The organism is Acinetobacter sp. PK01, from assembly GCF_022819285.1.
Taxonomy (GTDB): domain Bacteria; phylum Pseudomonadota; class Gammaproteobacteria; order Pseudomonadales; family Moraxellaceae; genus Acinetobacter; species Acinetobacter tandoii.
In genome coordinates this window covers 57,672-115,342 of the sequence record NZ_CP094643.1, presented here as the reverse complement: position 1 = coordinate 115,342, position 57,671 = coordinate 57,672, and the positions used below count along the sequence as shown (strand labels likewise).

Annotated in this window: 53 protein-coding genes, 2 tRNA genes and 3 rRNA genes (2 of these 58 cut by a window edge); 17 read left to right on the top strand and 41 right to left on the bottom strand. The window is 41.2% G+C overall.

The genetic code is table 11. The features are described from left to right. From hisD to MP622_RS00480, 13 genes are all read right to left on the bottom strand, one after another. Window positions 1-1,193, bottom strand: the 5' portion of a protein-coding gene (hisD, locus tag MP622_RS00540; protein ID WP_026441186.1) for a histidinol dehydrogenase. Its footprint begins 112 nt before the window's first position; only the first 1,193 of its 1,305 coding nucleotides appear in the window; the start codon lies at window positions 1,191-1,193; its stop codon lies off the left edge, out of view. Window positions 1,194-1,311: 118 nt separating this feature from the next. Further along, window positions 1,312-1,974 (bottom strand): DUF4272 domain-containing protein, encoded by a 663-nt coding sequence (locus MP622_RS00535; protein WP_243791997.1) that lies wholly within the window; start codon window positions 1,972-1,974, stop codon window positions 1,312-1,314. A 145-nt stretch (window positions 1,975-2,119) separates the two neighbouring features. Next, window positions 2,120-2,821: an ATP phosphoribosyltransferase gene (hisG, locus tag MP622_RS00530; protein WP_243791995.1), complete on the bottom strand. Its 702-nt coding sequence runs from the start codon at window positions 2,819-2,821 to the stop codon at window positions 2,120-2,122. Continuing rightward, window positions 2,818-4,077 carry a UDP-N-acetylglucosamine 1-carboxyvinyltransferase gene (gene murA / locus MP622_RS00525; RefSeq protein ID WP_044740847.1) on the bottom strand — a complete coding sequence of 420 codons (1,260 nt, stop codon included), beginning with the start codon at window positions 4,075-4,077 and terminating at the stop codon, window positions 2,818-2,820. The genes hisG and murA overlap by 4 nt, the downstream gene beginning before the upstream one ends. Window positions 4,078-4,083: 6 nt before the next feature. Continuing rightward, on the bottom strand, window positions 4,084-4,335 hold the full coding sequence (ibaG, locus tag MP622_RS00520; protein WP_016167324.1) for a BolA family iron metabolism protein IbaG: 252 nt from the start codon (window positions 4,333-4,335) through the stop codon (window positions 4,084-4,086). A gap of 138 nt (window positions 4,336-4,473) precedes the next feature. Beyond that, a complete protein-coding gene (gene raiA / locus MP622_RS00515) occupies window positions 4,474-4,806 on the bottom strand; it encodes a ribosome-associated translation inhibitor RaiA (protein ID WP_016167325.1) in 333 nt (110 codons plus the stop codon). 169 nt (window positions 4,807-4,975) lie between these two features. Further along, window positions 4,976-6,427: an RNA polymerase factor sigma-54 gene (locus tag MP622_RS00510; protein WP_243791983.1), complete on the bottom strand. Its 1,452-nt coding sequence runs from the start codon at window positions 6,425-6,427 to the stop codon at window positions 4,976-4,978. Between the two features lie 357 nt (window positions 6,428-6,784). Further along, window positions 6,785-7,108, bottom strand: a complete 324-nt coding sequence (locus tag MP622_RS00505; RefSeq protein ID WP_243791981.1) for a cupin domain-containing protein — start codon at window positions 7,106-7,108, stop codon at window positions 6,785-6,787. A gap of 112 nt (window positions 7,109-7,220) precedes the next feature. After that, a 5S ribosomal RNA gene (rrf, locus tag MP622_RS00500) occupies window positions 7,221-7,335 on the bottom strand. A 207-nt stretch (window positions 7,336-7,542) separates the two neighbouring features. Further along, window positions 7,543-10,434 (bottom strand): 23S ribosomal RNA (locus MP622_RS00495). 384 nt (window positions 10,435-10,818) lie between these two features. Further along, a tRNA-Ala gene (locus MP622_RS00490) sits at window positions 10,819-10,894 on the bottom strand. A 48-nt stretch (window positions 10,895-10,942) separates the two neighbouring features. Beyond that, window positions 10,943-11,019 (bottom strand) — tRNA-Ile (locus MP622_RS00485). A 61-nt stretch (window positions 11,020-11,080) separates the two neighbouring features. Next, a 16S ribosomal RNA gene (locus tag MP622_RS00480) occupies window positions 11,081-12,617 on the bottom strand. The 16S, 23S and 5S rRNA genes sit together here with 2 tRNA genes alongside, the layout of an rRNA operon. A 565-nt stretch (window positions 12,618-13,182) precedes the next feature. On the opposite strand from MP622_RS00480, the gene MP622_RS00475 reads away from it, so the two are divergent. The 5 genes from MP622_RS00475 to MP622_RS00455 all read left to right on the top strand — a co-directional run bounded on the left by MP622_RS00475 (window position 13,183) and on the right by MP622_RS00455 (window position 17,340). Continuing rightward, entirely contained in the window at window positions 13,183-14,106 is a 924-nt protein-coding gene (locus MP622_RS00475) for a VacJ family lipoprotein (protein WP_044738936.1), read from the top strand. Between the two features lie 103 nt (window positions 14,107-14,209). Next, entirely contained in the window at window positions 14,210-15,178 is a 969-nt protein-coding gene (gigA, locus tag MP622_RS00470) for an RsbU family protein phosphatase GigA (RefSeq protein ID WP_044738937.1), read from the top strand. Window positions 15,179-15,291: 113 nt separating this feature from the next. Then, window positions 15,292-15,813, top strand: a complete 522-nt coding sequence (gigB, locus tag MP622_RS00465; protein ID WP_044738938.1) for an anti-anti-sigma factor GigB — start codon at window positions 15,292-15,294, stop codon at window positions 15,811-15,813. A 24-nt stretch (window positions 15,814-15,837) separates the two neighbouring features. Then, window positions 15,838-16,665, top strand: coding sequence for a carbon-nitrogen hydrolase family protein (locus MP622_RS00460; RefSeq protein ID WP_243791980.1), 828 nt, complete (start codon window positions 15,838-15,840; stop codon window positions 16,663-16,665). A 249-nt stretch (window positions 16,666-16,914) separates the two neighbouring features. Further along, complete coding sequence (locus MP622_RS00455; protein WP_243791978.1) at window positions 16,915-17,340, top strand: organic hydroperoxide resistance protein; 426 nt, start codon at window positions 16,915-16,917, stop codon at window positions 17,338-17,340. 43 nt (window positions 17,341-17,383) lie between these two features. Here MP622_RS00455 and MP622_RS00450 read toward each other — a convergent pair whose 3' ends face one another. Continuing rightward, window positions 17,384-17,956 (bottom strand): hypothetical protein, encoded by a 573-nt coding sequence (locus MP622_RS00450; protein ID WP_243791976.1) that lies wholly within the window; start codon window positions 17,954-17,956, stop codon window positions 17,384-17,386. Window positions 17,957-18,183: 227 nt separating this feature from the next. Beyond that, a complete protein-coding gene (gspE, locus tag MP622_RS00445; protein ID WP_243791975.1) occupies window positions 18,184-19,674 on the bottom strand; it encodes a type II secretion system ATPase GspE in 1,491 nt (496 codons plus the stop codon). Between the two features lie 101 nt (window positions 19,675-19,775). Here gspE and MP622_RS00440 point away from each other — a divergent pair, with 101 nt between their 5' ends. Then, window positions 19,776-20,600, top strand: a complete 825-nt coding sequence (locus MP622_RS00440; RefSeq protein WP_044738942.1) for a hypothetical protein — start codon at window positions 19,776-19,778, stop codon at window positions 20,598-20,600. 9 nt (window positions 20,601-20,609) lie between these two features. Further along, on the top strand, window positions 20,610-21,527 hold the full coding sequence (locus MP622_RS00435; protein WP_044738943.1) for a mechanosensitive ion channel family protein: 918 nt from the start codon (window positions 20,610-20,612) through the stop codon (window positions 21,525-21,527). Window positions 21,528-21,529: 2 nt separating this feature from the next. Here the strand turns inward: MP622_RS00435 and MP622_RS00430 are convergent, their stop codons facing one another. Next, the gene (locus MP622_RS00430) at window positions 21,530-24,367 is read right to left on the bottom strand and encodes a DUF2339 domain-containing protein (RefSeq protein ID WP_243791973.1); all 2,838 of its coding nucleotides are present in this window, start codon (window positions 24,365-24,367) and stop codon (window positions 21,530-21,532) included. A 202-nt stretch (window positions 24,368-24,569) separates the two neighbouring features. Between MP622_RS00430 and polA the strand changes: the two genes are divergently transcribed. Then, complete coding sequence (gene polA, locus MP622_RS00425) at window positions 24,570-27,332, top strand: DNA polymerase I (RefSeq protein WP_243791971.1); 2,763 nt, start codon at window positions 24,570-24,572, stop codon at window positions 27,330-27,332. 81 nt (window positions 27,333-27,413) lie between these two features. On the opposite strand, the gene MP622_RS00420 is transcribed toward polA, so the two are convergent. From MP622_RS00420 to ppx, 5 genes are read right to left on the bottom strand one after another with little or no spacing between them, the layout of a single operon-like run. Next, a complete protein-coding gene (locus MP622_RS00420; RefSeq protein ID WP_016166110.1) occupies window positions 27,414-27,983 on the bottom strand; it encodes a YggT family protein in 570 nt (189 codons plus the stop codon). A 26-nt stretch (window positions 27,984-28,009) separates the two neighbouring features. Continuing rightward, window positions 28,010-28,840 (bottom strand): pyrroline-5-carboxylate reductase, encoded by an 831-nt coding sequence (gene proC / locus MP622_RS00415; protein WP_243791969.1) that lies wholly within the window; start codon window positions 28,838-28,840, stop codon window positions 28,010-28,012. Window positions 28,841-28,864: 24 nt separating this feature from the next. Then, on the bottom strand, window positions 28,865-30,220 hold the full coding sequence (gene tilS, locus MP622_RS00410; protein ID WP_243791967.1) for a tRNA lysidine(34) synthetase TilS: 1,356 nt from the start codon (window positions 30,218-30,220) through the stop codon (window positions 28,865-28,867). Then, a complete protein-coding gene (locus MP622_RS00405) occupies window positions 30,157-30,981 on the bottom strand; it encodes an acetyl-CoA carboxylase carboxyltransferase subunit alpha (protein ID WP_243791965.1) in 825 nt (274 codons plus the stop codon). The genes tilS and MP622_RS00405 overlap by 64 nt, the downstream gene beginning before the upstream one ends. Window positions 30,982-31,016: 35 nt before the next feature. Beyond that, window positions 31,017-32,537 carry an exopolyphosphatase gene (ppx, locus tag MP622_RS00400; protein WP_243791963.1) on the bottom strand — a complete coding sequence of 507 codons (1,521 nt, stop codon included), beginning with the start codon at window positions 32,535-32,537 and terminating at the stop codon, window positions 31,017-31,019. A gap of 265 nt (window positions 32,538-32,802) precedes the next feature. On the opposite strand from ppx, the gene trxA reads away from it, so the two are divergent. The 3 genes from trxA (at window position 32,803) to MP622_RS00385 (ending at window position 35,386) form a co-directional block, all read left to right on the top strand. Then, entirely contained in the window at window positions 32,803-33,129 is a 327-nt protein-coding gene (trxA, locus tag MP622_RS00395) for a thioredoxin (protein WP_016166116.1), read from the top strand. A gap of 323 nt (window positions 33,130-33,452) precedes the next feature. Further along, a complete protein-coding gene (gene rho, locus MP622_RS00390) occupies window positions 33,453-34,721 on the top strand; it encodes a transcription termination factor Rho (protein WP_016166117.1) in 1,269 nt (422 codons plus the stop codon). 410 nt (window positions 34,722-35,131) lie between these two features. Continuing rightward, on the top strand, window positions 35,132-35,386 hold the full coding sequence (locus MP622_RS00385; protein WP_243791961.1) for a hypothetical protein: 255 nt from the start codon (window positions 35,132-35,134) through the stop codon (window positions 35,384-35,386). Between the two features lie 132 nt (window positions 35,387-35,518). Here the strand turns inward: MP622_RS00385 and MP622_RS00380 are convergent, their stop codons facing one another. The 3 genes from MP622_RS00380 to pheS form a co-directional block, all read right to left on the bottom strand. Beyond that, entirely contained in the window at window positions 35,519-35,815 is a 297-nt protein-coding gene (locus MP622_RS00380) for an integration host factor subunit alpha (protein WP_016166119.1), read from the bottom strand. Continuing rightward, entirely contained in the window at window positions 35,812-38,193 is a 2,382-nt protein-coding gene (gene pheT / locus MP622_RS00375) for a phenylalanine--tRNA ligase subunit beta (RefSeq protein ID WP_243791959.1), read from the bottom strand. The genes MP622_RS00380 and pheT overlap by 4 nt, the downstream gene beginning before the upstream one ends. 137 nt (window positions 38,194-38,330) lie before the next feature. Beyond that, complete coding sequence (gene pheS / locus MP622_RS00370; RefSeq protein WP_243791957.1) at window positions 38,331-39,311, bottom strand: phenylalanine--tRNA ligase subunit alpha; 981 nt, start codon at window positions 39,309-39,311, stop codon at window positions 38,331-38,333. Window positions 39,312-39,466: 155 nt separating this feature from the next. Here pheS and MP622_RS00365 point away from each other — a divergent pair, with 155 nt between their 5' ends. Further along, complete coding sequence (locus MP622_RS00365) at window positions 39,467-40,495, top strand: hypothetical protein (protein ID WP_243791955.1); 1,029 nt, start codon at window positions 39,467-39,469, stop codon at window positions 40,493-40,495. Window positions 40,496-40,616: 121 nt separating this feature from the next. Here the strand turns inward: MP622_RS00365 and MP622_RS00360 are convergent, their stop codons facing one another. The 3 genes from MP622_RS00360 to rpmI form a co-directional block, all read right to left on the bottom strand. Next, window positions 40,617-40,829: a hypothetical protein gene (locus MP622_RS00360; protein ID WP_016166123.1), complete on the bottom strand. Its 213-nt coding sequence runs from the start codon at window positions 40,827-40,829 to the stop codon at window positions 40,617-40,619. 150 nt (window positions 40,830-40,979) lie between these two features. After that, a complete protein-coding gene (gene rplT / locus MP622_RS00355) occupies window positions 40,980-41,339 on the bottom strand; it encodes a 50S ribosomal protein L20 (protein WP_004675688.1) in 360 nt (119 codons plus the stop codon). Between the two features lie 12 nt (window positions 41,340-41,351). Further along, the gene (rpmI, locus tag MP622_RS00350) at window positions 41,352-41,546 is read right to left on the bottom strand and encodes a 50S ribosomal protein L35 (RefSeq protein WP_001096359.1); all 195 of its coding nucleotides are present in this window, start codon (window positions 41,544-41,546) and stop codon (window positions 41,352-41,354) included. A gap of 237 nt (window positions 41,547-41,783) precedes the next feature. Between rpmI and MP622_RS00345 the strand changes: the two genes are divergently transcribed. Continuing rightward, entirely contained in the window at window positions 41,784-43,037 is a 1,254-nt protein-coding gene (locus MP622_RS00345; RefSeq protein ID WP_243791953.1) for an MFS transporter, read from the top strand. Between the two features lie 105 nt (window positions 43,038-43,142). Next, window positions 43,143-43,880 (top strand): TonB family protein, encoded by a 738-nt coding sequence (locus tag MP622_RS00340; RefSeq protein WP_243791952.1) that lies wholly within the window; start codon window positions 43,143-43,145, stop codon window positions 43,878-43,880. 62 nt (window positions 43,881-43,942) lie between these two features. Here the strand turns inward: MP622_RS00340 and MP622_RS00335 are convergent, their stop codons facing one another. Both MP622_RS00335 and MP622_RS00330 read right to left on the bottom strand, forming a co-directional pair. Continuing rightward, window positions 43,943-44,371, bottom strand: a complete 429-nt coding sequence (locus MP622_RS00335) for a YqaA family protein (RefSeq protein WP_243791950.1) — start codon at window positions 44,369-44,371, stop codon at window positions 43,943-43,945. 4 nt (window positions 44,372-44,375) lie between these two features. Next, the gene (locus MP622_RS00330; protein WP_243791948.1) at window positions 44,376-44,669 is read right to left on the bottom strand and encodes a hypothetical protein; all 294 of its coding nucleotides are present in this window, start codon (window positions 44,667-44,669) and stop codon (window positions 44,376-44,378) included. A gap of 132 nt (window positions 44,670-44,801) precedes the next feature. Between MP622_RS00330 and MP622_RS00325 the strand changes: the two genes are divergently transcribed. Next, window positions 44,802-45,365 (top strand): MltR family transcriptional regulator, encoded by a 564-nt coding sequence (locus tag MP622_RS00325; protein ID WP_243791946.1) that lies wholly within the window; start codon window positions 44,802-44,804, stop codon window positions 45,363-45,365. Between the two features lie 17 nt (window positions 45,366-45,382). On the opposite strand, the gene MP622_RS00320 is transcribed toward MP622_RS00325, so the two are convergent. Continuing rightward, window positions 45,383-46,000, bottom strand: coding sequence for a glutathione S-transferase N-terminal domain-containing protein (locus MP622_RS00320; RefSeq protein WP_016166130.1), 618 nt, complete (start codon window positions 45,998-46,000; stop codon window positions 45,383-45,385). A 119-nt stretch (window positions 46,001-46,119) separates the two neighbouring features. Between MP622_RS00320 and MP622_RS00315 the strand changes: the two genes are divergently transcribed. Next, entirely contained in the window at window positions 46,120-46,758 is a 639-nt protein-coding gene (locus MP622_RS00315) for a class I SAM-dependent methyltransferase (RefSeq protein WP_243791945.1), read from the top strand. Window positions 46,759-46,846: 88 nt separating this feature from the next. Here the strand turns inward: MP622_RS00315 and infC are convergent, their stop codons facing one another. Beyond that, window positions 46,847-47,398, bottom strand: coding sequence for a translation initiation factor IF-3 (infC, locus tag MP622_RS00310; protein WP_081401218.1), 552 nt, complete (start codon window positions 47,396-47,398; stop codon window positions 46,847-46,849). Window positions 47,399-47,403: 5 nt separating this feature from the next. Next, window positions 47,404-49,326 carry a threonine--tRNA ligase gene (thrS, locus tag MP622_RS00305; protein WP_044738962.1) on the bottom strand — a complete coding sequence of 641 codons (1,923 nt, stop codon included), beginning with the start codon at window positions 49,324-49,326 and terminating at the stop codon, window positions 47,404-47,406. A 489-nt stretch (window positions 49,327-49,815) separates the two neighbouring features. Between thrS and MP622_RS00300 the strand changes: the two genes are divergently transcribed. Continuing rightward, window positions 49,816-51,459, top strand: a complete 1,644-nt coding sequence (locus MP622_RS00300; RefSeq protein ID WP_016166134.1) for an acyl-CoA synthetase — start codon at window positions 49,816-49,818, stop codon at window positions 51,457-51,459. Between the two features lie 75 nt (window positions 51,460-51,534). On the opposite strand, the gene yjgA is transcribed toward MP622_RS00300, so the two are convergent. From yjgA to mazG, 9 genes are all read right to left on the bottom strand, one after another. Beyond that, a complete protein-coding gene (yjgA, locus tag MP622_RS00295) occupies window positions 51,535-52,068 on the bottom strand; it encodes a ribosome biogenesis factor YjgA (protein WP_044738963.1) in 534 nt (177 codons plus the stop codon). 2 nt (window positions 52,069-52,070) lie between these two features. After that, window positions 52,071-52,340, bottom strand: coding sequence for an HPr family phosphocarrier protein (locus tag MP622_RS00290; protein WP_016166136.1), 270 nt, complete (start codon window positions 52,338-52,340; stop codon window positions 52,071-52,073). Next, window positions 52,337-53,188 (bottom strand): RNase adapter RapZ, encoded by an 852-nt coding sequence (gene rapZ / locus MP622_RS00285; RefSeq protein WP_016166137.1) that lies wholly within the window; start codon window positions 53,186-53,188, stop codon window positions 52,337-52,339. Before rapZ ends, MP622_RS00290 begins: the two co-directional genes overlap by 4 nt. 21 nt (window positions 53,189-53,209) lie before the next feature. Then, entirely contained in the window at window positions 53,210-54,058 is an 849-nt protein-coding gene (gene panC / locus MP622_RS00280) for a pantoate--beta-alanine ligase (protein WP_044738965.1), read from the bottom strand. A 1-nt stretch (window position 54,059) separates the two neighbouring features. Next, window positions 54,060-54,869, bottom strand: a complete 810-nt coding sequence (gene panB / locus MP622_RS00275) for a 3-methyl-2-oxobutanoate hydroxymethyltransferase (RefSeq protein WP_016166139.1) — start codon at window positions 54,867-54,869, stop codon at window positions 54,060-54,062. 42 nt (window positions 54,870-54,911) lie between these two features. Continuing rightward, the gene (gene folK, locus MP622_RS00270) at window positions 54,912-55,400 is read right to left on the bottom strand and encodes a 2-amino-4-hydroxy-6-hydroxymethyldihydropteridine diphosphokinase (RefSeq protein WP_243791943.1); all 489 of its coding nucleotides are present in this window, start codon (window positions 55,398-55,400) and stop codon (window positions 54,912-54,914) included. Beyond that, a complete protein-coding gene (gene pcnB / locus MP622_RS00265) occupies window positions 55,397-56,845 on the bottom strand; it encodes a polynucleotide adenylyltransferase PcnB (protein WP_243791941.1) in 1,449 nt (482 codons plus the stop codon). Before pcnB ends, folK begins: the two co-directional genes overlap by 4 nt. Before the next feature lie 133 nt (window positions 56,846-56,978). Then, complete coding sequence (locus tag MP622_RS00260) at window positions 56,979-57,347, bottom strand: ComEA family DNA-binding protein (RefSeq protein ID WP_044738969.1); 369 nt, start codon at window positions 57,345-57,347, stop codon at window positions 56,979-56,981. A gap of 60 nt (window positions 57,348-57,407) precedes the next feature. Further along, window positions 57,408-57,671, bottom strand: partial view of a nucleoside triphosphate pyrophosphohydrolase gene (mazG, locus tag MP622_RS00255; RefSeq protein WP_243791939.1) — the final stretch only. It continues 492 nt past the right edge of the window; the window shows 264 of its 756 coding nt (coding positions 493-756); its start codon lies off the right edge, out of view; its stop codon occupies window positions 57,408-57,410.

Genomic DNA, 57,671 nt, shown 5'->3' with positions numbered 1-57,671 from the left:
ATCAAACTTGAACGTTTTTGAAAATCATATACACCGAGTGGCGATGAAAAACGCGCTGTACCTGAAGTTGGTAAAACGTGGTTTGGCCCAGCACAATAGTCACCAATTGCTTCTGGAGTGTAACGTCCCATAAAGATTGCACCTGCATGGCGAATATCTTCTGCCATTTCTTGTGCTTCATCTAGACACAGCTCCAGATGCTCTGGTGCTACTTGGTTAATAAGATCAATCGCTTCTTGACGGTCTTTAACCAAGACCAAAGCCCCACGATTTGCAATTGAAGTGCGCGCAATTTCAGCTTTCGGCAATACGGCTAAATGCTCTTCTACGGCTTGAGCAACCTCATTCAGTAGTTGCTCATCAGGTGTAATGAAAATGGCTTGAGCGACGGTATCATGCTCGGCTTGGGACAATACATCCATAGCGAGCCATTTCGCATCATTTTCACCCTCAGCATACACCAAAATTTCTGAAGGACCTGCAATCATGTCAATGCCAACTTGGCCAAACACTGCACGTTTCGCAGCAGCGACAAAACGGTTACCTGGTCCAGTGATTTTATCTACACTTGGAATGGTTTCAGTACCATAAGCCAAAGCTGCTACCGCTTGCGCCCCCCCAATGGTAAACACGCGAGTTACCCCTGCCAAATGTGCAGCAGCAAGAACCAATGGATTTAACTCACCATTCGGTGCTGGAACCACCATAATAATTTCAGGTACACCTGCCACATGAGCTGGTACAGCATTCATCAATACAGAAGATGGATATGAAGCCAACCCCCCAGGCACATAAATACCCACCCGATCTAAAGGGGTTACTTTTTGACCTAAGGTATTACCCAAAGCATCAACATAAGTCCATCCTTCTTGTTTTTGCGCTTGGTGAAATTCGCGAATGCGTTCTGCGGCAAACTCAAGTGCTTCACGCACTTCCGAGTTTAAACCCTCAAATGCAGCTTTTAGTTCTGCTTGGGTTAATTCTAGATCTGAAAATTGATGCGCTGGATGTCGATCGAATTGTTGGGTAAGTTTTAGAACATGAGCATCACCGTGCTGACGAACATCAGCGATGATTTGATCTACGGTTTTTAAAAGTTCAGGATCACTTACAGTTTCAAAAGCTAACAAGTCAGCAAAAGCTTGCTTGAAGTTTTGATCTTGAGTCGATAAACGTCGCATCAATTTACCCACAAGGTTTGAATTGGAAAGCGTTAGTTTACCTTGTTTCCATGAAGTTGTGGGCAAGATAACATCAGCATTTCAATTTAGTCCCATCGGAAATGACTTTCATCAATATAAAAAGGCTGGATTAAGTGTTCACATCGGGATGATCCCAATCACCATCGCGCTGTATTAACCAATTTAAAGCACCATGCCGCTCTAATACAACCGACGCATTTAAACCCGCTGGTGCTTGCTGATGTTTGAGTCGAGCATCGACACATGCCCAATCATAACGATAGATCAAATCCGCTTCATCCAATAATTCTTCAATATCTCTCAGTTTTACTTGTGCCATAAATGCATCAAAAGAGTCACATGAAGAAACGGCCTGAATCGCAAAATCACAATCTGCAATGTTTGCAGGATAATCTAGCTCCTCAACTACACCGAGTGCCCAAAGTAACGTCCAATAGGCTTCATATTTCCAGATCATATTAATTACATCTTGTGTCGTGCCCTCACGATGGATAATCGCCAGTTCTTTTGGCGTCAATTCAGACCAAACATCAAATTTCTGTATGAGATCTATGATGAAAGCTTGAGTTTCATCATCAAACTGATCATGGTTAAGGTCACAAGCAGCTTGAATTACCAATAGACATGCAATTGCTCGTTTTGCAATTTGTTCTGCTGACCTTGGTTCAATCTCATCCGCAGCTTCAATATAAGGTAGCCAGTCAATATAAGGCACAGATTGTGATTGTAATTTTAAAATGGATGCTTGCTTTCTTTGTTCTGGAGTTTTCATATGACTCTTCATTATTCAAAAAGTGCTAGCACATTAAACCATTCATATATCGTTAAGTCAGTCATTTATTAACATCATGATTTTATTCTGTTTGTTGAAAAATTAAAAAACCGCCCCAAAAGGCGGTTTTAGAATATCATTTTAATTACGCGTGTTTTGCCTTTTGACGTTCTTCAACTGCTATTTCTAACTGTGCAAGAATTGGATTTAACAAGGCTTGTTTACGCTTAAAACTGGCTTTGTTTACAATCAAACGAGAAGACACTTTACAAATTTCTTCTAAAGGTTCTAAACCATTGGCACGCAAGGTATTTCCGGTATCAACCACATCGACAATGTAATCACCTAAACCAACTAATGGTGCCAGCTCCATAGAACCATAAAGCTTAATCACATCGACCTGCTCACCTAAGCTAGCATAGTATTGACGTGTTAAATTGACATACTTAGTTGCAATTTTCAGACGACCTTTCGGACGCTCCATGCCGACCTTACCAGCCGTCATCAATTTACAGTTGGCAATTTTAAGATCCAATGGTTCATAGACATTTTGTGCGCCATGTTCCATAAGCACATCTTTACCCGCAACACCAATATCTGCCGCACCATTTTCTACATAGGTCGGCACATCTGAAGCACGTAAAATTAAAATACGGACTTGCTTATGTGTGGTCGGAAAAATCAATTTACGGGATTTGTCTGGATCTTCGAGTAAATTGATACCCGCTGTTTCAAGTAAGGGTAAAGTTTCCTTGAGAATACGCCCCTTACTTAATGCCAATGTTAAACCATGATCAAAATTGCCCATTACATTGAAATTAGGATCATCGTTTCTCATGTCACTCATGCACTTACTCGCTTAATTTGAGCACCTAAACCTTGTAATTTTGCTTCAACATCTTCGTAACCGCGATCAATATGATAAATACGGTCAATCAATGTTTCACCTTCGGCAGCCAATGCAGCCAAGACCAAAGAGAATGATGCACGTAAATCTGTTGCCATCACGGGTGCCGCAGAAAGCTTCTCGACGCCAGTTACGATTGCATCATTTCCTTCAACTTCAATATTTGCCCCCATACGAGACAACTCAGGCACATGCATAAAACGGTTTTCGAAAATCGTTTCTGAAATAGTCGCAAAACCACGACCAATCACGTTTACAGCCATAAGCTGTGCTTGCATGTCTGTCGGAAAATCTGGATGCGGCAATGTACGAAAACTCACTGCTTTAGGACGTTTGCCCATCATATCCAGTTCAATCCAATCTTCACCACGGGTGACTTCCGCACCCATTTCTTCAAACTTTTCTAACACTGACTCCATTAAACTTGGATCAGTATGCGTGGTCTTCACACGACCACCCGTAATCGCAGCAGCAGCTAAATATGAACCTGTCTCAATACGATCGGCTACAACGGCATATTCACAACCATGTAAGCTTTCTACACCAGTTACAATTAATGTATCCGTATCTAAACCTTCAATTTTCGCCCCCATCTTGATCAACATTTTCGCAAGATCGGTAATTTCAGGTTCACGTGCAGCATTACGTATGGTGGTGACACCATCCGCCAAAACTGCCGCCATTAAGATATTTTCAGTACCACCTACGGTCACCATATCAAAGACAACTTCGCCACCTTTTAAGCGACCATCGACTTTGGCAAGCACATAGCCATTTTCAACTTCAATTTCAGCGCCTAAAGCTTCAAGTGCTTTTAAGTGCTGATCTACTGGGCGTGAACCAATTGCACAACCACCTGGTAAAGAAACTTTCGCACTACCATAACGTGCAACTAAAGGGCCAAGCACCAAGATTGAAGCACGCATGGTCTTAACCAATTCATAAGGTGCAAACTGGTTATCTAAAGTAGACGTATCTGCAGTAACCGTATCACCTTCATAAGTCATGGTGATGCCTAAACCTGCAATCAACTTCACTAAGGTATTTACATCTTTTAAATGCGGCACATTGGTCAATTTGATCGGCGAATCTGCCAAAATCATCGCTGCAAGCAATGGCAAGGCAGCATTTTTTGCACCCGAAATTCGAACTTCACCTTCGAGCTTAACACCACCTTGAATCAAAAATTTATCCATTAATTTTTAAGCTCCAAAAAGGCTAGCTTTGCGCCATTCTTCTTTTGTCATTGCGCGAATGGTCACAGCATGGACTTCACCACTTGCAATGTAAGAGTTCAACGGAGCGTAAACAGTCTGTTGACGCGCAACAGGACGTTTTCCTTCAAACTGATCATCAACAATTCGAAGATCAAACTTGCCCGCTTGCCCACTAACTGCTACTTCAGCTTCAGGAAAAGCAGTTTTCAAAATTTCAGTGAGCTGTTCACTATTCATGACAAAGACCTCTATACAGGACCAATGGTGTAAAACCCGCCATTTTACTATAAATCAAGTAAAATAAAGCATTCATCGCACAATTTTTATAGATAAAAAAAGGAGGTTTATTCAAACCTCCTCAGATCGGAATCCAGATTAAGCTAAAACTGGGGCATGATCCATTTGTAATTCTCGATGTTTATGTAATTGTCGTTTTAATTTTTCCGTCAATTTTTTAATTGAAGTGTACATATCATCTGCCGTGGCCTGTGCAAACAACTCTATACCCGGTAAGCGAATGATGGCTTCCGCAATATGATTCGAACTACCTTTTTTAGAATGTTTATCAATTTGATGATCTTTGGATAGCTTCACCTGCATACTATTGACTTGATCTAAATGTTTCGTCATTTGGGCAAATTTTTCACGAATATTTTCTTCAATTGCAGGGGTGATAGTTAAATGATGACCACGAATTGTTATTTGCATAATTCTATCCCTCACCTTCTTTTAGGATTAGCAAAGATACAGCCGAAATGTTTCACAGCCAGAAAAGAATCTGCACAATCTGATCAAGCCATTTCAACAGTCCTTTAAAATAAAAAAGAGATTCATTATTTCGTCATAATGAATCTCTAGAATAGCCATACTTTAAATTTTAGATCAAGACTTTTCGCTCGGAAGAAGATGGAATATGTAACGATTCACGATACTTTGCAACCGTACGCCGTGCCACATCAATTCCCTCTTCCTTCAACATATTCGCAATCGCGTTATCGGACAATGGCTTACGTGCATTCTCTTCGGCAATCATTTTCTTAATTTTCGCACGAATGGCTGTAGAAGAGGCTTCCCCACCCGATGTTGTACCCACGTGACTTGAAAAAAAATACTTCAATTCAAATAACCCACGCGGAGTCAACATATACTTATTGGTTGTCACGCGCGAGACTGTTGACTCATGCAACTCAACTTCTTCTGCAATATCACGCAACACCAAAGGTTTCATCCCTTCAGCACCGATTTCTAAAAAGGCTTTTTGATGCTCAACAATGCAAGAAGCCACTTTCAACAAGGTTTTATGGCGTTCGTCTACACTTTTAATGAAGTTTTTAGCTTCCAACATTTGATTACGCAAATATTGATTTTCATCACTTTGATCAGCTCGGCGAATCATATTGGCATAAAATGAATTAACTCTTAATTTAGGCATCACATCAGGATTTAACTGAATTTGCCAATGATCATTGCGCTTCATGACCACCACATCAGGAATTTGGTAATCAGAATCTTTATCCTCAAACTCAAGTCCTGGATGTGCTTTTAATGTTTTTAATAAATTTACCGCAGCTTTGAGTTGGTCAGTATTCAACCCCGTTTGTTTAAGCAACTTAGCCAGTTCATTCGAAATCAGCAATTCATAATGTTTAAGTAAAATTATCGCTTCATGGCGATAAGCCGTTTGTACAGGTAAACTTTCTAGTTGAACCATTAAACATTCAGCCAGATTTCTAGCGCCAATCCCAATTGGATCAAGACGTTGGATATGCTTTAAAACGACTATAACTTCTTCATCTTCGATAACTTCATCATAATCCATAGATGCCAAAAGATGTTGGACTGATGCCGTAATCTCTGAAATCTCTACATCCAAAAACCCCTTATCATCTAATGAGTCGATAATGCAGTAGGCAATTAAACGATCAATCTGAGAAAAATGAAGTAAATTAATTTGCTCAAGCATATGCTCTTTTAAGCCTATATGACCTTGGCGATTATCTTCTCGTTCTTCAAATTCTGGACTGCCCAAACTAGTTGATTGATGAATATAAACATCATCCCAATCCGTATCGACGGGTAAATCATCTGGTAAATGATCTGCATTCAATTGATTAGTCAAATCGTTATTATCATGTTCTTTTTCTAAGCTTGATAAACTTTCAACACTATTTTGCTCTTCTACTTTTTCCAATAATGGGTTACTGTCGAGTTGAATTTGAATTTCTTGTTCCAACTCTAAACTAGACAATTGAAGCAAACGAATGGCCTGTTGCAACTGAGGAGTCAGCGACAATGAGTTCGCAACTTTAAGCCCAACCGATAACTTCATATCACCCTACTCATTATTAATCAACAAATACAAGCAATTTTTATGCCGCTTTGCAATTTTATAGCATAGTTTTATTAAAAATCATACAAAGTTTTATCTATAATTTATGTAATCCGCAGTTCTCTTTATCATCACCATGATCTCCCCTCAAATTAACAATTCAATAATAAGTATAAGGCTAAGCAGATTATTACCTGAGTAATTTTAAGTAGATAAATTACGTGATATTGGTAATACCACGAATGCTTAAACCATATCTTCAAATATTTATGCCAAGTAAGTCTGCGATAAGTTTTTATACAAACTCAGGGTACATTACGTGCCTAAGTCGAATTCTACAGAATCTATTCGAGGCTATTAGCAAGAATAAAAGACCGCAAGCCAGATGGTGATTTGGTTAGGATCCGTCTGAACCACTTTGTGTTTAACGTGTGCAGGAATATTGATGTAATCGCCCGTGGACAACTCACGTTTTGAACCGCCCTCAAATTCTAGTATTGCTTTCCCTTCAACAACCATGACCCATTCATTCTCATCCTGATCATACCAACCTTTATCAGGAGAGCTATGTCCTTTAGAAACAATACGCTCTATTCTTATGGTTAAAGCATGAATAATCTCTTCACTTACTTCTACGCTTAGATCTTTTGGCAGTGAATCGAATATATTAACTGAATTCATTCTTATAGATTCGTCTTATGTAATTTATCCAATTATATCTTATCCATCTATTCATTATTTTCCATATAAAAAAACACCCCCTTCTTATTAGAAGGGGGTGTTTGAATTAATGAGCTGGCGATGACTTACTCTCACATGGGTAACCCCACACTACCATCAGCGCTAAGAGGTTTCACTTCTGAGTTCGGGAAGGGATCAGGTGGTTCACTCTTGCTATTGTCGCCAGCACAACTGTTTATGGATACTTGCTTGGTCTTAAGTTTACATTTCTGTATGTGCCAAGGTTTTTTCCAAATGAGTTATTAACGGATTAGTTAACTGAGTCGAATTTTATGTTCTAGCTTTCACTAAATCAAGTTTTTTGTTTCAGATCAGGGTTAACTGATCTTTTATGAATCGATTATAAGCTTTAAATACAACTGCTTGGGTGTTGTATAGTCAAGCCTCACGAGCAATTAGTATTGGTCAGCTTCACATATCACTATGCTTCCACATCCAACCTATCAACGTCGTAGTCTTCAACGGCTCTTTAGAGGACATAAAGTCCTAGGGAAATCTTATCTTGAGGTAGGCTTCCCGCTTAGATGCTTTCAGCGGTTATCCCTTCCGAACATAGCTACCCGGCGATGCGACTGGCGTCACAACCGGTACACCAGAGGTTCGTCCACTCTGGTCCTCTCGTACTAGGAGCAGATCCTCTCAAATTTCCAGCGCCCACGGTAGATAGGGACCGAACTGTCTCACGACGTTCTAAACCCAGCTCGCGTACCTCTTTAAATGGCGAACAGCCATACCCTTGGGACCTGCTTCAGCCCCAGGATGAGATGAGCCGACATCGAGGTGCCAAACACCGCCGTCGATATGAACTCTTGGGCGGTATCAGCCTGTTATCCCCAGAGTACCTTTTATCCGTTGAGCGATGGCCCTTCCATACAGAACCACCGGATCACTAAGACCTACTTTCGTACCTGCTCGACTTGTGGGTCTCGCAGTTAAGCGCGCTTTTGCCTTTATACTCTACGCGTGATTTCCGACCACGCTGAGCGCACCTTCGTACTCCTCCGTTACTCTTTAGGAGGAGACCGCCCCAGTCAAACTACCCACCAGACATGGTCCTCGTCCCGGATAACGGGACAGAGTTAGAACCTCAACATTACCAGGGTGGTATTTCAAGGACGGCTCCATTGGAACTGGCGTTCCAACTTCAAAGCCTCCCACCTATCCTACACAAGTAAGGTCAAAGTTCAATGTCAAGCTGCAGTAAAGGTTCACGGGGTCTTTCCGTCTAGCCGCGGGTACACTGCATCTTCACAGCGATTTCGATTTCACTGAGCCTCTGCTGGAGACAGCGCCGCCATCATTATGCCATTCGTGCAGGTCGGAACTTACCCGACAAGGAATTTCGCTACCTTAGGACCGTTATAGTTACGGCCGCCGTTTACTGGGGCTTCGATCAAGAGCTTCGCTTACGCTAACCCCATCAATTAACCTTCCAGCACCGGGCAGGCATCACACCCTATACGTCCACTTTCGTGTTTGCAGAGTGCTATGTTTTTAATAAACAGTTGCAGCGGCCTGGTTTCTGTGGCTGCCAATAGCTCAGGGAGCAAGTCCCATCACCGTCAGCAGCGTACCTTCTCCCGAAGTTACGGTACCATTTTGCCTAGTTCCTTCAGCAGAGTTCTCTCAAGCGCTTTGGTCTACTCGACCTGACCACCTGTGTCGGTTTCGGGTACGATTCCTGTGTAACTGAAGCTTAGAGACTTTTCCTGGAAGCATGGTATCAGCCACTTCACTGTACAAGTACAGCTTGCTATCAGTTCTCAGCATAGAGTACCCCGGATTTGCCTAAGATACATGCCTACAACCTTCCACCTGGACAACCAACGCCAGGCTGACTTAACCTTCTCCGTCCTCTCATCGCATTACACAGAAGTATTGGAATATTAACCAATTTCCCATCGACTACGCCTCTCGGCCTCGCCTTAGGGGTCGACTCACCCAGCCCCGATTAACGTTGGACTGGAACCCTTGGTCTTTCAGCGAACGGGTTTTTCACCCGTTTTGTCGTTACTCACGTCAGCATTCGCACTTCTGATACCTCCAGCATACTTCTCAATACACCTTCATCGGCTTACAGAACGCTCCCCTACCACTTGACTAATGTCAAATCCGCAGCTTCGGCACATAGTTTTAGCCCCGTTACATCTTCCGCGCAGGCCGACTCGACTAGTGAGCTATTACGCTTTCTTTAAAGGGTGGCTGCTTCTAAGCCAACCTCCTAGCTGTCTATGCCTTCCCACATCGTTTCCCACTTAACTATGATTTTGGGGCCTTAGCTGGCGGTCTGGATTGTTTTCCTCTTGACTACGGACGTTAGCACCCGCAGTCTGTCTCCCGGATAGTACTCATAGGTATTCGGAGTTTGCATCGGTTTGGTAAGTCGGGATGACCCCCTAGCCGAAACAGTGCTCTACCCCCTATGGTATTCGTCCGAGGCGCTACCTAAATAGCTTTCGGGGAGAACCAGCTATCACCAGGCTTGATTAGCCTTTCACCCCTATCCACAAGTCATCCCCTGGCTTTTCAACGACAGTGGGTTCGGTCCTCCAGTTAGTGTTACCCAACCTTCAACCTGCTCATGGATAGATCGCCTGGTTTCGGGTCTACACCCAGCAACTAAACGCCCTATTAAGACTCGATTTCTCTACGGCTCCCCTATACGGTTAACCTTGCTACTGAATGTAAGTCGCTGACCCATTATACAAAAGGTACGCAGTCACCGAACAAGTCGGCTCCCACTGCTTGTATGCATGCGGTTTCAGGATCTATTTCACTCCCCTCACAGGGGTTCTTTTCGCCTTTCCCTCACGGTACTGGTTCACTATCGGTCAGTCAGGAGTATTTAGCCTTGGAGGATGGTCCCCCCATATTCAGACAAGGTTTCACGTGCCTCGCCCTACTCGACATCATCATGTAAGCCCTTTCGTGTACAGGACTATCACCCACTATGGTTGCACTTCCCAGAGCATTCCACTAAAACTTACATGACTTAATGGGCTTTTCCCCGTTCGCTCGCCGCTACTGAGGGAATCTCAATTGATTTCTTTTCCTAAGGGTACTGAGATGTTTCACTTCCCCTCGTTCGCCTTGCAACACTATGTATTCATGTTGCAATACCTACCTTATAGTAGGTGGGTTCCCCCATTCAGAAATCTCCGGATCAAAGGATATTTGCCGCCTCCCCGGAGCTTATCGCAGGCTATTACGTCTTTCATCGCCTCTGACTGCCAAGGCATCCACCACATGCACTTAATTACTTGACTATACAACCCCAAACAGTCGCTAACACATACAAGTGAGTGTTATCGTTGCAAACTTAATTGCTACTGATTTGTTGTCTGTGCACTTAAGCACTGTACAGCTTCAATCTAAATTCATATACCAAAACGCTTGATTCAGTGTTTTTGCTAGTTCTCAATCAACTTAGATCAAAGAATTACTTCTTCTTTCTTCGTCATTGAGTGAACAATTTATTTCAGACTCAATTTTCTAATCTGTTAATGATTAACTACAGCCTCGTCAGCTTGCAGTAAACTGTGATAAATCACAGAAGTTAACAAGACGCGCATATTACGCTAACTTCTTATTAATTTCTATAATCTAATACTTCGTTTGCTTGTTTCTTAGCTCATTGCAATGCAATGTGATGGTGGAGACTAGGAGAGTCGAACTCCTGACCTCCTGCGTGCAAAGCAGGCGCTCTACCAACTAAGCTAAGTCCCCAGCTTATCAATAAGTCAATGTTTCTGATCTTCCGTACTTCGTCAGTAGTGGTGGGTCTGACAAGACTTGAACTTGTGACCCCACGCTTATCAAGCGTGTGCTCTAACCAACTGAGCTACAGACCCTCAGATACATCGTCATGAAGAACAACTTGTTGTGGATTCTTACCAATCGTCAATCTTTCGTTAAGGAGGTGATCCAGCCGCAGGTTCCCCTACGGCTACCTTGTTACGACTTCACCCCAGTCATCGGCCACACCGTGGTAACCGCCCTCTTTGCAGTTAGGCTAGCTACTTCTGGTGCAACAAACTCCCATGGTGTGACGGGCGGTGTGTACAAGGCCCGGGAACGTATTCACCGCGGCATTCTGATCCGCGATTACTAGCGATTCCGACTTCATGGAGTCGAGTTGCAGACTCCAATCCGGACTACGATCGGCTTTTTGAGATTAGCATCCTATCGCTAGGTAGCAACCCTTTGTACCGACCATTGTAGCACGTGTGTAGCCCTGGTCGTAAGGGCCATGATGACTTGACGTCGTCCCCGCCTTCCTCCAGTTTGTCACTGGCAGTATCCTTAAAGTTCCCACCCGAAGTGCTGGCAAATAAGGAAAAGGGTTGCGCTCGTTGCGGGACTTAACCCAACATCTCACGACACGAGCTGACGACAGCCATGCAGCACCTGTATGTAAGTTCCCGAAGGCACCAATCCATCTCTGGAAAGTTCTTACTATGTCAAGACCAGGTAAGGTTCTTCGCGTTGCATCGAATTAAACCACATGCTCCACCGCTTGTGCGGGCCCCCGTCAATTCATTTGAGTTTTAGTCTTGCGACCGTACTCCCCAGGCGGTCTACTTATCGCGTTAGCTGCGCCACTAAAGCCTCAAAGGCCCCAACGGCTAGTAGACATCGTTTACGGCATGGACTACCAGGGTATCTAATCCTGTTTGCTCCCCATGCTTTCGTACCTCAGCGTCAGTATTAGGCCAGATGGCTGCCTTCGCCATCGGTATTCCTCCAGATCTCTACGCATTTCACCGCTACACCTGGAATTCTACCATCCTCTCCCATACTCTAGCTGACCAGTATCGAATGCAATTCCTAAGTTAAGCTCAGGGATTTCACATCCGACTTAATCAGCCGCCTACGCACGCTTTACGCCCAGTAAATCCGATTAACGCTCGCACCCTCTGTATTACCGCGGCTGCTGGCACAGAGTTAGCCGGTGCTTATTCTGCGAGTAACGTCCACTCATCAAGGGTATTAACCTTAAGAGCCTCCTCCTCGCTTAAAGTGCTTTACAACCAAAAGGCCTTCTTCACACACGCGGCATGGCTGGATCAGGCTTCCGCCCATTGTCCAATATTCCCCACTGCTGCCTCCCGTAGGAGTCTGGGCCGTGTCTCAGTCCCAGTGTGGCGGATCATCCTCTCAGACCCGCTACAGATCGTCGCCTTGGTAGGCCTTTACCCCACCAACTAGCTAATCCGACTTAGGCTCATCTATTAGCGCAAGGTCCGAAGATCCCCTGCTTTCCCCCGTAGGGCGTATGCGGTATTAGCATTCCTTTCGGAATGTTGTCCCCCACTAATAGGCAGATTCCTAAGCATTACTCACCCGTCCGCCGCTAAGCTAAGGTGCAAGCACCCTCGCTCCGCTCGACTTGCATGTGTTAAGCCTGCCGCCAGCGTTCAATCTGAGCCATGATCAAACTCTTCAGTTTAAAATCAATAGTGCTTTATTCTAAACACCAAATCTGGCTCATCAATTTTCTGACATTAATTTCTCAAATAAACTTCGAGTAATTTCTACCATCAATCAATGAAAATAATTTCGATCAATCAATCAGTAAAAATCCACACAAGTTGTTCTTCATAATCTCTTAATGATCTTCTCGATGATTCGTCATCATCAAGCTAGGTCGGCTATGTTACTCTAATCTAAATCAAAGTCAACAGGTAATTTCGATATTTTTAAAACTCATTCAATCAATCTAAAAATTTAACTACCAAGCTAAATCCTTGTTAATCAACAAGTTTTTATCTGCATCACCGCCGATGGATGTGCATTCTACAGCATTCTCAACTCGTTGCAATATCATTTCCCCAATTTATTCAAAAAAAGCATTTAATTGGTTATTTAATCAACGAAAAATCCTTTTTATTACATATTTTGATCAAATTTGTTTTAATACTATGAAGAAAACAACTGTTACAATACATTCTATACTCTAATTATTTTAGACTTCTTGTGTTACTTATGACATTAAGCGCTGTCTTGGATCTATTATGCAACATACTCACTATTATTTATGTGCGACACTTTTAGCTGTTAGTTTTGCTTCTACCGTTCAAGCAAATGATGATCTATCTGCGACAGCTTCAAGTGACACTCCTATAAATGAAGTTACACCTGATGCATCATCAAGTACTCAAGTTTCTAGACTTGAATCATTAAAAGAACTCAAAAATGTAAAAGCAAATGATTTAAAAGTGAATGCAAATGCAGCTCAACCTGATAGCATCAAAGATCCTCTAGAAGCATTAAATCGTGAAACATTTGCGTTTAATGATTTCTTAGACCGCAATTTTGCGCGACCAATAGCGGTACAATATAAAACTAAAGTGCCTGATAGCGTCCGTGGTGCTTATCGTTCATTTCGTAAAAACTTAAATGAACCTTGGAATGCCGTCAATCAATTAGTACAAGGCCGTCCATCACGTGCTGCGAAATCTTTAGGACGTTTTACTATTAACACCGTAACAACTTTAGGTTTTGCAGACCCTGCACGACGTTTGGGTTTGGATATGGAAGAAGAAGGCTTTGGTACGACGCTTGGTTATTACAGCGTGCCATCTGGTCCGTATTTAGTTTTACCTATTATTGGCCCAAGTACTTTCCGAGATGGCATTGGTTTCTTTGTTGATGGTCAAGCACGACCACAAAAGTATATGTTTGACAATAACGATGGTGTTTATTGGTCGGATCAACTCTTACGTGGGATTGATGCACGTGCACAAATTCTGGATGTAGAAGATGTACTACAAGGTGACCGCTATGCCGCGATTCGTGATATTTACTTACAACGTAAGAATTTTGAGATTGCACAAAAGCAAGGACTAGATGCCGATACTATTTCATTTGTGGATGAGGAATCGGATGATGGTATTGATGACACTCCAGATGAAGATACTTCAAAGCCTTCTGAATAATTTGTAAAACTTATTTGCACTGAAAAGCATTATTTTTTCTAGCAATTACTTGATTGATATAGTACATCTAACGAGTACAGCTAAAGGATCATACAATATATATATGTATTTCATTCAACCAACGCGCAATATTCCTTATTTAGATCAAGTCATTAATACACTTCCAAGCGTACAAATGATTCAAATAGATGATATTGACTTGTATGATCCTACGATTATTGCGATTGCCGATGTACAAGATTATCTGATCCATCAGTGGAATTTACCCACCATAGTGATGGCTTTTGAAAATGAAGGTACAGCTTTAGCCCAAGCTTGGGAACTCGGTGCACTTGCGGGGTGGATCTGGAATCGCTTACCTGCGAATCCAGAACATTCATTATTAAAAATTGATGCCCAGTACAAGCGTAATCAAGATAGTCGTGATCTTCCCTCAGCAGCTGAACTACAAAAACGTCTACTTCCCAATCCTATCGAATTAACGAACTATCGAGTTGAAACACTTTTTCAACCCTCAGCTTATCTTTCTGGTGATTGGTACGATTATTGGAAACTCAGCGACAAAGAAATAATTTTCTATTTAGCCGATGTTTCTGGCCATGGGGTTACCAGTAGCTTACTCACCTCATGGATGGCTGCTTTTCATGGCCGCTCGAAAACCCCAAGAGAGCTGATTAAGAAACTGAATGGGATGTTGGTACAAGAAAATATTGAAAAGCACATCACCATGATTGCGGGCACGCTCAATTTAGAAACCCATGTATTGAAATGGTCAAGTGCAGGACATTACCCTCCAGCAATTATGTTTGAACCCAATCATCCACCTAAAATTTTAAATACCAGCAGTTTTCCACTTGGTTTAACTGAAGATTTAGAAGTAGAAGAATTTGAATGTGTATTAAATAAACACTCTCGTTTCATTATTTGTTCTGATGGCGCCCTTGAACCATTTGATGGTGGATTGAACGAACAATTCGAACAATTGGTCTTCCATTTGCAAAATCAATCATTCCAAGCACCTGAACACGTGGCGGATGATATTGCCATCTTAAGTTTATGTAGAATGAATTAGTTTAATTTTCAATAATTTAAACATTTTAATAGGTATCTACGACTCAAGAATACTTGAGTCTACACTTGCCCTATGTGATAATTTTACAATCCTTCTCTGCAAATGGCATTTATATGTCAACAGGTCATGTTGAATATGCAAGTTTGGACGGAACGCATATTTTTAAGCTTATTGGCGAAGTGCGAGCCCAATCTTGTATCAGTCTAGACAAACTTTTAAACCGTATTGAACAACAGTCGAATGTCGTTGGGGCAATCGTAGATTTAACCCAAACTACGTTCATCGATAGCACAGTGTTAGGCATTTTAGCGAAACTTGGTTTGAAGCTAAAACAAGCGCATAACATTCAGGCTGTCATGTTATCTACTAATCCAGATATTACGACTTTAGCCAATAGTATGGGCTTAGGTCAGGTTTTTGTGATCTTGAATTACTGCGGTGATCCAAGCGTATGCACACGTGAGTTAATGGAAGAACACGTGACAAATTCAAGTATGTTGACAACCGTACTTGATGCACACAAAACCTTAATGAAATTGAACGAAAATAATCAAAATATGTTTGAACCACTAGTCAAACAACTCCAAAAAGAACAAGATAATTTGGAACAAGCGTCTCATCAACAGAACGCTTAATGTAGTTGCTACAAGGATAAACTCATGTCTTTACTTTCTGTTGCTCAAATGAATTCTCAAAATGACATTGAAGAAAACTTCAAGATCATCGAATCATTGATTCAACAGAGTAAGGCACAGGGTTCTTCCTTGGTCGTATTTCCAGAAAATTTCGTATGTTTCGCTGCTGGCAAACAACGCGAAACAGCAGAACAGTTTGAAAGCATTCAAAAACGACTCGAAGCTTTAGCTCACCAGTATCAAATTTGGCTGATTGCTGGGACTTTACCTTGCCCATTCCGCCCAGATGGTTCTGTGATTGAAGATGGTCGTGTACGCACAGTAAGTTTGTGTATTAGCCCCGAACGCACTGAAGCTCGTTATGACAAAATTCATTTGTTTGATGTACAAGTCGGCGATGCTGTAGGTGGCTACCAAGAATCCAAGTTTTTTGAACCAGGCTCAGATATTGTTGTTGCACAAACTCCTTTTGGCAACATTGGGATGATGGTCTGCTATGACCTACGTTTCCCTGAATTGGCTTTACATTTACGTGCGCGTGGTGCCAATATTTTAACTGCCCCATCTGCCTTTACTTACACCACTGGTCAAATGCATTGGCAATTACTTTTACAAGCACGTGCCATGGACAGTCAATGCCAAGTGCTCGGAGCTGCTCAACAAGGTTGGCATGGTGAAAAACGTCAAACTTGGGGGCATACTGCTGCCACCAATAGTCGTGGACAAGTGCTGGATCTGATTACAACTGAAGGAACACAACTCATTACCGTTCCTTTTGACTTACCAGAACAACAACAAATTCGTGAGTCGATGCCCTTAATGCAACATCGCCGATTGGTTCAGTTCGGTTAAAAGGCTATTATTTCCTAATAAATTTCAATATTTAGAGTAGAAAAACTCTGTATTCAATTAATCCTTTGGCATAGCTTTAAGATATTCACCCCATCTGTATCACACCGGCATTGTTGACGAATCTTCACAAAACAGAATTGATCTAAAAAATTGAGTGTGGCTATATGTAAATTTCGTTGTTTAATACTTGCACTGCAAATTAAATCGTGTACGATACATTTGCATTCGACATAAATACAGGTGAATAAAATGTCTCTAGAACAAGTAGTTTATACCGCACATGCCAAAGCCACAGGTGGACGTGATGGTCGCGCAATCTCATCTGATGGTATTTTAGATGTCAAACTTGCACTTCCAAAAGAAATGGGTGGCGCGGGTGGTGGAACAAACCCTGAACAATTATTCGCTGCAGGTTATTCAGCCTGTTTTATTGGTGCAATGAAATTCGTTGCTAACCGTGATCATTTAAAAATTACGCCTGACGTTTATATCGAAGGTGATGTCGGTATTGGTCCAATTCCAACAGGCTTTGGTATTCAAGTGACTTTAAATATTCATTTAGAAGGCTTAGAGCAAGCTGAGGCCCAAAAATTAGTAGATGCAGCACATATTGTTTGCCCTTACTCAAATGCAACACGTGGCAATATTGATGTGACATTAAATGTGATTGTTTAAGTCACACGTTCTATCCCGAAGTCATCACTTCGGGATAGAGACTTCATAACTTACAAGGATTTGGAAATATCTTTTTAAATTTCTTTTGATCATCGATTTCATCTGCCACCAAAATTAAATTACCATTTTGATCAAAATAAGAAGAACCTTGAAACACGGTATATTGAGCGATATCAAAAATAGGAACATTTTGAAAAATAGGGTGCTGAGTACTGATTAAGGTATGTCTTTTTTGCGAATTTAATTGGCGTGCAGTAATTTTATTCTGTTCAGAATCAGTTTCAATTAAGCAATTACGTTGAGCATCAATCGCGATGAATTCTTGAGTCGCATCATCTGTTTGCTTATCTTTAGCTAGAAAATGATGGATCTGGCATGGGCTACCACATGACATTTGAACATGGTAATAATTTTGATTTAGACGCTCAATCTGTGGTGACTTCATACCATCATAAACTTTTTCTTTCTTGCCATTGGTGTGTCTAATGACATCACAAGACCACTCCATCTCATCATGACATTGCTTATACACCTTAAACGATTCAGTATCAGCAAAACCGTGCTGAGCAATAAATGCCCCACTTATTAAAAAAAAGGAAATTAAAAGTTTATTCATTATTAAAATCTATTTGTTCTTACTTTAAGTTTAATAGCGACTTGCATCATTTTTTAGTAACACAAAATCATTACTATTAATTGTTAAAGGCTAATATTTCAACTAGACAATCGCCCCTAAAAGCAATACTTTTTAAACTATTTAAAAAGTATTGCTTTATTTCTCTTTCGTAGTCCTTTCTTCCAAAGCGAAAGAGAAAATTAACGAAATAGCCTGATCACTTTCAGTTATTCAGCCGCTTCATTGGTCACACGCAAAACTTCCTCCAAAGTCGTTTTACCTGCCAAAACTTTTCTCAAACCATCATCACGGATAGAACCCGAATGCAGCCGTGCATAACTTTCTAATTCAAATTCAGCCGCGTTGCCATGTATTAAACGGCGCATAGATTCATCTACAGGCACGATTTCATAAATTGCAGTTCGTCCACTGAAACCCGTATGTGAACATTGCTCACAGCCTTGTGGTTCTGGTAATTTTAAGCCTTCCATAGAAGAAACAATCGGCTTAAAAATCTGTTGTTCAAATAAGTCAGCTTCATGCCACGTGGTGCAATGTGGGCAAAGTGTACGAACCAAACGTTGTGCAATTACCCCAATTAAAGAACTCGAAAGCAAGAAGGGTTCAATCCCCATATCTTTTAATCGAGTCACCGCACCAATTGCAGTATTGGTATGTAGAGTCGATAAGACTAAATGCCCCGTTAAGGAGGCTTGCACTGCAATTTCGGCCGTTTCTAAATCACGAATTTCGCCGACCATCACCACATCAGGGTCTTGACGCAGCATAGCCTTTAGCGCTCGTGCAAAGGTCATATCCACTTTGGTATTCACCTGCGTCTGACCAATTCCTTCCAACTGATACTCAATTGGATCTTCAGCAGTCAAAATATTGCGGGTATTGTCATTGAGATCTGATAAGGCCGCATATAAGGTCGTGGTCTTACCTGAACCCGTCGGTCCAGTTACCAAAATAATGCCATGTGGACGATGAACCAATTGGGTTAAACGCTCATAGTCTGGTTTCAACAAGCCCAAATGGGTCATATTCAAACGCCCTGCTTGTTTATCTAACAAACGCATCACCACACGCTCGCCATGTGATGAGGGCAAAGTCGAGACACGTACATCGACTTCACGACCTGCTAGGCGTAATGAAATACGTCCGTCCTGAGGAATCCTTTTTTCAGCAATATCCAATTTCGCCATGACTTTAATTCGCGAAACCAAGAGTGGTGCCAACTCACGGCGAGGTTGTACAATTTCGCGTAACTGACCATCCACTCGTAAACGTACCGAGAGCTTCTTTTCAAAGGCTTCAATATGAATATCCGATGCACCAACGCGAATCGCTTCTGAAAGCAAAGCATTAATTAAACGAACAATCGGCGCATCATCCTCTTGATCCATCAGATCTTCAGCTTCTGGTACTTGATCTGCCAAACTGAGTAAATCTGGGTGATCTTCCAGCCCCGCAGCCACTTGCTGTGACTCGCCTGTATCCCCTGCATAACTAGAACTGAGTAAGGCATTAAAACGCTGATCATCTAATATTTCATAGTGTGCAGGTACATTGAGTAAACGACGCGCTTCTTGTAATGCAATCCATGCAGTATTTTCACGGCGTACAATAAAAACCTGATCCCCATCATATCGAAGTAAAACGCCATGTCGCTTGGCAAAACTATAAGGAATTTGTATTTGTTTAAGTATTTGCATCACAAAATTATAATGATGAAAAAGAGGCTTTTGAGTGTACTCTAAGCTTATGACAGCGTGAAGTCTGTTTTTGACTGAACTGACTAGAGGATTTTTTTATTTTGGCATCATCCGATTTCGAGCATCATCAAGCTGAACACCCCTCACTCAAATGGTGGGGCGAACAAAAATTCGAATTAAATCAAGCTAAAACATGGCAGTTTGGCTCTTTATTATTTCGTCTGGCGCGGAGCATCAATGAATGGCGCCTAGAATATCATCGCCCACAATATCAAAAAGATTCTGAGCGTGAATGGAATATTATTAGAGATCCTGAATTTGCCTTTCCACATCCCATCAAAATTGAGCGTTATATGTTTCGTCAAACGCATGAAACATTTCATTTGATGCCACGTTTGGCAGATCGATCTGTCGTAATTAAACCTGTCGACCCCATTTATATTCCTGCGGGGCAACGCGGAACCCTCTACATTAGTACGCCACTCTGGATTGCAGGTTTTGTTGAAAGTCAACGCGAACCATTATTTGACCTTCCAATGATGCAACCGAAGGATACATGGTTTGGTCCCGACCGCCGCACAGGTGAAGTCTGCTATGCTACTTCAGTAGATGGACGTACGGAGTTAAATTTACTTAAACCGAGTCCATTTCGGGCAGTTACACCAATTGAGTTCCACAATACCAGTGGTCAGCAACTCCGTTTTGATCGAATGAATATTCCTGTTTCAGCACTACCGCTTTTTTATAGTGAAAGTACCAATCGTTTATGGACTTCACAAATTAAAGTCATCCATGAAGATTTGACTCGTCCGCCACGAATTAAAATTGAAAACCGCACCCCACCGTTGGCGGGTGAAGTCACTTATGTACACGCACCTCGCTCACCAGGTGGTGCATTATTTAATATGTTTGACTCATTTTTTTAGGATACTGATATGCCAGAGACCAATATTCCTAAAGATGTTGCAGTCAGTTTGAAGGAAATATTTACCAATATTAATTTAGAACGAATCAGTGAGATTTTAGTTGCACTGGTATTGTGTCTGATTGGTTTTATCTTTGCACGTCTGATCTCGAATACCTTTATACGAACGATTGGGCAAAACTTTAATGCCCACCAAAGTATGGTTTGGCGTCGCGGAATTTTTTACTTTATTTTCGTGCTGTTTATAATGGCAAGCCTGAAAGAAGCTGGTTTTAAACTCAGTGTCTTTATTGGTGCTGCGGGTATTTTTACCGTCGCGCTTGGTTTCGCCTCACAAACTTCTGCCAGTAACTTAATTAGTGGTCTATTCCTGATTGGTGAAGGTTCCTTTGAAGTGGGAGATACCATTCAAATTACCTTGATTCGAGGACATACCATCGAAGGAGAAGTTATTTCTATTGATCTACTCTCGGTAAAGTTACTGACTTTAGACAATATTTATGTCCGCCTACCCAATGAACAACTGATTCGCGCACCTGTACTGAACTTATCCAAATTCCCCATTCGGCGAATTCCAATTACCTTAGCAATTAACTTTCAGGAAGACATCATTAAAGTTCGTGAAGTGCTGCTCGATGTTGCAGCTCGCTATCCCCTAGCTTTAGATGATCCAAAACCTGAGGTTACAGTAACTGCTTTTCGTGAATCAACTATCGAAATTCTGTTTGCAGTTTGGTGTCGACAAGAACTTTTCTTAAAAGCTCGAGATGAACTGCAAGAACGTGTGCGTAATGATTTCTTAAAAAATCAAATTGAGATTCCAGTACCTAAAATGGGGATTATTGACCGCCCTCATCCCAAAGCTCATGATGAGATTGATCAATATGCCCATGAGAAAGAACTCAAAAAAGGACCCAAAGAGCGATAAAATTATCGCTCTTTTTTTTGTTCATTCAGGCTCGGAGGTAATGGAGCAATATAGGCAATCACCAACATCACCACACCTGAGCCAATAAAGGAAATCACTCGTGTTAAGGTGCCACTTTGAGAGAGATCCAATAATAATAACTTCACAACGACAATTCCCAATAAAGCAGCCCCTACAAACCAGATTTGACGAATATGACGTTGGCTCGAAAAAGTCATTAATACAAAAGCCAGTACTACCCATAACAAGGTCAAACTGAGTTGTACTGAACCATCATGCCAAATTGCACTCCCCCATAACGGCGTTGCCAGATAATGATGCATGGCTCGAACCACAACACTACTGAACACCAACAGCCCAATCAGAATAGTACTAATTTTAATGCCCCATTCTAGCGTAGACTGCGTCTCAAAATTATGTCGATAGATGATCCTTAACAAGCCTGTAAACATGAGTAAAGATAGTAAATCGGTGAAGTTCAATAACGGAGCTAGATAGTAATGTACGGCAGAATACGAGTCTAAATTTAAGACCAGCAACCACAATAGTCCCAGTCCCCATACAGATATTTGATCAATAAAGTCACGCTTCGCTGTGAAATATCCATAGAACACGTATAAAACTGGCACAATACCTAAAGCTACAATTGGCATTTGTGGGAAAATGGCAAGCCCGATACTGGCAAGCGCAAGACACAACATTGCTGCCCATAACTGATTCGCAACACGTACTGATGAACGCTGCATGAATATCAAGATCAAACTTAACACTACCGCGCTGATGGCAAAACTGAACTGCGTAGTTTGACTGGTCCATCGCTGCGTTATAAACACCTCTTCAAATACAGTCAGACCATACAGCAACAGCATTAAACTACCCAGCAAAGTGAGTTGTAAATTTTGCCACTCCAATTTGGTTTTCAACTGTACGACTACACTAAAAGTGGCCAGTAAAACCGTAGCAATCGCTATTGAGCAAGCAAATGCCCACGACTGCCAGTGCATCAATTCTACACCTGCAATAGCGCCTGCATACATGCCTGAAACAAGGAAAATCCCACTCAAAATACGGGCGCTGAAATATTTTTCCACCTCTGGATAATGCAATAAATAAAATGCCGAAATAAACTGAGCAATAGCATAAATGACTGTGGTTAAAATAGGAAAATCATCATTCGACCAAATTTGGTACATCAATGCAATGGTACTGAGTAGCACCAATGCCACCCCCACATAACGACTGAGACGATAGCGCTCGGTAATCCCCCAAACAATTAAAGCAGTACCTTGAATCACCCAACCTGTAGAGGTCCAATGCGCTCCTTTTGCCAACGGAAAGATCAAAGCCGTAAATACAACAGCCAGAATAAAAAAGCTTTTGGCTAAAATAGACAATTGCGGATGTTGACGCTTAATCCAGAAATTCAATAGCCCATACGTCACTGCCAAAGCAGCAGCTCCCGATGTGAGAGCAACGGTTGAGTCATGCATTAAAAAAGCATGTAGCGAAAACCCCAGTACAGGGACACTAAAAATAAGTCCCACATCTAAAATCGGTTGAAGCTTTTTATTATTTGAGCGGGTTTCTGATTCTCGTTGTTGCTGTTGCTCTGCCACCATCAACTGGCTATAACGAATACTGAGCCAAATAAATAGCGCAATATGCAACCATAAAATGATATCAAGGGTATTCAGTTGCGAATTTTCCGCGTAAATCCCAATCACTGATCCACCAATAAACATCGTGGCAAAAAAAGCAATCTGGTGCAGTATTTTCCATGGCTGCAAATAATTGACCACGACCACAGCCAAATTAATCACAAAATAATACCCAAATAAAAACACCACATCAGGATGAGTGTGTGGAATAAGCAGAGGTGCTAGATAGGCCATACTCAAAGCAAGAATAGCCAAATACAGTGCCTGCTGCTTTAGACTCAGCACCACAGTAATTCCCAATAACATCACAAATAAAACGCTGGCCGTCATTAGACTTTGCAATACTTCAAAATGATGCGCAAAAATCAGCGTCAGAAAGATGACTGCCAAGCCTAAGCCCTGAAGGGCGATGGCAAACAAAGTATTTTTACGTTGTAGCAGATAACCCGCTAATGTAGTCACTCCACCTGCAACTGCAATAAAACCCAGTTTCACTCCTAAACTTAATTGCCAATGTTCACTAGCAAAACGCAGCAACAACACAACCCCCACCATGAGTACAGCCACGGCCACTCTTAAAATCGGGTTGCCATGCTGCATCCAATCCACAGCAGGTTGCCACCATGTGCGAGTTGATTCTGATGATGCTGTATTTGAGTCAACTGAGGTTTGTTGCGGTTGTTGAACCGTAACATCCTGTTGTTGCGTCAGGGTCAACTGTCCCGACATTGGCATTGCAGGAGGAAGCGGTTGCTCTGACATTACGAATGTGGAGGTTCTAGACATAACTGAAGATTGTTGCTGTGGTGGCTGCTCTAGCAAAGCCAATCGCCGCTGGAATGAACTGATCAATTGAATCAAACACAGCAATAAAACCAACAATGCCCCACCAACCACCCACATCCACGTATTGGCATAGGCCCACAACGCCACCAAGGCAGCCCCATAAATCACAATCTTTTGTGTCCCGATTCCTACAGATTGAATCAATGGCTGAGAAGTGAGTTGTTCTAATTGCTCAAGACGCTGATGAATATTCGAGATTGACTGCACAATCACAACCGTTAAACCAAGGGCAGCAGCAACTAATGTCGATTGCCATTGCATGACGATTGCAACAGCCAACAATACGGTTAATGCGATTAAGAGCAGGACCATTCCCTGTTTGTCGTTTTTATACATGGGTTTATGCATTATACAGCTTGAATAGGTTTATCTTACTTGATCACCCTTCATACAAGCAGTTTCACATACAAAATACTGCAAATTTATATACTTGGGATTGAGGAGCAGAATGTTACTTAGTGCATAGTGACATTACAAATAAGACAGCTTTACCTTTTTCACGTAATATAAGCCCTAGTTCATAATCAGGATTTGCAGCATGCCACCATTTGTATTGGTCGATGGGTCATATTTTTTATTTCGCGCCTTCCATGCGGTCCCACCTCTAACAACTTCTACGGGGTTGCATACCAATGCTGTACGTGGCGCAATTTCTGCGATTCAGAAACTGATGCGTCGCACTCAACCAACACACATGGCCGTCATTTTCGATACACCAGAACCGACTTTCCGTCATGAGCTATCACCGATTTATAAAGGTGATCGTCCAAGTATGCCTGATGAATTAGGACAACAAATTCCTTACTTACACGCACTGATTCGCGCCTTAGGTATTCCAGTACATATGCTGCCAGGTGCAGAAGCAGATGACATCATCGGGACACTAGCAAAACGCGCTGAAGCCAAAGGACAACAAGTCCTCATTTCGACTGGCGATAAAGACATGGCGCAACTCGTCACTGAAAAAATCACACTCGAAGACAGCTTTAAAGAAAAGCCGATGGACGTGAATGGCGTCTTTGAAAAGTTTGGCGTTTGGCCAAATCAAATTATTGATTACCTTACACTAATGGGCGATGCCTCTGACGGCATTATGGGCGTACCTGGTGTAGGTGCGAAAACAGCCGCTAAACTGCTCACCGAATACGGCTCAATTGGCGGTATTTTGGAAAATGTCGACCAGATTAAGGGAAAAGTCGGTCAAAACATTAAAGACAATGTCGAAGGCATCGCCATTGACCATCAGCTTGCCAGTATTGTCTGTGATTTGGACATTGGAATTTGCTACGAAGATCTTGCCATCCAAGACCCGAATGTAAATGAACTCCGTCGTTTATATACCGAACTGGAATTCCGTAACCAGTTACAGTCGCTGGACCATCCAAATAATCCCAACAATAGCAACAACAAACAAAGCAATGCCAGCCTTCAGCAAGCTCCAGTCGCTGCACCGATTGAAACTGAAGACCAAGCGACCTTAACCAGTGTTGATGATCAACTCGGTCAAGCCAACTACCATACCGTATTATCTGCCGAGGCATGGGACAAACTGTTACAACGCATGCAAAATGCGAATAAGTTCGCAATTGATACCGAAACCACCAGCTTAGATTATCGAATTGCGGAAATGGTGGGCTTCTCGATTGCCTTTGATGCACAAGATGCCTACTACATCCCACTCGCACATAATTATGAAGGTGCGCCAGAACAATTAGACCGTGAAACCGTGCTTGCACAAATCAAACCGATTCTAGAAAATCCTGAAATTAAAAAAATCGGTCATCACCTGAAATATGATGCGCATATTTTTGCCAATCATGGAATTGAGCTGCAAGGTTGGTATTTTGACACCATGCTGGCATCCTATGTGCTGAATTCTGTCGCTACTCGTCACGGCATGGATGATGTGGCACGTTTATATTTAAGCCACCTTACCACCACCTATGAAGAAGTGGCGGGTAAAGGCGCGAAACAAAAGACCTTCAATCAAATTGAGATTGAGACTGCCGCACACTATGCAGCCGAAGATGCCCATGTCACCTTCCGTCTGTATGAAGTGCTAGATAAAAAACTCAAAGTGCATCCAGAACTCATCAATATTTTGCATAATATTGAAGTACCTGTAGCACGTGTCTTAACCTCAATGGAAGAAAATGGCATCCAACTTGATCTTCAGTTCTTGGATCAATTGGGTGAAGATTTTTCCAAAACGATGCAAGATTTAGAAAATCAGATCATCGAATTGGCAGGTCAGCCATTTAATGTCAGTTCACCAAAGCAAGTTGGTGAAATCTTGTTTGAAAAACTGGGCTTAAAAGGTGGCAAAAAAACTTCAACAGGACAATACAGCACCAGCGAAAGTATTTTAGAAAAATTGGATCATCCCATTAGCGCGCTGATTTTGGATTATCGTGGTTTATCCAAGCTGAAAAGCACCTATACCGATGGTTTATTAAAACAGGCTAACAATGATAGCCATCGCGTGCACACCAGTTATCACCAAGCATTGACTGCAACTGGTCGTCTATCTTCAACCGATCCAAACTTACAAAATATTCCTGTTCGTGAAGAAATTGGACGTCAAATTCGTAAAGCATTTATTGCTCCGGAAGGACGAGTCTTGTTGGCAGCCGACTATTCACAAATTGAATTGCGATTAATGGCACATTTCTCTCAAGATGATGCCTTGTTGGATGCCTTCCGCCATGGTCAAGACGTTCACCGACGTACTGCTTCAGAAGTCCTGAATATTCCACTGGATCAGGTGACTAACGATCAGCGTCGCCAAGCTAAAGCGGTCAACTTTGGTCTGTTATACGGCATGTCGGAATTTGGTTTGATTCGTCAACTGGGCTTTACCCGTGAAGAATCACAAAACTATATCAAACAATATTTCCATCGCTATCCGGGTATTTATGAGTATATGCAACGCACTCGCCAAGTTGCTTTGGAACAAGGTTTTGTGGAAACTATTTTAGGCCGACGTTTATATACACCTGAAATTGATGCACGTAACATGATGATCCGTAAAGCGGCTGAACGTGCTGCGATTAATGCACCACTGCAAGGGAGTGCGGCGGACATTATTAAAATGGCGATGATTGAAGTGGATAAAATGCTACCGAAAGATCAAGCCAAAATGCTTTTACAAGTCCACGATGAATTAGTGTTTGAAGTCGATGCCGACATTGCAGATGAATTGGCACCAAAACTGGCTGAAGTGATGCAATCGGTACTGGAAATTTCAGTTCCGTTACTGGTTGAAGTCGGTAAAGGCAACAACTGGGATGAGGCCCACTAAGGGACGTTTAATCAACACAATAAAAAAGGACTCTATATAGAGTCCTTTTTTATGATGAATTGAAAATAATTTAAAAAAATCTTATAAACCTGTCAACAAGACAATTGCCACTTCATTCATAATGATTTCAGCAATATACAAGGCCAAGAATGCTACGATTGGAGATAAATCAATCATTCCCATATTTGGCAATAAACGACGGAATGGTGCCAACAAAGGCTCAGCCAACTCTTGAATCACCTCAATATAAGGTGAACGTGACTGAGTGAACATCACCACCCAACTTAAAATAATCGTTGCAAAAATCAAATAACGACAGAAGCGAATCAAGTCCTGAATCATGGTGACGAAGGTTAAAATCACCAAATGAATCGGACTATTCGGCATGGCCCCCGATAAGTACATGATGCCAAATATTTTAAGTAAATAAAGCACCACCACCAAGGCCAAGGCAGCAGAGTTCACACGCCCCTTACCCAATGTTGGGAAAATGCGACTAAAAATATCCACAATCTTGGTGGCTTTGACTGTCGACATCACCACAGGGTTGTAGGGATTAACGGCAGCCAATTGCATTAAAAAGCGGAAGAATACGAGCAAAATCGCTACGTTAATAATAATGCCAAAAATTAGCGCAGAGTTTGCACCCATATTAAAATTTTCCTAATTAAAATCAATTACTTGCTACTTTCACTTAATTCTTGCGCCAACTCTTGGCTACGTTTTTTCGCAGCAGCCAACGCAGACTGAATATTTTGTGAAATTTGTGCACGGTCAAACACTTCTAAAGCAGCCTGAGTCGTACCATTTGGAGAGGTGACATTTTTACGTAATTCTGCTGGTGAGTTTGCACTGGTAATTGCCATTTGTGCAGCACCTAAAGCGGTTTGCAAAGTTAAAGCCGTTGCAACTTTTTCATCTAAGCCTAAGTTTTTACCTGCACGAATCATGCTTTCCATCATATAGAAAAAGTATGCAGGACCTGAACCTGAAACAGCAGTTACAGCATCAATTTGTGCTTCAGAATTTACCCAAATGGTTAAACCTGTTGCAGCAAGCACTTGACTGGCTAACTCACGGTCTTTCGCATCGACAACATCTGTCGCATATAAACCATGCGCACCGGTCTGGACTAATGCAGGCGTGTTTGGCATGACACGGACAATACGCTCTGTGCCCGATAACGCTGCCATGGTTGCAATTTCCGCACCCGCAACAATTGAAATCACCAGTTTACCATCCAGTAAACCATGTAATTGCTTCAATACATTGGCAAGTACCTGAGGCTTAACAGCCAAAACAACAATATCCGCTTTCTCAATCGCCGCGATATTATCATCCGTCACATGCACATCTTTTTCTTGTAAAAGTTGACGTACATTTTCAAAGGGATCAGCAACTGTAATACGAGTTGTCGGCATGCCTCGCGCAATTAATCCGCCAATTAAGGCTTGCGCCATATTGCCGCCACCAATAAAAGTAATATTACAATTTAAAACTGCACTCATGATTTACGCTCGTTATTGAGTATTCTATTGCCCTGAAACTAATTTCGGCTGCCATCCATCCACTACAAGATATTCAGACTGTGCTAACCAAAAACCTTTAGGTGTAAAAACCCCTAGCATAACATTATCTATGCTTAATATTTGAATTGTATGACGCAACCAAGGAAAAATTTGTGCTTGTTGTAGCGCTTTTTTCAAAGGCCAACTCCCCACCCGCCCATGCAGATGAATTTTTTCACCACCGACTCGTGGAGACAAAATCAGTTGTCTATCTAATAGTTCTTTTGATAATCCAAGAGCTTGCTCTTGAATCAAATACTGTCCTGAAAATAAAGATACGGTCTGATTAAGTCCAAAAGTTTGCATTTGTGTGGGCAAAACAGAAGAACGCTGCTCAGCCAAATATGTATCTTCAGTCAAACGAAAGATTTGTTGTTGATAGCGAACATAGTAATAGCCCTGCCAATGTAATGCCGCCTGTGCATCCTGCTTGGCTTCAATCACTTCTGCTTGCAAACGTTGCACCATGGCAAAATTTGGGCGATAAGTCGCTTCACCTTGCATCCAATGCGAAAGGAGTTGGCGTTGTCTAGCCACCGACAACATCTTTAACGGTTCAAGATTGAGAAAAGATGGATTGCCGCATTTTTCTAAATCAGAGACTAATACTTCCGCCAATATTTCATCTGCATCTTGCATTAAAATACTGGTGCGACTCAGCGCTTGCTGCATTTTGGGGAAGCGTTGTTGTAAAACAGGCCATAAAATTTCACGGCACCAAGCGCGATCATAATCTGGATTGGCATTGGTTGGATCTTCAATATTTTGCACATCCAACTGAACCGCCCATTGGCAAATCTGCTCACGTGACAGTTCTAACATGGGTCGCCAAAGTGTCATTTGTGGGCGTACATCGACCACAGACATCGCCGATAAGCCTTGCACTCCAGCGCCAGAAAGCAGTCGCAACATCAAAGTTTCAGCTTGATCTTGCTGATGATGGGCTAAAACCAAAACCTCATTATTGTTTAAATGTTCTTCAAAGGCTTGATATCGAGCATTACGTGCTTGGTTTTCTAAATTACCTTCAGCCACATGGACAGGAACAATTCCGCACGGAACCTGCAATTGCTGACAGGCATTCAGGACAAACTCCCCCCAAGCTGAACTCATACTTTGCAGTTGATGATCAACATAAATGGCGCGAATTTTTTGTGGGAATAAAAACGACATAAGATGCAGTAACAGCATGGAATCCACGCCACCACTACATCCTATGAGATAAGAACTTTGTTCTGTAAAGGTCTGCGCCTGTATTAAGACGTTAGACCTAAATTGTCGCTGCCAAACTTCATTAAACGTTGGTAACGTGCTTCGCATCGTTCTTGGGCATCCATTGGCTGTAACTCATCCAATGCTTGTTTGAGTACGAGCTTTAAGTTTTCCATGACTTGTTCAGGGTTTAAATGCGCGCCTTGACCTTCATCAACGACGTATTCAACGATACCAATTTGTTGTAAACGATCAGCAGTTAACGCCAATGCTTCACTAGCCTGCTCTGCTTTTTCAGCAGTTTTCCACAAAATCGATGCACAGCCTTCAGGTGAAATTACTGAATAAATACTGTGTGACAGCATAATCACACGGTCAGCAACACCAATACCTAAAGCACCGCCTGAACCCCCTTCACCCAAAACAGTTGCAATAACTGGGACTTTCAAATTTGAAAGTTGTGCAAGGCTAGTCGCAATCGCTTCTGCTTGACCACGTTCTTCAGCACCAACACCTGGGTAAGCGCCCATAGTATCAATAAAAGTGAATACAGGTAAATTAAAACGCTCTGCCATATCGAGCAAACGTTGTGCTTTACGATAACCTTCAGGATTACTCATCCCAAAGTTATGTTTTAATTTTTCGCGAGTGCTACGACCACGGTGTTGACCGACTACCATAACTGGTTTGCCATCAAAACGCGCTAAGCCACCGACCATCGCACCATCATCACCAAACAAACGATCTCCATGTAAAGCATCGAATTCAGTGAAGATTTCACCAACATAGTCCAAAAATTGCGGACGGTCTGGATGACGCGCAATTTGGACTGTTGTCCATGCTTTAGATTGAGCAGCTTTATTTTTCATAGGTCGACCATTATCCCTAAATTAACCAAACAGTGTTAATCGATAAATTGTTCCGACTGAATATTCAATTCAATATCCCAATGCTTGAATTGCATTTGTTCATCATGCAAATCTGCAACAAGCAAAGGCCATTGTTTGGCATCACCAGAAACGCAGAGTTGCCATTGTTGCGCATTGCCAATGGTTAATTCAATGGCAGGAAGCATCGCATCGCTACGACTATGATTCAGTAAAACTGCTAATCGAAGCAATAGACATAGATGCACAAGTTTGCTACCTCCGACCTTCATAACATCAATTTTTCCATCACTACGCAACTTGCGACGGTGATTTGCAACCAAATGTGAGATCTGATTTTGGTCAATCTGTGAAAAGCCTGCAATGTCCGAATGTTGTAATAAATAGGCCCCATGACGATGATAACCACCGTGACTAATCGCCAATCCAATCTCATGCAAATATGCCGCACGACGCAGTAAGTCACTGTCATCGCTGGTTAAATTCAATGGTTTTGCTACACCATCAAATAAATGCTGTACAGTTTTAACAACTCGCTCAGCTTGTTTCGGATCTGCACCATAGCGTCCCATTAGGGCTTGCACACTACGGTCACGAATATCTTCATGTTGGAAACGACCCAATAAGTCGTACATGACGCCTTCTCTTAATGCGCCATCCGAATAAACCAAAACTTCAATTTCTAACAACTCGAATACTGCACACAAAATTGCAATTCCAGCTGGCAAAACTGCTCGACGGTCTTCCTTAAGACCATCAAAATCCATTTCTGAAATATGCTTATATTTAAGTAGTTTTTCTTTGAGTTTTTCTAACCCTTCACGCGTCAGATTCTCTTGCTCATTACTCCAGCCCATATTGACCGCAATTTGGCGACACGCCTTAATGGTGCCACTCGATCCAACAACAGTATCCCAACCCGCTTCTTTATAAGTATTGGCAATTGCAGATAACTCTTTACGTGCTGCAACCACAGCTTTGTCAAAGCTTTTTTGATTAATTTCACCATCTGGGAAATATGCTTTAGTGAACGCGACACAACCCATTTGTAAAGATTCAGTGTGTATCGGTTCAAATTCTTCACCAATGATCAGTTCAGTCGAACCACCACCAATATCAATCACCAAACGACGACCACTGTTCGCCATAGTGTGAGAAACACCCAAATAAATCAGACGCGCCTCTTCACGACCTGCAATAATTTCAATTGGTTTAGGCAAGATTTCTGCAGCTTTTTGAATAAATTCATGGCCATTTTTAGCTTGACGTAACGCATTGGTTGCTACAATTCTTAAACGATTGGGCTGCACTGAACTTAAACGCCCCACAAAACGCGCTAAACATGCCAAACCTCGTTGTTGCGCGGCTTCAGTTAAATTTTTATTTTCATCAAGTCCAGCTGCTAACTGAACCTTTTCTGACATTGATGCAACTTTTTTGACTTCACCATGGTCTACACGTGCAATCGCAAGGTGAAAGCTGTTCGACCCCATATCGATGGCAGCAAGTAATTCTTCATCAATTAAAAAATCAGACATTCTTCAAATAAACCTGTACAGAATTGAGCCTAGAGTAATGCACATACATGCAATTTAAAAGCCATTTATCTCTTTTAAATATTGAGCTTTTTATTTTTGAGCATATATGACAATTGTGTTACACGATCAGCATCATCGTGAGCACCAATTAGACAAATTTGATCGAAAGGCTGAAAATTTGCATCTAACACTACATTGTTAAAGATGGCTATGTAATACTTAGAGCCATTAGCTATCTTTTAATAAAATTTTTGGAGCATATTCCATGTCAGGCAATATCATCAACACTACAGATGCAAACTTTGAAGCAGATGTTTTAAATTCAGATACTCCCGTTCTTGTTGATTTCTGGGCAGGCTGGTGTGCACCATGTAAAGCGATTGCCCCTGTATTAGAAGTTCTTGCTAACGAATACGAAGGAAAAGTGAAAATTGTAAAAGTTGATGTGACTTCTTGTGAAGCAACAGCCGTGAATTACAACATTCGCAACATTCCAGCATTATTAATGTTTAAAAATGGTGAAGTTGTTGCACAACAAGTTGGCGCAGCACCAAAATCAAAATTAACAGCCTTCATTGAAGACCACATCTAATTCAAACTTTGCAATTAGACCAAATGCGCTATACCCAATAGCGCATTTTTTTCGTCTATAAATTGACAAAGTCAAGAATCTCTCTTATATTTCATGCTCAAGAAAGAAAGGATTTCAAGTCCGTCTTTTTCTTACAAGACACAACACATAAGATCGCCGTTCGGCAACAGAAATTGTTTCACACATTTTCTCTTCGCAACAATTTATCAGACCACCGCGTTGTTATTGTATTAATACAATGCCGTCATTTTATTACTGTATGCGACCGAATGTTGCTCCCTTTCCAACCTGTTTCTAGAATTTTTGATTCTATCTGACCACCTATGAATTTAACCGAACTCAAGAAAAAACCAATTGGCGAACTCATCAAAATTGCAGAGTTTATGGGCCTAGAAGGAATGGCGCGTAACCGTAAGCAAGATATTATCTTTGCCATCTTAAAGCGTCATGCGATGAATGGCGAAGAGATCTTTGGTGATGGCGTTCTCGAAATTCTGTCAGATGGTTTTGGTTTCTTACGCTCTGCCGCAGGTTCTTATCTTGCTGGACCAGATGACATTTATGTGAGCCCTTCGCAAATTCGTCGCTTTAACTTGCGCACGGGCGACACCATTACGGGAACGATTCGCCCACCAAAAGAAGGTGAACGTTATTTTGCCCTGTTGAAAGTGAATCAAATTAACTTCGACACACCAGAAAACTCGCGCAATAAGATTTTATTCGAAAACTTAACACCATTATTTCCAACTGAACAATTGGTGATGGAGTTAGGTAACGGTACTACTGAAGATTTAACTGCCCGTGTTGTAGATTTGGTTGCTCCAATTGGTAAAGGTCAACGTTCAATTATCGTTGCTCCACCTAAAGCGGGTAAAACCATGTTGCTACAAAACATCGCGCAATCGATTGTACGTAACAACCCTGAATGCTTCCTGATTGTTCTTCTCATTGATGAACGTCCTGAGGAAGTGACTGAAATGGAACGTACAGTACGCGGTGAAGTTATTGCTTCTACTTTTGATGAATCTCCAGCGCGCCATGTTCAAGTTGCTGAAATGGTAATTGAAAAAGCAAAACGCTTGGTTGAACACAAAAAAGATGTCGTGATTCTACTTGACTCGATTACCCGTTTGGCTCGTGCTTACAACACTGTGGTACCTTCATCTGGCAAGGTATTAACAGGGGGTGTAGATGCTCATGCGCTTGAACGTCCAAAGCGTTTCTTTGGTGCTGCACGTAATATCGAAGAAGGTGGCTCACTAACCATTATCTCAACTGCCTTAATTGAAACAGGCAGCAAGATGGATGAAGTTATTTACGAAGAATTCAAAGGTACTGGTAACCAAGAGATCACCCTTGATCGCCGTATTGCTGAAAAGCGTGTATTCCCTGCAATGAACATTAAAAAGTCAGGCACACGTCGTGAAGAGCGTCTAATGTCTGAAGATAATTTACGTAAGGTATGGATTTTACGTAAGTTACTTCATACTCAAGATGAATTGGCGGCAATGGAATTCTTATTGGATCGGATGAAAGAAACCAAAACCAATGACGATTTCTTTGATCAAATGAAACGTAAAGCAACCAATTAATTTGACACCTGAAATGAAAAGGTCACTTTTATAAGTGGCCTTTTTATTTGGTTGACTTTATTAACATAAATACACAATTCGCTTTAAGCTATGTAACAACAGTTGCAAATATTTGATTGTTAAATAAATGACATTAAAAACCTCTTTAATTTTATAAACTTAATAAGTACTTCTCCAATATAAAGCACATGTTTAATTGTTATTTTCTGTTAAAAAACAGCATTTATTTGCTCATTTTTTGGTTTTTTTTCACACAAACTAGTAGTAATTCAAAATAGGCAGTGATAGCATATTCGCAGACCAGTTAAGCTGCTCCTGCATTGTTACTACCTAACAAATTTAGGAATAATAAAAGCACATAACAGCTGACCTTGGTTTTTTTTAATCTCATATTTTTAGAGAGTGATGCCATGTTATTCAAAAAAATCGCTATTGCTGCTGCAGTTGCTACTACTTTAGCTTTCGTTGGCTGTGCTAAAAAAGAAGAAGCTCCTGCTGCTGAAGCTGCTGCTTCTGCTGCGTCTGAAGCTACTGCTGCTGCTTCTGAAGCTTCTGCTGCTGTAGACGCTGCTGCTGTTGAAGCTGCTTCTGCTGCTGAAGTTGCTGCTTCTGCTGCTGACGTTGCTGCTTCTGCTGCTGACGCTGCTGCTTCTGCTGCTCACTAATCTTTACGATTACGTAGCAAAAAAGAGAGAACTTATGTTCTCTCTTTTTTTATGTCTGAAATTTACTGCACACAGCAGAATATCAATAATTTCTACAAATCAGATTAATCTCACAATAATAAAAAAAGCAGATCAATCGATCTGCTCTTTCCCAACACGCTGTCTAAACTTCTGACCTGCGCGAAATGTTACAACACGGCGGGCAGAAATCGGAATTTCTTCACCCGTTTTAGGATTTCTACCTGGTCGTTGACGCTTATCACGCAACTCAAAGTTCCCGAAACCCGAAAGTTTAACTTGTTCTCCAGAAATAAGCGCTTGGCTTATTTCATCAAAGAATAATTCGACCATTTGTTTTGCTTCACGACGGTTTAAACTCGTGAGCTCACTTAAATGATCAGCCATTTCTGCTTTAGTTAATGCTGTCATGAAGCCCTCAATGTCGCCTGATAAGTGTTTTGCAACACTTCAATGATTGTATCCATACCCGATTTGATTTCGGCATCTTCTAATGTTCGTGAAGGATGTTGCCATAACAGTGCAAATGCCAATGAGCGTTTACCTGCTTCAACCCCTTGTCCTGTATATACATCGAAGAGCCAATTCGAGTTTAACAGCTCCCCACCAGTTTTAGTGATAAGTTGCTGAATTTCACCAATATTAATCTTATCACTAATTAAAAGCGCAATATCACGTCTAACCGATGGAAAACGTGATAATTCTGTAAAATTAGATACATAAGTTTGCAAAAGTGCCTTTTGATCAAGTTCAGCCACCCAAGTTGTACCCAAATCTAATTCTGCTTCTAGCGTTGGGTGTAAACGACCTAAATAACCAATTGATTGACCATCTACCATAATTTCCGCTGACTGGCCTGGATGTAACCAAACTCGCTCAGAACGAGTATATTCCACTTTGATACGGCCTGCTGCCAATAGTTCTTCCACTTCACCTTTAAAGTCAAAGAAATCCATTGCTTGTGGTTTTGCATGCCAAGATTCTGCTTGCTTCGCACCTACAGCAATCATGGCTAATGTTGGAATCTGTTTTAAATCATGGATGTTATTGGCATCTTGATAGTCAAAACGCAAACCCAACTCAAAGAAACGCACACGACTTTGTTGGCGGTTAATATTGTATTGCACACAAGGAATTAAACTTGAAAGCAATGTTGAGCGCATAACAGCCAAATCACTTGAAATTGGGTTTGCCAAGGCCAATGGATTAACCGCTGGATTGAGCTGTTTTTCAAGTTTCAAATCAGCAAAGCTAAAACTAATCGCCTCTTGATAACCCAAAGTCACTAAAGTCTGACGTAATTGTGCGATTTCAAATTGATCTTGATACTTGGCAAGTTGTGCATCAATTACAGGTAGGCTGATTTGAATATTGTCATAACCGTGAATACGGGCAACTTCTTCAATTAAGTCTTGGTAAATTGCCATGTCGTAACGGTGTGATGGTGGAACAACAGACCACTGACCTTCAGCTTTAACCGTCACAATACAACCTAAACGGGTTAATGCATCAGCAATAAATTCACCTTCTACACGATAACCCAACAGTTGATCGACTTGTGCCTGCTTAAGCTCAATCGCTTCACGCTTAGGCAAAACTTCTGCTTGTTCTGCAACAGTAATCGGACCAAATTCACCACCGGCAAGCTCAGCAATCAATTGTGATGCACGATGCATTGCTATCATTGGTAATTCAAAGTCTACGCCACGTTCATAACGCTGCGACGCATCAGTATGCAAACCAAAACTACGCGCACGACCAGCAATATGTAACGGCGCGAAGAATGCAGATTCCAAGAAAATTTCAGTCGTTTCATCGGTTACCGAAGATGATAAACCACCCATGATACCCGCTATTGCCAATGCTTTTTCATCATCAGCAATAATCATTACTTTTTCATTAAGTTCAACTTCTTGTTCATTTAACAGCACCAATTTTTCCGCTGCTGTTGCTTGACGCACGTGAACTGCACCTTGAACTTTTCCGCCATCAAATGCATGTAATGGTTGACCCAACTCCATCAACACATAGTTGGTAATATCAACCAAAATACTGTGCTGACGAATACCCGAACGCGCAAGCGCACGCTCCATCCATTCTGGTGTTGGTGCTTTGGTATTTACGTTTTTGATTACGCGACCTAAATAACGCGGGCAACCTTCAGTAGTGACAACAACTTTTTTCTCATCTGCAATAGTCGCAACTACTTCTTTAATCTCTGGCGCAACCGCAGTCATTTGGTTAATGACTGCAATTTCACGTGCAATACCACGAATACTGAAACAGTCACCACGGTTTGGCGTAATGCTAATATCAATCACATGATCATCTAAATCTAGATATTCGCGGATATTTACACCAACAGGTGCATCTGCTGGAAGCTCTAAAAGACCATCAATTTTATCTTCTAGATCAATTTCCGAAGCACCACACAACATCCCTTGTGACTCAATACCACGCAATTTGCCTTTTTTAATTTTAAAATCGCCTGGTAGCACTGCACCAATTGTCGCTACAGGAGCTTTCATTCCCACGCGAACATTCGGTGCGCCACATACAATTTGCAAAGGCTCACCTGAACCAATATTTACGGTAGTGACACGTAAACGGTCTGCATCAGGATGTTGTTCTACGGTAAGCACTTCACCGACTACAACACCTGTAAATGGTTTTGCTGCAGGAGATAAATCATCAACTTCGAGACCTAACATGGTCAGTTGGTCAGATAACGTTTCGCTATCAATGGCTGGGTTGACCCATGTGCGCAACCAATTTTCGCTAATTTTCATAAATTCAATGTCCTTAATCTCCCCTAACCCTCTTTTAAAAGAGGGAAAAACACACTACCGTTTTAGGTAGACTAGTCCCCCTTTATAAAGGGGGATTTAGGGGGATTTCAATAAATCTCAAATAACTGTTTAAACTATTAAGCAAATTGGCGTAGGAAACGCACATCATTTTGATAGAACATACGCAAGTCGTTGATGCCATAACGCAACATCGCAAAACGTTCTACACCCAGACCAAATGCAAAGCCTTTATATTTTTCAGGATCAATACCCGCAGCTTGCAAGACATTTGGGTGCACCATACCGCAACCCAAAACCTCTAACCATTTGCCACGCTCATCCATAATATCCACTTCTGCACTCGGCTCTGTAAATGGGAAGTAAGATGGACGGAAACGAACTTTCAAATCTTTTTCAAAGAATTCGTTCAGCAAATTGACCAATAAACCTTTCAGTTCCGCAAAGCTGGTATTTTCCGCAACGTATAAACCTTCAATTTGATGGAACATTGGCGAATGCGTTTGATCTGAGTCACAGCGATATACACGACCTGGACATACAATACGAATTGGCGGTTGCGTAGTTTCCATAGTACGGATTTGAACGCCTGAAGTATGCGTACGCAACAAATGATTTGAATCAAAATAGAATGTATCGTGCATCGCACGAGCAGGGTGATGCCCCGGAATATTTAATGCTTCAAAGTTATGATAGTCATCTTCAACTTCTGGGCCTGTCGCAACAGTAAATCCTGCTTTCGTAAAGAACTGGCAAATACGTTCCTGAACTTGGGTAACTGGATGAATACTTCCGATGGTTTGACCACGCCCAGGCAAAGTAATATCAATCGTTTCACTTGCAAGCTGCTGTTCTAACGCAGCTTTTTGTAATTGTGTTTGACGTTCAGTCAATGCCGCATTGATCGCTTCACGCACAGCATGAATTGCAGCACCCTGAACTTTACGCTCCTCAGGGTCCATTTTACCCAAGGCTTTCGATTGTTCTGCAAGCTGGCTCTTTTTCCCTGTAAATTGCACACGAACCAAATCGAGGGCGGCAAGGTCTTGAGCTGCTGCAATGGCAGCAAGCGCTTCGGTGGTCAGGGCTTCCAGTGACATAGTAACTCTCAAAGCAACAGTTTAATAATAAGATAAAACCCGATATTCTATCAGTTTTTAACAAGATTGATGCGTTTCCAATTAAGGAAAATTTGATTAACATCCGAAATTAGAAAAAGTATAAGATAAACCCACTTGCAAAGAGATCAATATCTATGGCCCTCGATCAAATTTGGAAACAACAGCTCACCCTCGTTACTTATGGCAATGAATTCCTCAATAAAGAGCTGAGTTTTAATCGCTGGAAACAGCATCCTATTTTTGATCAGCACCTCCTCGCCTTTCGGGATCTTATCTCACAGCATTTACTGGCACAGCATTTTCAAATTTGGCTAGAAGGTCTCAAAAAACAGGGTACCAAACACCTAAGCTTACATAGTTCAAGTCTATTAAATGATGAACAAAATCCGAATGCCAATGTTGAGCTACTCCCTTTTGCCCATTTCATTGTCAGCCATGAAGCCAACAAGAAAACAGCTTGGATTTTGGGTAAAGAATTAGCGGAATGGTATAATGCAGACAATGATTTTGAAGCACCAATCCCACAGCAAAATCCTTTACGTCAAGAAACTTTTTGGCGCTTTGAACTGAATTCCAAACTTGCTAAACGCATTGATGCAGACTTACAACACCCAAATTGGGATGATATTCAGAGTTATACACAAACAGAACTCTTTAATAGCCCGCTTGCTCAAGGTTTTGTCGAACCAACGCAGTCAAACCTGCCATATTATGGCTATGTTAGAAAAATAAATACTGAAGCTGAAAGTGCATTTGATTCACAGAAACTCGCTTTAATCCCGACGGATTATCCTGCTGATTTTGCACATAAATCTCTTTACCGACTCGAAGCACTCAATCATTACATCCAAAATAAATTACAACACCCTCAACACGAAGATGGCTCGCTTCTCAGTGCTGATGAGCAACTTAACCTACGCCATTTTTCGCAAAAACTCGAAGATCTTCAAGCCAAATTTATTGTGAAAGTTGCCAACCACTATCAAACAGCGCAACTAACTTCGATTGCGATTAATAATCCCTTAGAAGGTGCCTCTGCTACGACTACAACGTCAACATCATCCACGCCGCATCATCCTCATAAAATTGGTTCTTCTGCCGTATTCAAGCTCATCCTGATTACCGTCATTATTTGTATTGCGGCTTATTATTTTGGTTTATAAAAACATCAAAGGCCACATCATGTGGCCTTTGATTAATTCATAATAAATAATTAAATCACTCAATTGAATCAGAAACCTATTTTTCTAAAAATTTATTAAAGTACAGTAAAAACAAATTAGATCAGGAGGTAATCAACAAATTAAAGGGGCGTATCTCAATACGCACTTTATGCTCATCGGCATGCTGATTGATATAATGCTGTACCGCAACCACCTCTCCTTCTAACTGTGCATCGGGTCCATACATAATTTTGACAGATTCACCAATTCTTGGAATCATTTCTAGCTTTACAGTGATCCGCGCCTGATCCACACCAACAATTTCTGCAAGCATCGCCCTATTCCTTTTTATAATGACTTGTTTTTATTAGGCAACTAAGTCCTGTTCATTTAAAGACAAATTATGTAACACTTGTCCTTTCTATAGAAATTACACAATAAAAAAGACCGCATAAAGCGGTCTTTTTAAATCATCGGAAGATGATTAAGCAGCTAATGCGCCTTTAGCTTTTTCAGCTAAAGCAGCAAATGCAACTGCATCATGCATAGCGATGTCAGCAAGTACGCGACGGTCGATGATCACTTGAGCTTTTTTCAAGCCATCGATCATGCGGCTGTAAGACAAACCGTTTAGACGAGCACCAGCATTGATACGCGCAATCCATAGAGCACGGAATTGACGTTTCTTCTGACGACGGTCACGGTAAGCGTATTGACCCGCTTTGATTACTGCTTGGAACGCTACGCGATAAACGCGTGAACGAGCACCGTAGTAACCTTTAGCACGAGCAAGAATTTTTTTATGACGGCGATGAGCCTGTACACCACGTTTTACACGAGCCATTTATAAATCTCCTTAGATGTATGGGCACATACGGCGAACTGAAGCAACGTCACTTACGTGAACCATTACACAGCCGCGTAACTGACGAATACGCTTAGCAGATTTTTTGGTCAAAATGTGGCGTTTGAACGCTTGTTTACGCTTGAAACCGTTTGCAGTCGCTTTGAAACGTTTAGCTGCACCACGGCGAGTTTTTAACTTAGCCATAACAACCTCTTTAAACACCTGTTCGGCACGTCTGCACCATTGCAAAAACGACCTGCAGGTAAGGAAGGCGCTATTCTAAATCATCTTTGTACAAAACAAAAGCAAAAACCGTATTAATTAGGGAATAAATCCATTCTCAGAATTGAATACTTGTTTAGTCTTAAATATGACAATTATTTAGTTTAAGCATAAAAAATTACCTCTATAATAATCATATGACGATAAAATCCAAATATTATGAAGCCAACACCTGATGCTTTTGCTGCATTACGCTATCGCGATTTCTCAATTGTAACCTTAAATCAATTTTGCCTAACCCTCGCCATTCTGATTCAAGAAATTATCGTGGCATATTCACTGTATAAAATTACCAAAGATCCGCTAACGCTTGGTTTAATTGGACTCGCCGAAGCCATTCCCTTTATTGCTCTTTCGCTATGGGGTGGTTATTTTGCTGATCGTTTTAACAAACAAAACATCATGAAAATCTGCCTGTTCTTCGCAGTACCACTGCCCCTCATTTTATGGAGCTTATTTCATGCTTTTGGCTTAGGGTATCGTGGTGTAACAAGCTTATCTTGGGGCATTTATGCTGTTATTTTTGCTTTAGGCACCATTCGTGGATTTTACAACCCATCTGCCACCTCATTAAAACCATTTTTAATTCCACGTGAATTGTATGCCAATGGTGCTACATGGACCACCATTGGTTGGCAAAGCGGTGTAATTTTAGGTCCAATGCTGGGTGGTTTTATGTTGGCATTTCTTGGTCGAGAAATCAGTTTACTCAGCGTTGCTGTATTGCTGAGCCTCTGTTTTATTCTAATTAACTTATTACAAAAACGTAGCTTTCCCAGCATTGAAACTGAAAATTTATGGGCCAGCTTAGGCGATGGATTCCGTTTTATCTGGAAAACCAAAATTGTATTATGGGCGATTTCACTTGATCTCATCTCTGTTTTATTTGGCGGTGTAATAGCGCTCCTCCCTATTTTCGCTGAAGACATCTTAAAAATTGGTCCTGAAGGCTTGGGTTATTTACGCGCAGCTCCATCAATTGGCGCACTGATCACCATGATTGCCCTAACCCGATTTCCACCGACACGTCATGCTTGGCGCAATATGCTACTGGCTGTGGCTGGATTTGGGCTTTTCACACTCGTCTTTGCTTTTTCCAATCATATCTGGCTTTCCTTATTTGCTTTAGCCATGACAGGGGCTTGTGACAGCATTTCCGTAGTCGTTCGACAAACCATTTTGCAAATTTACCCACCAGAAAATATGCGTGGGCGTGTGGCAGCGGTAAACGGTATGTTTGTGTCCAGTAGCAATGAATTAGGTGCTTTCGAATCTGGGCTTGCAGCCAAATATATAGGCACCATTATGGCGACAGTGTTTGGCGGATGTATGACCATACTTGTGGTGGGACTGAGTTGGTTAAAAACTTCCGATTTATTTGGTGTAGATATTACCCAAGGAAAAGACCCATAAAACATGAATTTAGACTTGCCAGTATTTTCAAATCAGGAAATACTGGGCGATAATTCAGCCACCATTATGCATGAGCATTCTTGAACGAATGTCCTATCTAACCTTATGAAACAACTGCTTTGTTTTTCCCTGATTCTCAGCTTCCCTTTTGTACAGAGCCACAGTGCAGAAACAACTAAAACTTCACAGTTGGTAGTACAAAAAAGTACTGCACTACCCGCCCATTTAACCACACGTATTCAGTGGACGACTTTCCCGCAGCCACAATATAACAACGATGATTTAAAAGGGCAGAATCGTGCGGCAATCTTGCGTATTTATGCTGATGAAACAGGCAAAATTACCCAAGCCAGTGTTCAAGAAAGTACAGGTTTAAAAAACTTAGACGAAATTTTAGTTCAAGCTGTACGTCAGGCACATGTTCAACCTTATAAAATTGAAGATACCGTGCTGCCAATTATTGGTTATCAAACCTTTAGTTTAAATCTGGAACACGATCAATCAGACTGTAACTACAGCTTTAATTCGAAAAATTGGATAGCGCAACAACAGCAACAAAAAGTTAAATTTGCCTACAACACTCAACCCCAACTTGAACTGAGTCGCGATGAGCTTAATCAACATGACCGTAAAATCAAGTTTAGCTTTAAAGTAGATAAACACGGTGCAGTCAAGAAAGTAAAAATCAATCAAGGTTCTGGTGTTTATGCACTTGACCAAAATATTGTACAAGCGGTTTCCAAAAGCCAGATTAAAGTGAAGCGCACTGCTAGCACTTTATGGCTCTATAAAAAATCGAGCTTTAAGGATGAAATTCAATTCAAACTCAATCAATGCTCATAAGTAAGCTCTAGGGAGGACATGTTTTCCTCCCTATCCTTTAATAGCTAAAACAGCTTTTGCAATTAAAACCATCCAACAAAAACAAGATAAAGTACAAAATATCGGCCTGTTTTCGCTACACACACCATCAACAAAAACCGTAGAAAATTTTCTTTGAGTAGCCCCGCAATCAGGGTAATAGGATCTCCAATAATTGTCATCCAGCTCAGCAATAACGACCAAAAACCATATTTCTGATAAATTTTTTGTGCTTGCAGCATTTTCTGCTCAGAGATGGGAAACCATTTTTTATGCTTGTAGTGTTCAATCTTAAAGCCCAAATACCAATTGACACATGAGCCTAAAATATTACCGATACTGGCTACCGCTATCAGTAATCCCGCGGAATAACCTCCATTTGCCAACAATCCCAATAACACCGCCTCAGACTGCAAAGGCAGTAAAGTGGCTGCACCAAAGGCCGAAAGGAATAAAAGCCCTAAAGTCCACATAATGTTATGAAGATAGACCCAGCTTTTTCTTTGTCACCAAATATTCATAACCTGACCAAATAAATGAGAACACCAATAATAAACTACGCGCCACTGTGTATTTATTTGCAATCGGCTCAATGACCGTACGCAATACGGCTTGATCTCGAGTATTGAGCAACTCAACAATTTTTTGAACATGCACTGCTTCTGCGACGAACAGCATACAACACCCTGCAATTCCGACAATAATACTGATATAAATTTTAGGATTTGCTTCAATAATTCGAGTTAAATTTAAAAAAAATGCTTTCATCACAACCTACTGATTTTCAGGTTTGAAAATCACAAAAAAATGCTGGGTAAGGAACAGATATTAACATACTGAAGGACTCAACCCGATAAAGGATACCGCCTATCAATGATACGAACACAAATACAGGAAGAACACATGGATGAATGGAACAAATATCAGGACGAAATGAAATTAAAACACCCTGAAATTTTTGAAAATGCTTCAAAAATCCAATCGTTTTATCCAGAAACAGATCGAGGAGCAACTTTAATTGCTGCCGCTATACTCGAAGAGCAGTTAACGCAAATTCTGTATTCATTCTTAAGTGATTCAAAATCTGCAAAAAAACTTTTAGATGGATTCAATGCTCCCATAGGTCAATTTTCGTCAAAAATCCATTTATGTCACACATTAGGATTAATTGAGGAGAATGAATACCAACAACTTGAAGGCTTAAGAAAGATTAGAAATAAGTTTGCACATAGTTTCGAGAATATCAATTTCAATACACAGCAAATTAAGGATTTAATTCATGACAATCTTACGAAAATCACACATCCGAGTACAAATATGCGTGAACTATTTTATAATTGGTTCATCACTCTAAATGGCGATTTACTTTATCGTGCAAAAGAAGTATTAACAGAGAAACGTAAATCCAAAATATATAAATTTAAGCCTGTTAGGAATATAACTTTTGTGGAGGTAGATAGCTTTTAAACTATCTACCCTAAACTTTAAACTTTAATTGCTAAAGCCTTCTGAACGGCTGGACGTGCGGTCAAACGCTCGACATATTCTTTAACATAAGGATAATCTTCTAATTGAATCTGCTGCCACTCGTAGCGCAAAATCCACGGTAATATTGCCATGTCGGCAATCGAATATTCTCCAGCTACATATTTTTGACCGATCAACTGCTTATTCAATACGCCGTATAAACGTTTAGTTTCATTCACGTAACGTTCTGTCGCATAGGGAATTCGTTCAGGTGCAAAGCGACTAAAATGATGATTTTGCCCTAACATTGGCCCTAAACCGCCCATCTGCCACATTAACCACTGTTCAACTTCCACTCGTTCTTGTTCATCTGTTGGATAATACAAGCCTGTTTTTCGACCTAAATATTGCAAGATCGCGCCTGATTCAAATACCGATATCGGCTCACCTTTCGGTCCATCTTGATCAACAATGGCAGGAATTTTGTTATTAGGTGAGATACGTAAAAAATCAGGTTGGAATTGATCATTCTCTGAAATATTGACTGGGAAGATTTGATATTCCAAACCCATTTCTTCTAAAGCAATCGTAATTTTATGACCGTTGGGCGTGCCCCAATAATACAAGTCGATCATTGTTATTTCCTTTGTTTATTCACTTCTTTGGGATACACCATAGCATAATTAGACATGATTATTTTGATGTAATTTTATAAACTGTTTAACACTTATTCATATAAAAATACGCTACACAAATGCATAAAATCATAGATATTCCTAGCCCAATCAATCTTCAAGACTCACTTGATGCAATACAGTGGGCAAATGAAGCCAGCGTTAAGCGACCTTATCGACAAGAGTTTTTTGCTTATTATGTATCTCAAATTTTAGCCGACTTTAAACAAGATATTCGTATTTTAGAATTAGGCTCTGGCCCAGTTTTTTTTGCCTACGAACTGTTAAATGCTATACCACATATCCATTACACTGCTGTAGATTTTTCATCAGCTATGCATACTCTAGCCCAACAACGAATAGCAACCATTCCTCATTCACACACCAACTTCATCATTGCCGATTTTAAACAGCCACACTGGTATCAGATACTCCAAGCCCAACGCTTCGATTACGTAGTGATTCATCAGGCTTTACATGAGCTTCGCCATAAAGCTCATACTGATAATTTTCACCAGATTATCGCTCAGCATGTACTTCACCCAGATGGCGATTACTTCATCACTGATCATCTTGCTACTCCCGATGGGCAGATGAATAATCACGAACTTTATATGAATAAAACCGAGCATATTCTTAGCCTAAAACAAGCTCAGTTCAAAAATATTCAGATTCATCTGGAAATAGATGGTTTATGTGCGTTTCAGGCAAGATTATAAGCTCTCTCCCCCCCTGTTAGAACTAAACCAATCTTCAGGCAATAAAAAAAGCACTGCATAGGCAGTGCTTTTTAAGATCAAAGGATCATTACTTTTTCTTTTTAGGACCAAGTAACATACCCATTTGACGACCTTCCATTTTTGGTGCTTGCTCTACAATACCAACTTCAGCCACATCTGCTTCAATTTTTTGTAATTGAGCCAAACCTAACTGTTGGTGAGCCATTTCACGACCACGGAAGCGTAATGTGATTTTTACCTTATTGCCTTCTTCAAGGAACTTGATAATTGCACGTAATTTTACGTTGTAATCACCAACATCAGTACCTGGGCGGAGTTTGATTTCTTTCACCTGTACTTGATGCTGTTTTTTCTTCGCTTCTTTCTGCTTTTGCTTCAGATCAAACAAATGCTTATTGAAGTCCATGATTTTACAAACTGGTGGTTCAGCATTTGCTACGATCTCAACAAGATCAAGCTCAACACTTTCAGCAGCGCGTAATGCATCTGCCAAGCTAACAATACCCTTTTGCTCACCATTTTCGTCTACAAGACGAACTTCTTTCGCACGAATTTCATCATTCAAAGCAGGACGGTTTGATTTGTTACCGCCCTGTTGATTACGGTCAGGCTGTTTAATCGCTGTTACTCCACAATGTACCGGCCGCGTTCGGCAACGGCTGCTTTTACTAAGTCAACGAAAGCGTCGATTGACATAGTACCCAAATTTTTTCCTGAGCGGGTACGGACGTTTACAGTACCTTCCTCTACTTCTCGATCTCCAAGAACGAGTAAATAAGGAATACGCTCTAATGTACGTTCACGAATCTTAAAGCCGATTTTCTCATTTCTCAAGTCTGAAATCGCACGGAGACCGTTTTCTTTAAGTTTCGCCACTACAGACTCACAAGCTTCCGCTTGAGAATCGGTAATATTCATAACACATGCTTGAATTGGTGTTAACCAAGGTGGCATAAAGCCAGCATAGTGTTCAATAAGTATACCAATAAAACGTTCAAAACTGCCAAGAATTGCACGATGCAACATTACAGGTTGATCACGGTCATTGTCTTCAGTGACATATGATGCGTCTAAACGCTCTGGCAAGTTGAAGTCACATTGAATTGTACCACATTGCCATACACGACCTAAGCAGTCTTTCAACGAGAATTCAATTTTCGGACCGTAGAATGCCCCTTCACCTGGTTGTAAGTCCCAAGCAAGACCTGCCGCATCTAAAGCGTCTGCTAAAGATTTTTCCGCCATATCCCAAAGTGCATCATCACCCACACGTTTTTCTGGACGTGTAGAAAGTTTCATTTGCACTTCTTCAAAACCGAAGTCTTTATAAACCTCTAAAGTCAGTTTAATGAAGTCAGCAACTTCTTGTCCAATCTGCTCTTTAGTACAGAAGATATGTGCATCATCTTGAGTAAAGCCACGCACACGCATAATGCCATGCAATGAACCTGATGGTTCGTTACGGTGACATGAACCAAATTCGGCCAAGCGAATTGGCAAATCACGGTAAGATTTCAAACCTTGGTTGAACACTTGTACGTGACAAGGACAGTTCATTGGCTTAACCGCATAGTTGCGACTTTCAGAATGAGTCGTAAACATGTTATCTGCATAGTTTGCCGCATGACCTGATTTTTCCCACAACGTAAAATCTACGATTTGTGGTGTTTTAATCTCGAGGTAACCATTGTCTTGTTGAACTTTACGCATGTATTGTTCAAGCACTTGGTAAATCGTCCAACCATTTGGATGCCAGAACACCATACCCGGTGCTTCTTCTTGCATATGGAACAAGTCTAAAGCTTTACCAATTTTACGATGGTCACGCTTTTCAGCTTCTTCAATACGTTTAATATAAGCAGCAAGCTGTTTCTTGTCTGCCCATGCTGTACCGTAGATACGTTGCAACTGTTCATTTTTCGCATCACCGCGCCAGTAAGCACCAGAGATTTTAGTGAGCTTGAATGATTTTAAGAATTTTGTATTTGGCACGTGCGGACCACGGCACATGTCCAAATAGTCTTGATGGTAGTACAAGCCCATTTGAGTTTCATTCGGCATGTCCGCAATCAAGCGTAATTTGTATTCTTCGCCACGTGCAGTGAATTCTGCAATCACTTCATCACGCGGGGTCATTTTTTTAACGACATCATAATCTTGGTCGATGAGCTTTTTCATGCGCTCTTCGATCGCTGCCATGTCATCTAATGTAAATGGACGTGGCATCCAGATGTCATAGTAGAAACCTTCTTCAATGACTGGACCAATCACCATCTTTGCTTCTGGGAAAAGCTGCTTAACTGCGTGACCTACCAAGTGTGCACAAGAGTGACGAATGATTTCAACGCCTTCATCATCTTTAGGTGTAATAATTTGAAGGCTTGCATCCGTGGTGATCAAGTCTGATGCATCGACTAAACGACCATCGACTTTTCCTGCAACAGTATTTTTAGCAAGACCTGGACCAATGCTTAAAGCAACGTCCATTACAGAAACAGCTTGATCAAATTGTTTTTGATCGCCATTTGGCAAAGTAATAATAGGCATAGAAAATCCTTAAGGAGTGATGCCCCGTACAATGGAGCATGTCACCGCGAGATTATGATCGAGGTAAAACCTCAAAAGATAAAAACGGTGGATAAAAACTGCTAAGAATTTTACACGGGTTCAGGGTTGGATAAAACCTTTTCGCTCTATAAATCTTATGCCAATCAGAAAATTGTCATTTTTGATGCATTTGAATCTATTTGAATGATTTTCAATTTTGATGTCATGCATATATTTTTTATCCGCAAGAGTTTTCTGTATTGACAAATAAGAGTAAAAAATAAACATATATTCAGCTTTTTCATATATGATTGAATTTAATCACATTTATGAACCATCATTCACTAAATAGTATTTTTTAATTATTTTTACATAAAATTCATTACTTTATAAATAAAACAACCACTCGACTAAAGCATAAATGCATGTCGATTATGAAAGGCTTATCTTTAAATCATCGATGATAATAAATATACATGGAGTTATTAGATGGTCGCTGCCTATGATGAACTACCGCGCACCCCTGCGAATTTTGTTGCATTATCCCCACTGCGCTATTTAGAGCGTGCGGCTTATATTTATCCGCATCAAGATGCAATTATTCATGGCAAGCGACATATTAGTTGGCGAGAAACCTATAATCGTTGCCGTCAGTTTGCACATCAGTTGCAAAAATTAGGGATTGGTAAAAACGATACGGTTTCAGTGTTGTTACCCAATATTCCTGCGATGATTGAAGCTCATTTTGCTGTACCAATGATTGGTGCGGTATTGAATACCCTCAATACCCGTTTAGATGCCAAGACCATTGCGTTCATGCTAGAGCATGCCGAAACTAAAGTCCTCTTGGTTGATCCTGAATTTGCTGTTCTGGCGAAAGAAGCTTTAAGCTTGGTTTCCCATTCAATTTATGTGATTGATGTGGATGATGAAGAATACGAGCAATGCTTTTCTACCCCAATTGGGCAAATTGAATACGAAGATTGGCTGGCAGAAGGCGATGCTGAATTTGAATGGCATTTACCAAATGATGAATGGGATGCGATTAGCTTAAACTACACCTCAGGCACCACAGGTAATCCTAAAGGCGTAGTTTATCACCATCGCGGAGCATATATTAATGCAGCGAGCAACATTATCGCTTGCGGTATGACACCTCGAGCGACTTATTTATGGACCCTTCCTTTATTCCATTGCAATGGATGGTGTTTTGCTTGGACCATGGCAGCCAATGGTGGTACTAATATTTGTTTGCGCAAGGTAGATTCTGAACTCATCTTTAAACTGATTGCTGAACATCAGGTCGATTATTTCTGTGGTGCCCCAATTGTCTTATCTATGCTAATTAATACCCCAGAACAGAAGCAGATTAAATTTGAACATCGCGTTGAAGTCATGGTGGCAGGTGCAGCGCCGCCTGCTGCGATTATTGAAGGGATGCGCAATATTGGCATTAATGTCACCCATGTCTATGGCCTCACGGAAACTTATGGACCTTCAGCACTTTGTGCTTCTCAAGCAGGTTGGAGTGAATTAAGTATTCAAGAACAGGCTCAACTTCACTCGCGTCAAGGTGTTCCTTATCCGCTACAAGATGGTATGAAAGTTCTTGATCCAGAGACCTTAGAACCAGTGCCTAAAGATGGAACAACCATGGGTGAGATCATGTTCCGTGGCAATATTGTCATGAAAGGCTATCTAAAAAACCCAGAAGCTACAGCAGAAGCGTTTAAAGGTGGATGGTTCCATACAGGTGATTTGGCGGTTTGCCAACCTGATGGTTATGCCAAAATTACCGACCGCTCCAAAGATGTCATTATTTCAGGCGGCGAAAATATCTCTTCTTTAGAAGTCGAAGAAGTGCTATATCGACACCCGGCTATTCTGACTGCTGCTGTCGTAGCCAAACCAGATCCACGCTGGCAAGAAGTCCCTTGTGCCTTTATTGAACTTAAAGAAGGGAAATCTGTGACTCCTGAAGAAATCATCAGCTTTTGCCAAGAACATCTAGCACGCTTTAAAGTACCTAAAGATGTCGTGATTACGGAAATTCCAAAAACCTCAACGGGTAAACTACAAAAATTTGTACTGCGCGATTGGGCTAAAGAGCGCTCTATCGGTGAGTTCGGCTAAGTAATACCTAAACAAAGGCTTTACCCCAAATAAAAAAGCACTTCATTTGAAGTGCTTTTTTATAACTTACTTAAATCAGTTATCAGACAACAGTGCCACTTGCTGCACATAGTTAAATAACTTCAGTCTTGATTCTGCCAATTCAGCTTCCGTCAAATTTTTAGCCATATCACGGTGAATACGCAAAGCATGTTGACGCAACGTATGACGTTCTGCAGCATTATGAACTTTACAGAATTCATTGATGATCGGATCACCATCTTTAATAATTCGATCTACCCAACGCTGTAACTGTGCAGTTTTCTTTGCACCCTGCTGTGGGGTTAAATATGACAAAATGACGGTCTCGTCTTCATTGCGCAACAACTTACCTACACGCTGAAATTGGCGACGACGCGCTTCATGTGAGGTAATGGTCTGCGCATCCAAAATGGCATCAATTAAACGCTCATCCACAGGAAGTTGCTGGATTTGTTTTGGATTCAGTTGCGCCAACTGCTCACCTAAAGCAGCCATACGCTGAACTGCTTTCTTTTGTTCAGTTTTACTTGCGCGTCCTTCTAAAGTTTCGAAGTCTTCGTCAGTAAAACGGTTCGGTCGACGTGCCACGATTAATCTGCCTCGTAAAATTTTGCTGCAAATAGTGCTTGAACTTCAGACAAGGCTTTTTCCTCATCTGCGCCTTCAATCACTAAACGTAAAGTGGTGCCTTTACCTGCGCCAAGCATCAGTAAAGACATAATGTTCTTTGCATCGACTAATTTATCACCTTTTCCAATTTGAATAGATGATTTGAATTTGGTGGTTACTTCAATGAGTTTGCCAGATGCACGCGCATGTAACCCTAGTTTATTAATTACGTCAACAGTTGTGTCAATCATGACCAGTGCTTCATTTCTCGATGTAGGACTTGAATAGACCAGTTCGCTTCAAGCGCTTTTTTGAGTCTATCCACAATATAAACAGAACGATGCTGTCCACCTGTACAACCAATGGAGATCGTCATATAGTGACGATGCCCTTCAGCAAATGCAGGCAACCACTTGTCCAAAAAATGATAAATGTCTTTAAACATTTCATTGGTCTGTGGACTTTGTTCCAAAAAATTTTGTACTGGCACATCTAAACCAGAATATTTCCGCAACTCTAAATCCCAATGCGGATTTGGTAAATGACGCACATCAAAGACATAGTCAGCATCTAAAGGGATGCCATGTTTATAGCCAAATGACTGCAAAATTACAATTAAGTTATCGGACTGTCCAAGTTTAGACAATAAAGTATGCTTTAAATCATGCACACTTTTATCAGTTGTATCAATATGTACTGTAGAGCGTAATTGTATCGGAAGTAATAATGTTTTTTCTTCCTGTATACACTCATTCAAACTTTTAAAACGACTCGACAATGGATGCGGGCGACGTGAAGCACTAAATCGTGCGATTAACTCCTGATCCCGCGTGGTCAAATAAATAATATCGACCGCACCATGTCTTAATAATTGTTCAAAAACATGATCAAACTCCTGCAAATCTGCACGCGTACTCCGAACATCCACCCCTAAGGCCAATTGTTCGAGATTATTTTCACGATCCAGTTTTGCCACAATCTCTGGCAGCAATGCCAAAGGCAAATTATCAATGCAGTAATAACCTAAATCTTCCAGTACCTGCAATGCAGATGACTTACCTGAACCAGATTGTCCTGTCACAATCAAAATGCGCTTCATGGCAAAGCTATTCCTTGGTTTCTATGCTGCAGTATGCTTAATCTGCAAATTATCGATGAGTCGGGTTGTGCCCAATTTTGCCGCCACAAACAAAACAATATCTTGATTGAATTGATCAATCACGTGTAATTGTGGTGTACGTGCTTCCACATAGTCAACAACCAGACCTGCTGTTGTCAACGTGGTTTTAATATTCTCTAACACTTCTGTTAAATCAGTGCCTTGCTGCAATTCAGCTTCGGCATGTTTTAAACTTTTGAAAATGCTTGGCGCAACTTTACGTTGTTCTTCACTTAAATAGCCATTGCGAGAACTTAATGCCAAACCGTCTTCAGCACGGGCAATCGGCACGCCAATCACTTCCAGTGGAATATTCAAATCTCGCACCAATTGACGAATAACCGCCAACTGCTGAAAGTCTTTCTGTCCAAAGAAGGCATAATTCGGTTGTACAATATTAAATAACTTGGTCACAACAACGGCCACGCCATCAAAATGACCAGGACGTTGTTTACCACACAAATCATTGGTAATTTCTGAGACACTGATATTGGTTAAACGTGGCTGTTTACCATACATTTGCTCGACCGAAGGTGCAAAAATAATGTCACAACCGACATCTGCCAAAAGCTGACTGTCTTGATCTAAAGTACGCGGGTAATTATCAAAATCTTCATTCGGGCCAAATTGAATCGGATTGACAAAGATACTGACCACAACCACATCACAGAGTTTGCGAGCTTCGCGTACAAGGTTCAAATGTCCTTGGTGTAAATTCCCCATGGTCGGAACAAAGCCGATAATTTTTCGCGCAGTACGAGCGGGTTGCAGTGATGCCGCTAAGCCTTGTATCGTCGTTTCAGTTTTCATATTACAGCTCTACTTGAAAAGTATGTTCTTTTGCTGGGAATGATTGATCGAGCACAGCGGCATGATAAGCCTTAAATGCATCTAAAATTGCAGTTTCCCCGGCTTGCTCTTTCATAAAATTACGCACGAATTTGGCTACGCGTCCAAATGTCAAACCGAGCATATCTTGTACAACTAAAACTTGTCCATCTGTTTCGACGCCTGCACCAATACCAATCACGGGAACATTCGGAAAGCGTGCAGTAACTTCCTGACCCAACTGTGCAGGCACACATTCGAGTAGCAATATCGCAGCACCAGCATCGACAACTGCTTGACAATCTGCAAGCAGCTTATCTGCGGCTTCGCGTGAACGTGCTTGAAGTTTATAACCACCTAAAACATGGACCGATTGAGGGGTCAAGCCCAAATGCACACAGACTGGAATACCATTTCGGGTCAATACTTCTACAGTTTCACTTAACCAAGCACCACCTTCAATTTTGACCATCTGCGCGCCCGCTTGCATCACGGTTTTCGCATTCACCAATGCATCATTCAGCGTTGCATAAGACATAAATGGTAAGTCAGTCATAATCAACGCATGTTGATTACCACGGCGCACAGCCGCGGTGTGATAAGCCATGTCTTCAACAGTTACTGGTAAAGTTGAATCACGACCTTGTATTGCCATCCCTAAAGAGTCACCAATTAAAATCGTATCGACTTCAGCAAGCTCCATTGCTTTTGCCATGCTCGCATCGTAGCAAGTGAGGCATGAAAACTTACGTCCATCTTGTTTAAATTGTCTTAAGTCACTCAGACTAATCATGAGATGTTCCTCTCTAGAAGTTCCTAGAACATACCTTTGTTATTAAATATTGGCCCAATGCTGATCAGCCACTTCAGTTAATGTTGTGTGCTGTAATAAATCGAGGCGATCTAATCGGTGTCCCTGAATCTGTAAATTTGGATTTAAATCCAATAATGGAATAACCACAAAATCACGTTCTAAAATTCCAACATGTGGGACGGTCAAACGCTCATGTTGAATCTGCTCATCGCCATACAGCAATAAGTCTAGATCTAAAGTCCGCTCCCCCCAACGACGTAGACGGACTCGCCCTGCATCCTGCTCAAATTGCTGCAATTGATCTAGCAAAACCAAAGCAGCCAAGTCCGTTTCCAAACGTGCTACCGCATTAAAGTAATGCGGTTGATCTTGAGGACCCATGGGCGGGCTTTGATACAATTTAGATGTACTCACAGCACCCAATGTTGCTAACTTCTGAACAGCTTCAGTCAAAATTTGGCGTGAATCACCCAAATTACTGCCTAAACCGATATAGCTCACGATCTTCATTGGGTTGGCCCAAATACAACTTGGCTTAAATCACGTTTCACCCGTTTTCTCTTTAAAATAGGATGATCGTGACTCAATTCAGACGTATCTTGAGTTGAGGTTCTAGAAGTGGTTTCTGTAGTTTTGGTTTTTCGGCTTCGACGACTGCGTGGCTCTTGCTCTTGTACCAAAGGTTCAATCTCAATAGCAACCTTAGTTTCAGCAGGTTCTTCTTGTGCTGCCTTACGACGCGTTTTGGCACGTTGACGATTATACTGACCAATCGCACGTTCTTTTTCGTCGCTAGACATCAGTTGATAAGCATCCCACCAACTACCCATAGATTGAGTCGTGTTGTCGCCTGATTTCTCACGCAACAATAAAAAGTCAAAACCTGCACGGAAACGTGCATGGTTAGACAGTGCTTCAATTTGCTGTGGTTTTGGGTTTAACAAACGTGTTTGCATTTCCCACACTTCACGAATGAAAGTTTCAGCAAAACGCGGAATCACGGTACGTGTCGCTTGACGCTTGAGCACATCTAGTCCCGCTTGAGCACGTGCTTCTGCAGGAACTACACCTTTTTGCAAATAAAAATCGCAACGCTCTAAAAAAGGTTTCCATAACAACACCGCATAAAAAAATGCAGGGTTAATGGTTTTGCCAATTTGAATGCGCTGATCAGTATTTTTGGCCGCACGCTCAATAAATGGTGTAATTTCAGGACGAATCTCTGCAAATAGCTGACGCCAAATGCCAAAATCAATCAACATTGGCAATACTTGGTACAAGTGCCCCATGGTGAATAATTTTTGTGATTCATCATAAAGACGATGCGGTGAGACATCACGCAAAAGTTGTGTACGCTCAGGCGTAAAAATCTCTAGAATTTTTGGATCGATACTGAATTTTAATTTTGCCGAGAAACGTAATGCTCGCAACATTCGTACAGGGTCTTCCTCAAAACGCAATTGAGGATCGCCCAATAAACGCAAAGTACGACTTTGGATATCTTCTACAGCATGACAAAAATCGAGCACCACATCTTTACGTGGTTGATAATAAAGTGCGTTGATTGAAAAATCACGACGAGAAAAATCTTGCTCTATCGATCCCCAATTATTATCACGCAGAATCATACCCGCAGCGGAAGTCACTGCTTTTTTTGGTGGTGCCCGAAACGTCGCTACTTCGATCAGTTCACGTCCAGAATAGACATGAGCCAATTCAAAACGACGGCCAATAATACGGCAACGACGGCCGAACACTTCTTTAATTTGTGAGGGTGTGGCATTGGTCACGGCATCATAATCCTTCGGATTAAGACCCAACATTAAGTCGCGAACACCGCCCCCTACGATATAAGCTTCGTAGCCCGCTTTGGTTAGGGCATCAATTACATCAAGAATTGAAGCAGGAAGTTGAGCGGTGGATAAACCACATTTTGACGCGCGCAAAGTTTGCAAAAGACGCTGTCTCCTACGCCTGAACGTAAAATATCTAAGATGGTGCTAATCATATCTCTAACACAATCAAAGGGCAATTTGATTATCTCAACGCATTACCGAATATTGCATAGCAATTCTGCAAAACCAAACGCTAAAGAGTTAATCGATCTTTGTTTTTCTGTAAGAGCTTCGGTCCAATGCCTTTAACCTGCTGTAATTCATCCACAGTTTTGAACTTTCCGTGTTGTTGTCGATATTGTAAAATCGCTTCAGCTTTTTTCTCACCGATACCTGAAAGTTGCTGTAATTGTTCTGATGTTGCACTGTTCAAACGTATTTTATTGCCTGATACCGTATTTAAACTGGGTTTTGAAAGATAATAGTTTCCATCTGTGCGTGATGAACCAAGCCGAGCATCTTGTGCTTGCTGTTTTGCTTTCCAGTTCAAGTATTCTTGATCAAAGTTTTGTGCATTTACATGATCGAATCCAAAAATCGTCAATGTCAACAACACCACCATTCGCAATAATCGAATAGCGTTAAAATTCATCTGCATAAGTTGCCTGTATTTATTATAAAGTCATATGTTTTTCGCCTGCTCCCATAATCGGTCCATTTCAACCAAGGATAATTGCTCTACGCTTTTGTTTTGCAATTGTGCTTGATTTTCAATGTAAGCAAAGCGTGTTCTAAATTTATCAATCGTTCCCAACAGGGCGATTTCATTATTGACGCCTAGTTTACGTCCAACATTAATCAAAGAAAATAAACAGTCACCCAATTCAGCTTGTATTTCGTTTGAATTTTGTTGCTTGATTGCTTGTTGTAATTCAGCAAGTTCTTC

Excerpts from the sequence above, each read along its gene's own strand:
- MP622_RS00535 (WP_243791997.1), bottom strand. The coding sequence starts at position 1,974 with ATGAAAACTCCAGAACAAAGAAAGCAAGCATCCATTTTAAAATTACAA.
- hisG (WP_243791995.1), bottom strand. The coding sequence starts at position 2,821 with ATGAGTGACATGAGAAACGATGATCCTAATTTCAATGTAATGGGCAAT.
- murA (WP_044740847.1), bottom strand. The coding sequence starts at position 4,077 with ATGGATAAATTTTTGATTCAAGGTGGTGTTAAGCTCGAAGGTGAAGTT.
- ibaG (WP_016167324.1), bottom strand. The coding sequence starts at position 4,335 with ATGAATAGTGAACAGCTCACTGAAATTTTGAAAACTGCTTTTCCTGAA.
- raiA (WP_016167325.1), bottom strand. The coding sequence starts at position 4,806 with ATGCAAATAACAATTCGTGGTCATCATTTAACTATCACCCCTGCAATT.
- MP622_RS00510 (WP_243791983.1), bottom strand. The coding sequence starts at position 6,427 with ATGAAGTTATCGGTTGGGCTTAAAGTTGCGAACTCATTGTCGCTGACT.
- MP622_RS00505 (WP_243791981.1), bottom strand. The coding sequence starts at position 7,108 with ATGAATTCAGTTAATATATTCGATTCACTGCCAAAAGATCTAAGCGTA.
- MP622_RS00475 (WP_044738936.1), top strand. The coding sequence starts at position 13,183 with ATGCAACATACTCACTATTATTTATGTGCGACACTTTTAGCTGTTAGT.
- gigA (WP_044738937.1), top strand. The coding sequence starts at position 14,210 with ATGTATTTCATTCAACCAACGCGCAATATTCCTTATTTAGATCAAGTC.
- gigB (WP_044738938.1), top strand. The coding sequence starts at position 15,292 with ATGTCAACAGGTCATGTTGAATATGCAAGTTTGGACGGAACGCATATT.
- MP622_RS00460 (WP_243791980.1), top strand. The coding sequence starts at position 15,838 with ATGTCTTTACTTTCTGTTGCTCAAATGAATTCTCAAAATGACATTGAA.
- MP622_RS00455 (WP_243791978.1), top strand. The coding sequence starts at position 16,915 with ATGTCTCTAGAACAAGTAGTTTATACCGCACATGCCAAAGCCACAGGT.
- MP622_RS00450 (WP_243791976.1), bottom strand. The coding sequence starts at position 17,956 with ATGAATAAACTTTTAATTTCCTTTTTTTTAATAAGTGGGGCATTTATT.
- gspE (WP_243791975.1), bottom strand. The coding sequence starts at position 19,674 with ATGCAAATACTTAAACAAATACAAATTCCTTATAGTTTTGCCAAGCGA.
- MP622_RS00435 (WP_044738943.1), top strand. The coding sequence starts at position 20,610 with ATGCCAGAGACCAATATTCCTAAAGATGTTGCAGTCAGTTTGAAGGAA.
- MP622_RS00430 (WP_243791973.1), bottom strand. The coding sequence starts at position 24,367 with ATGTATAAAAACGACAAACAGGGAATGGTCCTGCTCTTAATCGCATTA.
- polA (WP_243791971.1), top strand. The coding sequence starts at position 24,570 with ATGCCACCATTTGTATTGGTCGATGGGTCATATTTTTTATTTCGCGCC.
- MP622_RS00420 (WP_016166110.1), bottom strand. The coding sequence starts at position 27,983 with ATGGGTGCAAACTCTGCGCTAATTTTTGGCATTATTATTAACGTAGCG.
- proC (WP_243791969.1), bottom strand. The coding sequence starts at position 28,840 with ATGAGTGCAGTTTTAAATTGTAATATTACTTTTATTGGTGGCGGCAAT.
- tilS (WP_243791967.1), bottom strand. The coding sequence starts at position 30,220 with ATGCGAAGCACGTTACCAACGTTTAATGAAGTTTGGCAGCGACAATTT.
- MP622_RS00405 (WP_243791965.1), bottom strand. The coding sequence starts at position 30,981 with ATGAAAAATAAAGCTGCTCAATCTAAAGCATGGACAACAGTCCAAATT.
- ppx (WP_243791963.1), bottom strand. The coding sequence starts at position 32,537 with ATGTCTGATTTTTTAATTGATGAAGAATTACTTGCTGCCATCGATATG.
- trxA (WP_016166116.1), top strand. The coding sequence starts at position 32,803 with ATGTCAGGCAATATCATCAACACTACAGATGCAAACTTTGAAGCAGAT.
- rho (WP_016166117.1), top strand. The coding sequence starts at position 33,453 with ATGAATTTAACCGAACTCAAGAAAAAACCAATTGGCGAACTCATCAAA.
- MP622_RS00385 (WP_243791961.1), top strand. The coding sequence starts at position 35,132 with ATGTTATTCAAAAAAATCGCTATTGCTGCTGCAGTTGCTACTACTTTA.
- MP622_RS00380 (WP_016166119.1), bottom strand. The coding sequence starts at position 35,815 with ATGACAGCATTAACTAAAGCAGAAATGGCTGATCATTTAAGTGAGCTC.
- pheT (WP_243791959.1), bottom strand. The coding sequence starts at position 38,193 with ATGAAAATTAGCGAAAATTGGTTGCGCACATGGGTCAACCCAGCCATT.
- pheS (WP_243791957.1), bottom strand. The coding sequence starts at position 39,311 with ATGTCACTGGAAGCCCTGACCACCGAAGCGCTTGCTGCCATTGCAGCA.
- MP622_RS00365 (WP_243791955.1), top strand. The coding sequence starts at position 39,467 with ATGGCCCTCGATCAAATTTGGAAACAACAGCTCACCCTCGTTACTTAT.
- MP622_RS00360 (WP_016166123.1), bottom strand. The coding sequence starts at position 40,829 with ATGCTTGCAGAAATTGTTGGTGTGGATCAGGCGCGGATCACTGTAAAG.
- rplT (WP_004675688.1), bottom strand. The coding sequence starts at position 41,339 with ATGGCTCGTGTAAAACGTGGTGTACAGGCTCATCGCCGTCATAAAAAA.
- rpmI (WP_001096359.1), bottom strand. The coding sequence starts at position 41,546 with ATGGCTAAGTTAAAAACTCGCCGTGGTGCAGCTAAACGTTTCAAAGCG.
- MP622_RS00345 (WP_243791953.1), top strand. The coding sequence starts at position 41,784 with ATGAAGCCAACACCTGATGCTTTTGCTGCATTACGCTATCGCGATTTC.
- MP622_RS00340 (WP_243791952.1), top strand. The coding sequence starts at position 43,143 with ATGAAACAACTGCTTTGTTTTTCCCTGATTCTCAGCTTCCCTTTTGTA.
- MP622_RS00335 (WP_243791950.1), bottom strand. The coding sequence starts at position 44,371 with ATGTGGACTTTAGGGCTTTTATTCCTTTCGGCCTTTGGTGCAGCCACT.
- MP622_RS00325 (WP_243791946.1), top strand. The coding sequence starts at position 44,802 with ATGGATGAATGGAACAAATATCAGGACGAAATGAAATTAAAACACCCT.
- MP622_RS00320 (WP_016166130.1), bottom strand. The coding sequence starts at position 46,000 with ATGATCGACTTGTATTATTGGGGCACGCCCAACGGTCATAAAATTACG.
- MP622_RS00315 (WP_243791945.1), top strand. The coding sequence starts at position 46,120 with ATGCATAAAATCATAGATATTCCTAGCCCAATCAATCTTCAAGACTCA.
- thrS (WP_044738962.1), bottom strand. The coding sequence starts at position 49,326 with ATGCCTATTATTACTTTGCCAAATGGCGATCAAAAACAATTTGATCAA.
- MP622_RS00300 (WP_016166134.1), top strand. The coding sequence starts at position 49,816 with ATGGTCGCTGCCTATGATGAACTACCGCGCACCCCTGCGAATTTTGTT.
- MP622_RS00290 (WP_016166136.1), bottom strand. The coding sequence starts at position 52,340 with ATGATTGACACAACTGTTGACGTAATTAATAAACTAGGGTTACATGCG.
- rapZ (WP_016166137.1), bottom strand. The coding sequence starts at position 53,188 with ATGAAGCGCATTTTGATTGTGACAGGACAATCTGGTTCAGGTAAGTCA.
- panC (WP_044738965.1), bottom strand. The coding sequence starts at position 54,058 with ATGAAAACTGAAACGACGATACAAGGCTTAGCGGCATCACTGCAACCC.
- panB (WP_016166139.1), bottom strand. The coding sequence starts at position 54,869 with ATGATTAGTCTGAGTGACTTAAGACAATTTAAACAAGATGGACGTAAG.
- folK (WP_243791943.1), bottom strand. The coding sequence starts at position 55,400 with ATGAAGATCGTGAGCTATATCGGTTTAGGCAGTAATTTGGGTGATTCA.
- MP622_RS00260 (WP_044738969.1), bottom strand. The coding sequence starts at position 57,347 with ATGGTGGTGTTGTTGACATTGACGATTTTTGGATTCGATCATGTAAAT.